The 57,671-nt window shown below is 66.7% G+C and carries 46 protein-coding genes, 1 tRNA gene, 1 pseudogene and 1 riboswitch (2 of these 49 cut by a window edge); of the genes and pseudogenes, 28 read left to right on the top strand and 20 right to left on the bottom strand.

Going from position 1 to position 57,671, the window contains the following annotated elements:
* The 6 genes from EAW56_RS07195 to EAW56_RS07220 form a co-directional block, all read left to right on the top strand.
* Positions 1 to 1,816 carry the 3' portion of an ABC transporter ATP-binding protein gene (locus EAW56_RS07195; RefSeq protein WP_122085880.1) on the top strand. 65 nt of this gene lie to the left of the window's left edge, so the window shows 1,816 of its 1,881 coding nt (coding positions 66-1,881); its start codon lies off the left edge, out of view; the stop codon is at positions 1,814 to 1,816.
* 111 nt (positions 1,817 to 1,927) lie between these two features.
* Complete coding sequence (locus tag EAW56_RS07200; protein ID WP_122085882.1) at positions 1,928 to 3,223, top strand: Na/Pi symporter; 1,296 nt, start codon at positions 1,928 to 1,930, stop codon at positions 3,221 to 3,223.
* A gap of 9 nt (positions 3,224 to 3,232) precedes the next feature.
* Entirely contained in the window at positions 3,233 to 3,529 is a 297-nt protein-coding gene (locus tag EAW56_RS07205; RefSeq protein WP_095536042.1) for a hypothetical protein, read from the top strand.
* Between the two features lie 16 nt (positions 3,530 to 3,545).
* Entirely contained in the window at positions 3,546 to 4,496 is a 951-nt protein-coding gene (locus tag EAW56_RS07210; RefSeq protein ID WP_095537484.1) for a substrate-binding domain-containing protein, read from the top strand.
* Between the two features lie 66 nt (positions 4,497 to 4,562).
* On the top strand, positions 4,563 to 5,195 hold the full coding sequence (locus EAW56_RS07215) for a DUF1707 SHOCT-like domain-containing protein (RefSeq protein ID WP_095537483.1): 633 nt from the start codon (positions 4,563 to 4,565) through the stop codon (positions 5,193 to 5,195).
* Between the two features lie 9 nt (positions 5,196 to 5,204).
* Positions 5,205 to 6,503 carry a pyridoxal phosphate-dependent aminotransferase gene (locus EAW56_RS07220; protein WP_122085884.1) on the top strand — a complete coding sequence of 433 codons (1,299 nt, stop codon included), beginning with the start codon at positions 5,205 to 5,207 and terminating at the stop codon, positions 6,501 to 6,503.
* 22 nt (positions 6,504 to 6,525) lie between these two features.
* Here EAW56_RS07220 and EAW56_RS07225 read toward each other — a convergent pair whose 3' ends face one another.
* Positions 6,526 to 7,845 carry a UDP-glucose dehydrogenase family protein gene (locus EAW56_RS07225; protein WP_122085885.1) on the bottom strand — a complete coding sequence of 440 codons (1,320 nt, stop codon included), beginning with the start codon at positions 7,843 to 7,845 and terminating at the stop codon, positions 6,526 to 6,528.
* Positions 7,846 to 8,046: 201 nt separating this feature from the next.
* Here EAW56_RS07225 and EAW56_RS07230 point away from each other — a divergent pair, with 201 nt between their 5' ends.
* Entirely contained in the window at positions 8,047 to 9,252 is a 1,206-nt protein-coding gene (locus EAW56_RS07230; RefSeq protein WP_095537480.1) for a Fic family protein, read from the top strand.
* Between the two features lie 34 nt (positions 9,253 to 9,286).
* Here the strand turns inward: EAW56_RS07230 and dcd are convergent, their stop codons facing one another.
* Positions 9,287 to 9,850 carry a dCTP deaminase gene (gene dcd, locus EAW56_RS07235; RefSeq protein ID WP_095536034.1) on the bottom strand — a complete coding sequence of 188 codons (564 nt, stop codon included), beginning with the start codon at positions 9,848 to 9,850 and terminating at the stop codon, positions 9,287 to 9,289.
* Positions 9,851 to 9,940: 90 nt separating this feature from the next.
* Here dcd and EAW56_RS07240 point away from each other — a divergent pair.
* The 4 genes and pseudogenes from EAW56_RS07240 to EAW56_RS13015 form a co-directional block, all read left to right on the top strand.
* Positions 9,941 to 10,014, top strand: a tRNA-Gly gene (locus tag EAW56_RS07240).
* Between the two features lie 82 nt (positions 10,015 to 10,096).
* A complete protein-coding gene (locus tag EAW56_RS13230) occupies positions 10,097 to 10,144 on the top strand; it encodes an erythromycin resistance leader peptide (protein WP_011116968.1) in 48 nt (15 codons plus the stop codon).
* Positions 10,145 to 10,243: 99 nt separating this feature from the next.
* Positions 10,244 to 11,098: a 23S rRNA (adenine(2058)-N(6))-methyltransferase Erm(X) gene (locus EAW56_RS07250; RefSeq protein WP_011117480.1), complete on the top strand. Its 855-nt coding sequence runs from the start codon at positions 10,244 to 10,246 to the stop codon at positions 11,096 to 11,098.
* Between the two features lie 164 nt (positions 11,099 to 11,262).
* Positions 11,263 to 11,680 (top strand): annotated as a pseudogene (locus EAW56_RS13015) (transposase family protein); the annotation flags it as partial.
* Positions 11,681 to 11,992: 312 nt separating this feature from the next.
* On the opposite strand, the gene EAW56_RS07255 reads toward EAW56_RS13015, so the two are convergent.
* Positions 11,993 to 12,538 (bottom strand): hypothetical protein, encoded by a 546-nt coding sequence (locus tag EAW56_RS07255; RefSeq protein ID WP_122085887.1) that lies wholly within the window; start codon positions 12,536 to 12,538, stop codon positions 11,993 to 11,995.
* 16 nt (positions 12,539 to 12,554) lie between these two features.
* Positions 12,555 to 12,666: riboswitch (SAM riboswitch) on the bottom strand.
* A gap of 115 nt (positions 12,667 to 12,781) precedes the next feature.
* Here EAW56_RS07255 and EAW56_RS07260 point away from each other — a divergent pair.
* Entirely contained in the window at positions 12,782 to 13,609 is an 828-nt protein-coding gene (locus EAW56_RS07260) for an esterase/lipase family protein (protein ID WP_122085889.1), read from the top strand.
* 7 nt (positions 13,610 to 13,616) lie between these two features.
* Here EAW56_RS07260 and EAW56_RS07265 read toward each other — a convergent pair whose 3' ends face one another.
* Positions 13,617 to 15,320, bottom strand: coding sequence for a VanW family protein (locus EAW56_RS07265; protein WP_415528534.1), 1,704 nt, complete (start codon positions 15,318 to 15,320; stop codon positions 13,617 to 13,619).
* Positions 15,321 to 15,387: 67 nt separating this feature from the next.
* Positions 15,388 to 16,617 (bottom strand): glycoside hydrolase family 3 N-terminal domain-containing protein, encoded by a 1,230-nt coding sequence (locus tag EAW56_RS07270; protein ID WP_122085925.1) that lies wholly within the window; start codon positions 16,615 to 16,617, stop codon positions 15,388 to 15,390.
* A 71-nt stretch (positions 16,618 to 16,688) separates the two neighbouring features.
* Here EAW56_RS07270 and EAW56_RS07275 point away from each other — a divergent pair, with 71 nt between their 5' ends.
* Together EAW56_RS07275 and EAW56_RS07280 are read left to right on the top strand one after the other, a co-directional pair.
* On the top strand, positions 16,689 to 16,898 hold the full coding sequence (locus EAW56_RS07275; RefSeq protein ID WP_095275761.1) for a DUF2613 family protein: 210 nt from the start codon (positions 16,689 to 16,691) through the stop codon (positions 16,896 to 16,898).
* A gap of 3 nt (positions 16,899 to 16,901) precedes the next feature.
* Complete coding sequence (locus tag EAW56_RS07280; protein ID WP_122085890.1) at positions 16,902 to 19,895, top strand: alpha-(1->3)-arabinofuranosyltransferase domain-containing protein; 2,994 nt, start codon at positions 16,902 to 16,904, stop codon at positions 19,893 to 19,895.
* Here EAW56_RS07280 and EAW56_RS07285 read toward each other — a convergent pair.
* Positions 19,828 to 20,928: an acyltransferase family protein gene (locus tag EAW56_RS07285; protein WP_208636497.1), complete on the bottom strand. Its 1,101-nt coding sequence runs from the start codon at positions 20,926 to 20,928 to the stop codon at positions 19,828 to 19,830. The two genes, EAW56_RS07280 and EAW56_RS07285, sit on opposite strands and share 68 nt — an antisense overlap.
* Here EAW56_RS07285 and EAW56_RS07290 point away from each other — a divergent pair.
* Together EAW56_RS07290 and EAW56_RS07295 are read left to right on the top strand one after the other, a co-directional pair.
* Positions 20,905 to 21,630 carry a porin PorA family protein gene (locus EAW56_RS07290; protein ID WP_244213380.1) on the top strand — a complete coding sequence of 242 codons (726 nt, stop codon included), beginning with the start codon at positions 20,905 to 20,907 and terminating at the stop codon, positions 21,628 to 21,630. The genes EAW56_RS07285 and EAW56_RS07290 overlap by 24 nt on opposite strands.
* Positions 21,614 to 23,053 (top strand): MmpA family trehalose lipid delivery protein, encoded by a 1,440-nt coding sequence (locus EAW56_RS07295; protein ID WP_208636495.1) that lies wholly within the window; start codon positions 21,614 to 21,616, stop codon positions 23,051 to 23,053. Before EAW56_RS07290 ends, EAW56_RS07295 begins: the two co-directional genes overlap by 17 nt.
* On the opposite strand, the gene EAW56_RS07300 is transcribed toward EAW56_RS07295, so the two are convergent.
* Entirely contained in the window at positions 22,978 to 23,457 is a 480-nt protein-coding gene (locus EAW56_RS07300; RefSeq protein ID WP_147453264.1) for a hypothetical protein, read from the bottom strand. The two genes, EAW56_RS07295 and EAW56_RS07300, sit on opposite strands and share 76 nt — an antisense overlap.
* Positions 23,458 to 23,707: 250 nt before the next feature.
* On the opposite strand from EAW56_RS07300, the gene EAW56_RS07305 reads away from it, so the two are divergent.
* Together EAW56_RS07305 and EAW56_RS07310 are read left to right on the top strand one after the other, a co-directional pair.
* Positions 23,708 to 23,953: a three-helix bundle dimerization domain-containing protein gene (locus EAW56_RS07305; RefSeq protein ID WP_122085895.1), complete on the top strand. Its 246-nt coding sequence runs from the start codon at positions 23,708 to 23,710 to the stop codon at positions 23,951 to 23,953.
* A 368-nt stretch (positions 23,954 to 24,321) separates the two neighbouring features.
* The gene (locus EAW56_RS07310) at positions 24,322 to 24,777 is read left to right on the top strand and encodes a DIP1984 family protein (RefSeq protein WP_122085896.1); all 456 of its coding nucleotides are present in this window, start codon (positions 24,322 to 24,324) and stop codon (positions 24,775 to 24,777) included.
* Here the strand turns inward: EAW56_RS07310 and EAW56_RS07315 are convergent, their stop codons facing one another.
* Positions 24,778 to 25,854, bottom strand: coding sequence for a glycosyltransferase family 4 protein (locus EAW56_RS07315; protein ID WP_122085898.1), 1,077 nt, complete (start codon positions 25,852 to 25,854; stop codon positions 24,778 to 24,780).
* A gap of 4 nt (positions 25,855 to 25,858) precedes the next feature.
* Between EAW56_RS07315 and EAW56_RS07320 the strand changes: the two genes are divergently transcribed.
* Together EAW56_RS07320 and EAW56_RS07325 are read left to right on the top strand one after the other, a co-directional pair.
* Positions 25,859 to 26,608 (top strand): class I SAM-dependent methyltransferase, encoded by a 750-nt coding sequence (locus EAW56_RS07320; protein WP_122085899.1) that lies wholly within the window; start codon positions 25,859 to 25,861, stop codon positions 26,606 to 26,608.
* A 107-nt stretch (positions 26,609 to 26,715) separates the two neighbouring features.
* Positions 26,716 to 27,135 carry a hypothetical protein gene (locus EAW56_RS07325; protein WP_133064877.1) on the top strand — a complete coding sequence of 140 codons (420 nt, stop codon included), beginning with the start codon at positions 26,716 to 26,718 and terminating at the stop codon, positions 27,133 to 27,135.
* Positions 27,136 to 27,611: 476 nt separating this feature from the next.
* On the opposite strand, the gene EAW56_RS07330 is transcribed toward EAW56_RS07325, so the two are convergent.
* Positions 27,612 to 29,438, bottom strand: coding sequence for a phosphoenolpyruvate carboxykinase (GTP) (locus EAW56_RS07330; protein ID WP_122085901.1), 1,827 nt, complete (start codon positions 29,436 to 29,438; stop codon positions 27,612 to 27,614).
* Positions 29,439 to 29,820: 382 nt separating this feature from the next.
* On the opposite strand from EAW56_RS07330, the gene trmB reads away from it, so the two are divergent.
* The 7 genes from trmB to EAW56_RS07365 are packed head-to-tail and all read left to right on the top strand — an operon-like array spanning position 29,821 to position 37,891.
* Complete coding sequence (gene trmB, locus EAW56_RS07335; protein ID WP_122085903.1) at positions 29,821 to 30,600, top strand: tRNA (guanosine(46)-N7)-methyltransferase TrmB; 780 nt, start codon at positions 29,821 to 29,823, stop codon at positions 30,598 to 30,600.
* A 3-nt stretch (positions 30,601 to 30,603) separates the two neighbouring features.
* Complete coding sequence (locus tag EAW56_RS07340) at positions 30,604 to 31,275, top strand: NYN domain-containing protein (RefSeq protein WP_095275712.1); 672 nt, start codon at positions 30,604 to 30,606, stop codon at positions 31,273 to 31,275.
* A 13-nt stretch (positions 31,276 to 31,288) separates the two neighbouring features.
* Positions 31,289 to 33,607: an MMPL family transporter gene (locus EAW56_RS07345; RefSeq protein ID WP_122085904.1), complete on the top strand. Its 2,319-nt coding sequence runs from the start codon at positions 31,289 to 31,291 to the stop codon at positions 33,605 to 33,607.
* A complete protein-coding gene (locus EAW56_RS07350) occupies positions 33,591 to 34,622 on the top strand; it encodes a lysylphosphatidylglycerol synthase transmembrane domain-containing protein (protein ID WP_244213381.1) in 1,032 nt (343 codons plus the stop codon). Before EAW56_RS07345 ends, EAW56_RS07350 begins: the two co-directional genes overlap by 17 nt.
* A 52-nt stretch (positions 34,623 to 34,674) precedes the next feature.
* Positions 34,675 to 36,159 carry an FAD-binding oxidoreductase gene (locus EAW56_RS07355; protein WP_122085906.1) on the top strand — a complete coding sequence of 495 codons (1,485 nt, stop codon included), beginning with the start codon at positions 34,675 to 34,677 and terminating at the stop codon, positions 36,157 to 36,159.
* A 32-nt stretch (positions 36,160 to 36,191) separates the two neighbouring features.
* The gene (locus EAW56_RS07360; RefSeq protein ID WP_122085907.1) at positions 36,192 to 37,496 is read left to right on the top strand and encodes an SAM-dependent methyltransferase; all 1,305 of its coding nucleotides are present in this window, start codon (positions 36,192 to 36,194) and stop codon (positions 37,494 to 37,496) included.
* 41 nt (positions 37,497 to 37,537) lie between these two features.
* Positions 37,538 to 37,891, top strand: a complete 354-nt coding sequence (locus EAW56_RS07365) for a DUF3054 domain-containing protein (RefSeq protein ID WP_240511736.1) — start codon at positions 37,538 to 37,540, stop codon at positions 37,889 to 37,891.
* 170 nt (positions 37,892 to 38,061) lie between these two features.
* On the opposite strand, the gene EAW56_RS07370 is transcribed toward EAW56_RS07365, so the two are convergent.
* The 11 genes from EAW56_RS07370 to EAW56_RS07420 all read right to left on the bottom strand — a co-directional run bounded on the left by EAW56_RS07370 (position 38,062) and on the right by EAW56_RS07420 (position 56,380).
* Positions 38,062 to 39,603: an acyl-CoA carboxylase subunit beta gene (locus EAW56_RS07370; RefSeq protein ID WP_122085909.1), complete on the bottom strand. Its 1,542-nt coding sequence runs from the start codon at positions 39,601 to 39,603 to the stop codon at positions 38,062 to 38,064.
* Positions 39,587 to 44,407: a polyketide synthase Pks13 gene (pks13, locus tag EAW56_RS07375; protein WP_122085911.1), complete on the bottom strand. Its 4,821-nt coding sequence runs from the start codon at positions 44,405 to 44,407 to the stop codon at positions 39,587 to 39,589. The genes EAW56_RS07370 and pks13 overlap by 17 nt, the downstream gene beginning before the upstream one ends.
* A gap of 34 nt (positions 44,408 to 44,441) precedes the next feature.
* On the bottom strand, positions 44,442 to 46,292 hold the full coding sequence (locus EAW56_RS07380; protein WP_122085912.1) for a FadD32-like long-chain-fatty-acid--AMP ligase: 1,851 nt from the start codon (positions 46,290 to 46,292) through the stop codon (positions 44,442 to 44,444).
* Between the two features lie 29 nt (positions 46,293 to 46,321).
* The gene (locus tag EAW56_RS07385) at positions 46,322 to 47,284 is read right to left on the bottom strand and encodes a cutinase family protein (protein ID WP_122085914.1); all 963 of its coding nucleotides are present in this window, start codon (positions 47,282 to 47,284) and stop codon (positions 46,322 to 46,324) included.
* Between the two features lie 12 nt (positions 47,285 to 47,296).
* On the bottom strand, positions 47,297 to 47,788 hold the full coding sequence (locus EAW56_RS07390) for a DUF732 domain-containing protein (protein ID WP_122085916.1): 492 nt from the start codon (positions 47,786 to 47,788) through the stop codon (positions 47,297 to 47,299).
* Entirely contained in the window at positions 47,785 to 49,746 is a 1,962-nt protein-coding gene (locus EAW56_RS07395; protein WP_095536089.1) for an alpha/beta hydrolase-fold protein, read from the bottom strand. The genes EAW56_RS07390 and EAW56_RS07395 overlap by 4 nt, the downstream gene beginning before the upstream one ends.
* A 263-nt stretch (positions 49,747 to 50,009) precedes the next feature.
* Positions 50,010 to 51,020 (bottom strand): alpha/beta hydrolase, encoded by a 1,011-nt coding sequence (locus tag EAW56_RS07400; RefSeq protein WP_095536009.1) that lies wholly within the window; start codon positions 51,018 to 51,020, stop codon positions 50,010 to 50,012.
* Between the two features lie 76 nt (positions 51,021 to 51,096).
* Complete coding sequence (locus EAW56_RS07405; RefSeq protein ID WP_122085917.1) at positions 51,097 to 52,920, bottom strand: arabinofuranosyltransferase AftB family protein; 1,824 nt, start codon at positions 52,918 to 52,920, stop codon at positions 51,097 to 51,099.
* A 13-nt stretch (positions 52,921 to 52,933) separates the two neighbouring features.
* Entirely contained in the window at positions 52,934 to 53,914 is a 981-nt protein-coding gene (locus EAW56_RS07410; protein ID WP_095536007.1) for a decaprenyl-phosphate phosphoribosyltransferase, read from the bottom strand.
* Complete coding sequence (locus tag EAW56_RS07415) at positions 53,911 to 54,444, bottom strand: phosphatase PAP2 family protein (protein ID WP_095537459.1); 534 nt, start codon at positions 54,442 to 54,444, stop codon at positions 53,911 to 53,913. The genes EAW56_RS07410 and EAW56_RS07415 overlap by 4 nt, the downstream gene beginning before the upstream one ends.
* Positions 54,434 to 56,380, bottom strand: coding sequence for a glycosyltransferase (locus tag EAW56_RS07420; protein WP_279629695.1), 1,947 nt, complete (start codon positions 56,378 to 56,380; stop codon positions 54,434 to 54,436). Before EAW56_RS07420 ends, EAW56_RS07415 begins: the two co-directional genes overlap by 11 nt.
* 207 nt (positions 56,381 to 56,587) lie before the next feature.
* Between EAW56_RS07420 and EAW56_RS07425 the strand changes: the two genes are divergently transcribed.
* On the top strand, positions 56,588 to 57,671 hold the 5' portion of the coding sequence (locus tag EAW56_RS07425) for an ATP-binding protein (protein ID WP_122085919.1). 77 nt of this gene lie beyond the right edge of the window; the window shows 1,084 of its 1,161 coding nt (coding positions 1-1,084); the start codon lies at positions 56,588 to 56,590; its stop codon lies beyond the right edge, outside the window.

Below are 57,671 nucleotides of genomic sequence, written 5' to 3' on the forward strand. Positions count from 1 at the left end.
GCTGGAGCCGTTCAAGATCGCGCTCATCGCGATCTTCATCATGAACACCGCGTCGGTCGTGCTGTCGGTCTACGCGCCCCGCGTGATGGGACGGGCGATGGACGTGATCTTCTCCGGCGCGATCTCCGCCCGCATGCCGGGCGGGGTGACCAAGGAGCAGGCGGTGGAGGGCATGCGCGCCGCCGGCCAGGACCGCTTCGCCGACATGGCCGAGGCGATGGACCTGCGGCCCGGCGAGGGCATCGACTTTGACCACCTGCGCGAGCTGATCATTGTCATCCTCGCCCTGTACCTGTGCTCCTCCGTCCTCATGTGGGCGCAGGGCGCGCTGCTGAACCGGCTGACCATGCGCACCGTCTACGACCTACGCGAGCGGGTCGAGACGAAGCTGAACCGGCTGCCGCTCAACTACTTCGACTCCCGCCAGCGCGGCGACGTGATGAGCCGCACCACCAACGACGTGGACAACGTCCAGCAGGCGCTGCAGCAGGCGCTGTCGCAGATGTTCAATGCGGTGATCACCCTGGTGGGCATCATCGTCATGATGTTCTGGCTGTCCTGGCAGCTCGCCCTGCTCGCGCTGCTGGCCATCCCGCTCACCGCGGTGGCGATGGGCGTGGTGGGGACCCGCTCGCAGAAGCAGTTCGCCGCACAGTGGAAGGCCACCGGCGCCGTGAACGGCCAGGTTGAGGAGGCTTTCTCCGGCCACGACGTCGCGCTCATCTTCGGCCGCACCGAGGAGCTGCGCCGCACCTTCGACGCGCGCAACGAGGAGCTCACCGGCGCCGCACAGAAGGCGCAGTTCCTGTCCAACTCGATGCAGCCGATCATGCAGTTCGTGTCCTACCTCTCCTACGTGGCCATCGCCGTCTTCGGCGGCCTGCGCGTGGCCAACGGGCACATGACGCTTGGCGACGCCACCGCGTTCATCCAGTACTCCCGCCAGTTCAACCAGCCGCTCGGCCAGATCGCCGGCATGATGCAGATGGTCCAATCCGGCGTCGCGTCGGCGGAGCGCATCTTCGAGCTGCTCGACGCTGAGGAAGAGGTGGCGGATGTCGAGGGGGCGTCGACAAGCGCGCGGCCCGAAGGCCTGGTGGAGTTCCGCGATGTGTCCTTCTCCTACACCGACGAGCCGCTGATCCAGGACCTCTCGCTGCGCGTCGCGCCGGGGCAGACCGCCGCGATCGTGGGGCCGACCGGCGCGGGCAAGACGACGCTGGTCAACCTCATCATGCGGTTCTATGACGTGGACGAGGGGGCAATCCTTATCGACGGCCACGACATCCGCGATTTCACGCGCCCCCACCTGCGCAGCCAGATCGGCATGGTGCTGCAGGACGCGGTCCTGTTCAAGGGCACGATCATGGAAAACATCCGCTACGGCCGCCTCGACGCGACGGACGAGGAGGTCATCGAGGCCGCAAAGGCGACCTACGTGGACCGCTTCGTGCACGCGCTGCCCGACGGATACGACACCATCGTGGACCAGGACGGCGGCTCCATCTCCGCGGGCGAGCGGCAGCTGATCACCATTGCGCGCGCGTTCCTCTCGCGGCCGGGCATCCTGATTCTGGACGAGGCGACCTCGTCGGTGGATACGCGCACCGAGGTGCTGGTGCAGCGGGCGATGAACGCGCTGCGGGCGCAGCGCACCTCCTTTGTCATCGCGCACCGCCTGTCCACCATCCGGGACGCGGACGTGATCCTGGTGATGGAGGCCGGGCGGATCGTGGAGCAGGGCACGCACGAGGAACTGCTCGAGCGCAAGGGCGCGTACCACGAGCTGTACCAGAGCCAGTTCTCACATAGCTAGGCTACCTTTATACAATTCCCCGGAAGTTAACCGGAAATACACAGCAATTCCGCTTCTTGCTCATAAGGTGCACTCTCGACCAAGTCCATACGACGTTGATTGAGAGCGCACATGAGCAGAGATGCCAAGCACGCCGAGACCGGCGCGCGCGACGTGGCACACGGCAGCACCGCCGTTGCCACCAAGACGAAACCCGCCCCGGACACGGACGCGCCAAAGAACGCGGACGACGAGCCGACCGCCGACCCGCTCGGCTGGCTGCCGCTGAGCGGCACCGCCAAGAAGGTCGCGGAGTGGATCTCCGTCGTCCTTGCGATCTGGCTGCTGCTCAACGCCGTCGGCATGATCGGCGCCGGCTTCAAGATGGCCGCTGGCGACCAGGCGAAGGAACTGTTCTCCTTCGCCGAGAACCCGTTCGTGGGCCTGGCGGTCGGTATTCTCGCCACCGCCATCATGCAGTCCTCCTCCACCACCACCTCCATTACCGTCGGCATGATCGCCGGTGGCCTGCCGCTGGAGGTGGCGGTGCCCATGCTCTTCGGTGCCAACATCGGCACCACCGTCACCTCCACGCTGGTGGCACTCGGCCTGTCCGGCAACAAGCAGCAGTTCCACCGCGCGTTCTCCATGGCCACGGTGCACGACTTCTACAACCTGCTCGCGCTGGCCATCTTCTTCCCGCTGGAGATCTTTACCGGCTTCCTGTCCAAGGTCTCCGGTGTGTTCGCCGGCTCTCTCGCGGGTGAGGGCGACGGCGTGCTCGCCGGGATCTTCGAGGCGATCGGCAACGGCGTCGACGCGATCACCAAGCCGCTGGTCAACCTGGCGAAGCTCATCGTCAGCCCACTCGGCGACGTGTGGGGTGGCATCGTGCTCTCCGTCGGTGGCGTGGCGCTGATCCTGGTGGTCATCGGCTACATCGGCAAGATGCTCTCTGCCCTGCTGGTGGGTCGCGCGCAAGAAATGCTGCACGCAGCCCTCGGCCGCGGACCGATCACCGGCATCTTCTCCGGTGCCCTCATCACCACCGCCGTCCAGTCCTCCTCCACCACCACCTCCCTGACCGTCCCGCTGGCAGCATCCGGCAAGTTCAAGGTCAAGGATCTGTTCCCGTTCGTGGTCGGCGCCAACATCGGTACCACCATCACCGGTCTGATCGCCGCGTTTTCCGCCTCCGGTGTCGAGGCCGAAGCAGCAATGCAGGGTGCACTCGTGCACACCATGTTCAACGTCTTCAGCGCCCTGGTCATCATGAGCCTGCCGTTCCTGCGCGCCATCCCGCCGAAGGGCGCAGACTGGCTGGCCACCATGGCGGACAAGAACAAGTGGTACGTCTTCCTCTGGGTCGGCGGTGTCTTCTTCGCCCTCCCGCTGCTCGCCGTCCTCATCACCAACGTCTTCTTCTAAGGAGCCCCCATGACCACCCCCGAGAACGCACAGTCAAAGTCCGGCCAGCGCGCCCAGAAGCTTATCGACGCCGACGCGCCGAACAACGAACTCCAGCAGCTCATCGACGAGCTCGAAGAAACCACGAGCGTCCTGCGCACCGAGCTCGAGATGCGCCGCAAGACGGACCACGAGCGCCTCACGCCGGAACAGCTGGAGGAGCTTAACCGGATCCCGGAGTACCTGGAGATGACCCGCCCGCGCTGGCGCGACGTGCTCACCTTCTTCCGTGAGTTCCGCAACGAAGCAACCAAGAAGCACCAGTAAGGCAGGCACAGCACGTATGAAGCAGCAATTCATCGCACTGACCGCCGCGCTCTCCCTCGCGGCGACCGGCCTGACCGCCTGCGCGGGCAGCGACGCCGAGAACGGCAATGACACGGTCTCCGGCGGCGCGATCCGCGTCACCGGTTCCGCCACCGTCGAGCCGATCACCTCCTTCATCGCGGACCGCACCGACCACGACGTGCGCATCTCCGCCGACGGCTCCACCGACGGGTTCGACGCCTTCTGCGACGGCAAATCCGACCTCAATGACTCTTCCGTGGCCATCCCGGCGGAGTTCCAGCAGCAGTGCAGCGACAATGGTGTCGAGTTCATCGAGCTGCCCATCGCGCTCGACGCAGTGACCATTGTGAAACACGCCGACAACACCTGGGCCGACGACCTCACCACCGAGCAGCTCCACGACATCTGGGCGGCGGACTCCCCGGTGACCAAGTGGTCCGACATCGACCCGTCCTGGCCGGACGAGGAGATTGGCCTGTACGGCCGCCCGGACGGCTCCGGCACCCTCGAGGTATTCAAGGACAAGGTCCTCGGCGGCGACACCATCCGCGACGACTACGAAGCGACCGACAACATCGACGAGCTGTCCGGCTGGATCGCCGACGACCCCAACGGCATCGGCTTCATGGGCGTTGGCAACTACTTGGCCACCGACGGCGAAACCCGCGACCTGATCGACAACGTCACCATCGACGGCGTCTCCCCCTCCCGCGAAGCCACGCAGGAGGGCGAGTACCCGCTGTCCAGGCCGCTGTTCGTCTACGTCAGCGCCGAGGCCCTCGACGGCAACGACGCGCTCGCGGACTTCATGGGCACCTACCTCGACCGCGTCGAAGGAGTACTGCCGCGCGTGTACTTCTACCAGCTGCCCGAGCAGGAGTACGACGACGCCCGTACGCGCTTTCACGACCGCGTCACCGGCGCCGACGAACGGTGGAGCGCCTAGGTCACCTCCCGCAGTGCTATGGTGGGGCCGTTACTCGTTCTGTGAACTGTAAGGAGCATTTCCCCGATGAGCAGCGCTTTCCAGCCCTCCGAGCCGGAGCACATCCGGCTTTCTGACGCGGACCGCACCGAGGCAATGTCCGCTCTCGGGGAGGCGCTGAGCGAGGGCCGCCTCACCCTCGGGGAGTACGACGAGCGCTGCCAGTACTGCACCCAGGCGCAGACCCGGGCGGACCTCGTGCCGCTGTTCGCCGACATCCCCCAGGCGCCCGTCATGGGCTCCAGCGCCGGTATGCCGGCGGCCCAGCACGACGTGCCCGTCTTCACCGCCCGCGAGCTTGTCGAGGCGCGCCGCTCCGGCCGCCGCACCCGCGCCGGCATCTTCTGGCTGGGCACCATCGGCAGCATCACCCTCGCCGGGGCGGCCTCGCTCCCCGCCGTGCTCGCGGTCATCCCGGTCCTGTTCATCCTGCTCTACGTGATGAAGGTGGGGCCGGACTCCTGGTACTCGCCGTCGCTGCGGGACATGGAGCGCTCCAAGCGCCGTCTCGTGCGCGCCAAGCAGCTGGAGCTGGAGGCGGACCGCGCCTACGACGCGGCGCGCAGGAAGGCGGAGCGCCGCGAGCAGATCGACCAACTCACCGGCGATACCCTCAACTTTGCGCAAGAATCCCTCAACAGGTTCCGCCGCCGCGACTAATATGGCCCTATGGCCAAGAAACATCCCAAAACCCCAGACCAGCCAGCCAATCCCGAGAAGGTGGCGTCGACACGCGCCAAGCGTACCCACCGCCACTTCGACCAGGCCGACAAGCTCAAGAACGTCTTCTACGACATCCGCGGACCCGTCTCCGCGACCGCGGAGGAGATGGAGCGCGACGGCCACACCATCCTCAAGCTGAACACCGGCAACCCCGCCGTGTTCGGTTTCGAGGCACCGGACGTGATCATGCGCGACATGATCGCCAACCTCCCCACCTCCCAGGGCTACACCACCTCCAAGGGCATCACGTCCGCCCGCCGCGCCGTGGTCACGCGCTATGAGCTTATCGACGGCTTCCCGCCCTGCGACATCGACGACGTGTATTTGGGCAACGGCGTTTCCGAGCTGATCAGCATGGTCACGCAGGCCGCGCTCAACGACGGCGACGAGATCCTCATCCCCGCCCCGGACTACCCGCTGTGGACGGCGGCCTCCACCCTCGCCGGCGGCAAGGTCGTGCACTACCTGTGCGACGAGGAGGACGACTGGAACCCGTCGCTGGAGGACATCCGCTCCAAGGTCACCGACAAGACGAAGGCCATCGTGGTGATCAACCCCAACAACCCGACGGGCGCCGTCTACTCCCGCGAGACCCTCGAGGGCATCGCCGACATTGCCCGCGAGCACGAGCTGATGATCTTCGCCGACGAGATCTACGACCGCATCCTTTACGACGGCACCCAGCACACCTGCATGGCCGAGGTCGCCCCCGACGTCATCACCATCACCTTCAACGGACTGTCCAAGGCGTACCGCGTCTGCGGCTACCGCGCCGGGTGGATGGTCATCACCGGACCGCGCCGCCGCGCGAAGGGCTTCATCGAGGGCATCGACCTGCTCTCCGGCACGCGTCTGTGCGCGAATGTTCCTGGCCAGCACGCCATCCAGGTGGCGCTCGGCGGCCGCCAGTCCATCTACTCGCTGACCGCCGAGGGCGGCCGCCTGCACAAGCAGCGCGACGTCGCCGTCCGCAAGCTCCGCGAGATCCCCGGCGTCTCCGTCGTCGAGCCAAAAGGCGCGCTGTACTGCTTCCCCAAGATCGACGCGGAGATGTACGGCATCCACGACGACGAGCGCTTCATGCTCGACCTGCTCAAGTCCGAGAAGATCCTCATGGTCCAGGGCCGCGGCTTCAACTACCCCACCCCGGACCACTTCCGCGTAGTCACGCTGCCGTGGGCGTCCCAGCTAGAAAACGCGCTGGAACGCCTCGGCAACTTCCTCGCTGACTACCACCAGCACTAACGGAGCACTGGCGGAGTGCTGGTTACAGCGAGCGGCCGAGAGCCCGCACCGTCCATCCGGCCTCCTGCCACGCGGGGACGGGGAGGACGTTGCGGCCGTCGATAAGCACTCGCTGCTCCACGCGCTTGGCCGAGGCGACCGGATCCATCTCCTTGAACTGCTTCCACTCGGTGGCGAGGATGACCAGCTCAGCGCCGGTCAGCGCGTCATCGAGGGTGTCGGCGTAATCGAGCGTGGGGAAGACGCGGCGGGCGTTGTCCATCGCCTCCGGGTCGAAGACGCGCACCGCGGCGCCCGCGAGCGAGAGCTGGCCGGCCACCGCGAGCGCGGGCGAATCGCGCACGTCGTCCGAGTTCGGCTTGAACGCCGCGCCGAGGACTGTGATGCGGCGGCCGATCAGGCTTCCGAGCTCCTCGCGGGCCATGTCCACCACGCGCTCGCGGCGACGCATGTTCACCGCGTCCACCTCGCGCAGGAACGTGAGCGCCTGGTCGGCGCCCAGCTCGCCGGCGCGCGCCATGAACGCGCGGATGTCCTTGGGCAGGCAGCCGCCGCCGAAGCCAAGGCCGGCGCCCAGGAACTTGCGGCCGATGCGGTCGTCGTAGCCGATGGCGTCGGCGAGCTTGGTGACGTCGGCGCCGACGATCTCGCAGACCTCGCTGACCGCGTTAATGAACGAGATCTTGGTGGCCAGGAACGCGTTGGCGCTCACCTTCACCAGCTCAGCGGTCTGCAGGTCGGTGACGATGAACGGCGTGTCCTTGGACAGCGGGGTGGCGTAGACCTCGCGCGCGATAGCCTCCGCCTGGGAGTGCTCCGGGCGAACGCCCAGCACGATGCGGTCCGGCTCGATCGTGTCCTTCACCGCGTAGCCCTCGCGGAGGAACTCCGGGTTCCACGCGATCTCCACCGACGTGCCCGGCGCGGCCAGCGCATCGGCGCGGGCCTGCAGCTCCGCGGCCGTGCCCACCGGCACCGTCGACTTCCCCAGGATGACGTGCTCGCCTTCCAGGTGCGGCACCAACGAATCGATCACGGCCTCGACGTAACGGGTATCCGCCGCGTAGGAACCACGCTGCTGCGGGGTGCCCACGCCGATGAAGTGTACGTTGCCAAACGCCGCTGCCTCCTCGTACGAGGTGGTGAAGTCCAGGCGATCGGCCGCCATGTTGCGCTCAAGTACCTCGGGCAGGCCCGGCTCGTAGAACGGGACCTCCCCAGCCTTGAGTCGATCGATCTTTGCTTCGTCTACGTCCACGCCCAACACTTCATGGCCAAGTTCAGCCATGCATGCCGCGTGGGTTGCACCGAGGTAACCGGTGCCAATTACTGTCATCCGCATAACTGACCATTATGCCCGTTCCTGTGAGGCGGGGCAGGGTGAGGGGGACGCGGGACGCGGCTGCTATTCTTTCAAATTTGCGAAGAAGCAGCGCAGGACGCGATCCTATTTTGCAAAAACCCCTGTTTTTGAAAAATAGACCACGCAGATCTTTGCTACGCTTGCAGAATTGCAAAAAACGAACCGCAAAGGACGGCCGAAGTGAGCGATTACAAATCACTGAAGACGCTGTTTCACATGTCTTCAGACGGCCGCCGTGCTGCTCAAGCGGAGTACACATCCAGGTTTAAATCCCCTGCAACCCTCCATTGGAACTTCCAGGTTGGTGAGCACGAACTGTTCGTGGTGCTTACCGGTGAGATCCAGTCGCTCCTCGAACAAGTTTGGCGCACTGAGCTCCAAATAGCTCACAAGTGGGTGACGCTTCCCGGCGTAGCACGTAGTCACTACCTTACCGGCCTTCTCATTGGAGAAATTAAAGCTACGAACCAAATCGAAGGTGTTTACTCGACGCGCAAGGAAATCGTCGATGCCCTTACCAGCCCTAAGAGCGGACCCCACAAGCGTTTCCGGGAAATGGTTGCCTTCTACAAATCACTGTTGGACCCCAACGAACGCCCGGCTTTTCCAGATTCGTCGGAGGCACTGCGCGCAGAGTACGACAAACTGCTCTCGAAGGAGATCAGCAGCGACGACCTACCCGATGGCGAGCTCTTCCGAGCCGACTCCGTAGAAATCCACGACGGCGTAAGAGAGGTGCACAGGGCCCCGCGCAGCGAACACGACATTGAAACGCGGATGCAAACCTTCCTCGACTCTCAGTTCCGTGAAACGCATGTCCTCGTGAATGCGCTCATCGGTCATTTCATATTCGAGTACACTCACCCGTTCTACGACGGAAACGGACGCATGGGGCGATTTTTGCTTGCGTTCAAGGCGCTCGAGATTCTCTCCCCACCCACTTCAATGTCCCTGTCTCATCAGTTCTCGCTGCAACGGAAGAAGTACTACGCGGCCTTCATAGATGCAGAAAATAGTATGAACTTTGGAGAAGCGACATTCTTTCTCAAGGCAATGCTCGAAATGCTGGTCGATGCCCAAGAAGACTTAGAATCATCTCTTGACCAAAAACACGCCCAACTGAGGAGTTTGCAAGACACTCTATCGGCGTTAAAGCGTGATCAGTATGAACGCGGTCTCCTATTCCTAGCGGCGCAAGCACTGCTTTTTGGACCAGACCTCCCCATTCCACTGAAGGAGGCAGCAGCCGCCATGGAAAGGTCTTGGAACACCCTCCGCCCCGTTGCAGACAAACTCGAATCTGAGGGACTGCTGCACTCAGTATCAAAGCGCCCACTCACCCTTGAGCTGACGGAACTAGGCAGAAGGCACCTGGATCTGATGTAACTCCTGCACGGTGGGCGTCGAAAAGCGAAAAGCCCTACTGGAAGTTCAGGTACGCGCGCGACGGAGTGGGGCCACGCTGCCCCTGGTACTTCGAACCGAGCGCGCCCGAGCCGTAGGGGACCTCGGCGGGCGACGACATGTTGAAGATCGCGAGCTGGCCCACCTTCATGCCCGGCCAGAGCGTGATGGGCAGGTTGGCAACGTTGGACAGCTCGAGGGTGATGTGGCCGGAAAAGCCCGGGTCGATGAAGCCCGCGGTGGAGTGCGTGAGCAGGCCGAGGCGTCCGAGCGAGCTCTTGCCTTCCAGGCGGCCGGCCAGGTCCGCAGGCAGCGTGAAACACTCGAGCGTGGACGCGAGGACGAACTCGCCGGGGTGGAGGACGAACGCCTCGCCCTCGGGGACCTCCACGGCCGTGGTGAGGTCGGGCATCTCCAGCTTCGGGTCGATGTGCGTGTACTTCGAGTTGTTGAAGACGCGGAAGAACTTGTCCATGCGCACGTCGATCGAGCTCGGCTGCACCAGGGCAGCATCGTAGGGGTCGATGCCGAGCTTGCCGGAGTCGATAGCGTCGCGAATGTCATGGTCTGAAAGAAGCACGCCACAAGCATACGGCAGGCTCGTTTTCCATTTCAGCGCGGGACGGTGCTAAAGTGTTGCCATTGTCGCGCTGATTCGGCGCGGCAGAATGCCGGCGTAGTTTAGTGGTAGAACATCAGCTTCCCAAGCTGAGAGTGCGAGTTCGATTCTCGTCGCCGGCTCCAATTTGATGAGGCCCGCTTCCCCGCTTCGTACCGGGAGGCGGGCTTTTTTGTGTGCGGTTTTTAAATGGATATAATTAGACCCATGTTGATTTCAGGTACCGCTTTCTTGCGGTTGCGCACCAACCGCTAAGGCGGTTTCCTACCCCGTAGGTTAAAAACCGCTCCGGTCCTTTAGCCGGGCGGCTATTTGTCATGCCCGGCTCCCTTTCAAATCCAAGGAGCACACCTGATGTCTGCATACGGACACGGCCGTCACGAGCATGGCCAAAATTTTCTCACCAACCACAAGATCATCAACTCCATCATCGACCTTGTGAAACAAACCTCCGGCCCCATCATTGAGATCGGACCAGGAAGCGGTGCCCTCACTCACCCGATGGCCCACTTGGGGAGGGCGATAACGGCAGTTGAAGTGGACGCAAAACTAGCTGCCAAAATCACACAAGAAACCTCCTCGGCGGCGGTCGAAGTGGTCCATGATGATTTCCTTAACTTCCGGTTACCCGCCACTCCCTGCGTCATTGTGGGAAACATTCCCTTTCACCTCACCACTGCCATTCTTCGAAAGTTGCTGCATGCGCCAGCATGGACTGACGCTGTACTCCTCATGCAGTGGGAAGTCGCTCGCCGCCGGGCCGGGGTAGGCGCAAGCACGATGATGACGGCTCAGTGGTCCCCATGGTTCACATTTCACCTGGGTTCTCGGGTACCAAGGTCTGCTTTCCGGCCACAGCCAAACGTTGACGGGGGGATCTTAGTGATCCGCCGGGTGGGTGACCCGAAGATTCCGATAGAGCAGCGCAAAGCCTTTCAGGCGATGGTGCACACCGTTTTCACTGCCCGGGGACGCGGGATAGGGGAAATTCTCCGAAGGGCAGGGTTGTTTTCATCACGTTCAGAAACACAATCATGGTTGCGCTCGCGAGGAATCGACCCCGCGACCCTACCTCCCAGATTGCACACCAACGACTGGATCGATCTCTTCCAGGTGACTGGTTCCTCTCTACCTCACCATCGACCCATTTCACCATCGGGAAGTAGTCAACGACCTCCTCAACGGAAAAACCGAAGCCGGCGGCGTTAATCCCCACCAAAACCGAAATCCACCAGTAGTACTAAAAGGGCTCTTCCGGTTTTAGAGTGCATTGATTAGTTCGCCGGGGGTTCGGGCGTGGCACAAGATATTGGGGTCCTTGGCTTTGTAGGAAAAAGGTATCTAATCCATCCGTACAAAACTAAGGACCTACTGTGCAGCCTAACGGAAATGTCATCGTCGATACCATCTGCCGCACCGCAAAACTAGGAACTACTATCACCGGTGCCACAGAAAACGGTGACGTCACTGTTATTGAAGCCGAACCCGTCGAGCCGATCAATGAATGCCCTACCTGCGGGCAGCCTGGAGTATTCCGCGACCACGTCATCCGCAGCCTGGTCGATCTGCCCATCGTCGGCCACCCAACAACTTCATGTGCGCCTTCCACGCTACCGGTGCACCAACAAGCGTTGCTTGCAGAAGATCTTCCGTGCTGGCCTTGCCTGCGCGCCCGACAATTCAAAGACCACGGACCAGGTGACCCACTGGATCCTGCAACGACTCTGCCTAAATCGGATGAGCGTTGCCGCTGCACCCAAGTCATTAGGCCTGGGGTGGGATATGAAGTGTCCCAGGTTTTGTTCCGTTTGATGAAACCCGTTTTTGAAACAACGTACGGAGCACAACGCACGCCGATGCCAAAGCTTCCGCAACATCGACTACCTCATCAAACCCACGACAGTGGGATTCACACCCTCAATCCCCACGCGTGCAATCTGGTTTTTGTGTGCGGTGTGTCTGGCTCGGGGCGGGGTTGGGGGTTTGGCCTGTTTGACGAGGGCAGGGTGACGAAGACGCGGAATTTTTGTCGCACCCTCGTCATCCTGTCCTCGTCATGAAGGTACTCAGAAGGGGGCGCCCAACCGCCGAAGCTCCGTCAACTTACGCCCAGCACGCCCCGATCGGCTGGGCGGCGAGCACGGCGACCTCGCCCGACGCGGCCTCCAGCACCCGCCACTTCGGGTGGTAGCGCCACCCGGTGGCCAGCACGTCGGGGTTGTGGAACCAGCCCTGGACCACGCCGTCGTCGGTAGCAAACGTCACACGCGTGCCCTCGACCTGCAGGATCTCCACCCGTGTCCACCCGCCGGCCTCGCCGTCGCGTGAGTTCGCGGCGCGGGTGACCGGGATCCAGTGCGGGCGGTGGCCATCCGCCACGAGCCTGCAGTGGGTGTGATCCACCGCTGCGTAATCGCGGGCGGGCGGCAGCGGGACCTCCTCGCCGGGGACGCCTCCCTCCGCAGCGGCCGCGCGCAGACGGTTGCGCTCCGGCGAGTACTCAAAGTTCGTACCCACCCGCTGAACCACGTCGAAGGCCGCGAGCTGGGTGCCAAACACGCGGACGTGCAGCTCACCACCAGCGGAAAAGGTCAGTACGGTCTGGTTGATGTTGTCCAAAGTGGCGGGAAGCCAGGACGTCAAAGCCATGAGGGCTCTCCTTGGAAGGTCGCACTTTCGGCGCGCGGTGTTGCAAACGCCGACAGATCTTCTCCCGGGGGCACCGTGCGCGATCTGCGCGGTTGCCAGCCGACGGGCCGGGAGGCCTTGCTCAAATCACACTGCAACAGCAGTCACTAGAAAGAGCGCGTCGGACTTCTTGATCCGTCGACCAGCGTATCGGAGCGAAAACTCCCGGTCAAGGAAGCGCGCAACCACATATGCTGGATACGCATGAAGCTCGCCACCATGATCGTCGTCGGCTCGGCCGCACTCGGCGCGGCCAACGCCGCGCGCAACCGACCACCGCTGCCCTTCAACGACCCGGACTTCTCGCCCTCGTACACCACCCCAGTCATGTACATCCACGGCGTAACCAGCCGCGCCCGGGCGTTCCGCCCCAACGCGGAGCGCCTGCGCGACGAGGGCTTCTGGGTGTGGGGCGCCGACTACGGCGACATGCTTGCCCCCGGCTTCTACGGCATGGGCAACCTGGACAGCATCATCGAGGACGTGCACGCGAACGTGGACCACGTCCTGGAGCAGACCGGGGCTGCGAAGTTAGACATCGTGGCACACTCGCAGGGTGGGCTCATGACCAAGCTGTTCATCGCCAACGGGGGCGCGCCGAAGGTGCGGCGCGTGGTCGCCATGGGAGCGAACTTCCACGGCACCGACGTGCGCGGCCGCGCTCCCCGCTTCACCCCGTTCATAACTCGGCACCCGCGGGCGGCGTCGGCGTTGGCGTCGCCAGGCGTGATCCAGCAGCTCGCGGACTCGCCGTGGGTGCGTACGCGTCTCAACGTGCCCGATACGGTGCCGGGCATCGTGTACACGTCGCTGTACTCGCCCGCGGACGTGCTGGTCACGCCCAATGCGACGTCCATGCTGGCCGCGGTCGACGGGGCGGACGTGGTGAACATCAACGTCGCCGACGCTTATGACGGCTACGCCCCGCGGCACGCGCTGATGGAACGCGACCCGGTCTTCACCGAGCTCACGCTGTGGGGCCTCACCCGCGAGCGCGGGGAGCACACCCCGCCGCCCATCCCGTGGGCATAAACGGGACCTAGCCGCACTTCACAATCGGCTCGGGGTCGTAGACCGTGGTCTGGGTCTCCTGGTCGATGAGGTTGCCGGAGAGGTCGTAAATGCTCCGGGTGTCCGAGGTGGTGAACCCGGGCGAGCCGCTGGAGGGGCTGCACGTCGCGCCCGAAAGGTTCATCGTGTTCGGCTGGGTCTGCGCCCAGCGCCCGCCGTTGGCGGACTCGACGCGCACCGTCTTCACTCCCATGAGGCTCACGGTGAGCTCGCCGCCGCTCACACCGGTCTGGATGCGCACGGGGTGGTTCGAGTCGTTGCGGAACTGCAGGTCGATCGCGCCCTCGTAGACGGTGGCCTCGCGGCCCGCCGGGTAGCGGGAGATGTAGTAGGAGTGCGGCGTGTGCGCGATGTCAGTCATGCCCGCGAAGTACGCGGCGTTGTAGAGCGTTGTCGCGAACTGGGAGATGCCTCCGCCCACGGCCATGTCGGAGTGGCCGTTGAGGATGATGCCGGACTCCACGTAGCCCTGGGCCGTGCCGCGCGGCCCGGTGTAGCCGTTGAGCGAGAAGGTCTCGCCCGGGTTCACAATCGCACCGTTGACGGTCTGCGCCACCAGCGCAATATTGGTGCCGGACGGCCCCGAGAAGCCGCCGGTGGTGAAGGACCCGACCTCCTCGTTGAACGTGGCGTTCTGCGCGTCTTCGGTGGTGAAGTCGGCCTCGACCGGGCGGTACGCGGCGTCCCAGGTACGCTCCCCATCGCCAAGGAGGCGGTCCTCGAATCCGTCGAAGGTCGCGTCCCAGTCCACCTCGGTGCCGTCTTGTGAGGGCTCGACCCCGCCGCCCTCGAGCACGCGCGCGTTGCGCATCTCGGTCTGCGTCCCGCCGAGCGCCTCACCAAGGATCGCGCCCGCCACGTCGCGGTGCACGTCGGGCTGGATGCGCCCCTCCACGTTGTTGAACTGCACGACCTCGCCCATCCGCTCCTGCGGAATGGTCGCCGTCACGCCGTCGCGGCCGTTGACGGTCAGCGGCCCGCCCAGCGCAGCCTTGATCGGGCCGTCCATCGCCTGCGTAATCACCGCGTCATTGATCGCGGGCTCCACGGGCTGCGGCTCCACGTCCACGCCCTCCGGGTCGAGCCAGCCGTCCGTCACCGCAGCCTCGAGGTCTGCCGGGTTCACCTCCTGCCCCAGCTTCGGGTCGGTCACATTCGCCTTGCCGCCGTCGACGTGGATCGCGCCGTCTACCGGCGCCACGTACAGCTCGTCCTTCACCCGTGCCAGTTCTGGGTCGAGCTTGTGCTTATCGACGCTCCCCTGCACGTCCACCTCGTGCTGCGTAAACAGGCCCGTCAGCCGCGGGATCGGGTTCGCGGACTGGATCCCCGCCGCGTCGACAGTCGCCTGCCAGTCGATCCCCAGCCCCGCCGCCGCCGGCACGAGTTGGGCGCGCTTGTCTGCCGCCGTGACCTCGACGGGTTGCTCGGTGACGTCGCCAAGCTCCCCCTGCAGGCGCTCGCGCGCCTCGTCCGGCGACATGCCGCCGATGGCCACGCCGCCGACCGTGGTGCCGCGGGGGACGTTGCCGCGGTTGAGCGCCAGATCCGCCAGGTATACGGCCAGGACGACGGCGAGCAGGCCAAGGACGGCGCCGAGCGCGATCTTGCCCGCCTTACCGGACGACCCGGCGCGGCGGTGCGACGAAGTTTGCCTGTAGGAAGTAGTCACCTGCCACAGGGTAGTAGATGGGGTAGTAGATGTAGCAACGAATTCGCATGCGTGGCTGGCCGCGGACTTACAGGCCGGTGTTGATCAGCTGCTGCTGGGCGCGCGCCGCAGCCTCGTTCACGCGCGCCTCGGGCAGCTCGCCCGACTGCACGGCGGCGACGACCCCGTCGATCACCTGCGGCACGTCCGCGCCCGAGGACCACAGCGCTTGGTCCGCGCCCGCCGCGATCGCGCGCTTGACCGCCTCCGGCGTCGGCGCGTAGTCCAGGATGCCGCGCATACCGGAGAGGTCGTCGGTGACCACCACGCCCTCGAACGGGACGCCGCCCGGGTAGTCGCCGTCGCGCAGGATGCGGTACGCCTCCGGGTTCAGGGAGCTGGGCACGCCCTCCGGGCCCATGCCGGGGACGATCATGTGGCCCATCATCACGCTCGAGCGCGGGAAGCGCTGCAGGAGCGGGCCGAACGGGCGCATGTCCAGCTCGCGTACCTGGTCCAGCGGCGGCGTCACGGCGAGCTGGTGGTGCGTGTCGCCGGAGGCGCGGCCGTGGCCGGGGAAGTGTTTGAAGGTGGGGGTGACGTTGGCGTCGATAAGCCCCTGCGCAAACAGCGTGCCCACGCGCACGACCTCGTCCGGGTGGCCGCTGAACGCGCGGTCGCCGACGATGTCCAGGCCAGAGACATCAAGGTCCAGGAGCGGGGCGTAATCCACGTTGACGCCGCGCCCGCGCAGGGAACGGCCGATGTCGTAGCCGGTGCCCCGAATGACCTCGGGCGGGCGGGCGGCCAGCTCGCGCGGGGCCATGAAGCTGCCCATCACGTCGGTGTGGCGCTGGACGCGGCCGCCCTCGAAGTCGATGGCCACGGAGAACGGGTGGTGGTACTGCGCGCGCAGCGCCTCGATGTTGTGGCCCTGCGCGGTAAGCAGCGCGGGGTCGGCCCAGCTCGGGATGATCAGGCCACCGACGCCCTGGTCGAGCGCGGCGCGGGCCTGCGCCTCGTTGGTCACGCCGACCACCATCAGCGACGCCACCCGCGCGCGCAAGTCCGCGGGGACGCGCTGCTGCGCCGGGCTTTGCGGCGCGCTCGGGGCCGGCTGCGGGGCGGGCGGGACGACCGCGGCGGGCTCCCCTGACTGTTCTGGCTGTTCTGACTGGACGGTCTGCGTGGGTTCCTGCTGGGCCGTGTCGGAGGGCTCGCCGCCCAGCTCGGGGCGCGCGGTGAGGGCGGCGACGAGCAGCGCCACGGCGAGCACGCCGCCGACGCACACGGCGACCGCCCGGTTCCGCTGCAGCATCTTGGACACGCGCGCCCCCTTCGAGTTGGAAGAAACGGTACCAGTGTAGTCGTGCTGGTAGGCTCATGCGCATGTCCCACCAAGTTCTGCGCCTGCCTGCATCGTTGCCGCGCCGTGCCGCCAACCCGGTGATCGCCTCCGCGGTCGTCGGCGCCGTGCTCGGGGTGGTCGGCGTGCTGGGCGTCGCCTCCGTCTCCGGGCAGAGCACCGTGCCCCAGGGCGGGGCCGTGGCTGCGGACGATGCCGTGCTGGGCGGGCCGGAGTACGGCTCCCGGGAGTAGCCGTTGCGCGCACACATTGGCGGCTGGGTGCTGCTGGCGCTCACCGTCCTGCTGCAGCCGCCCGGCCGGGTCGCCGCCGACACCAAGCTGGACCTCTCCGTCGACCCGGCGCGCTTCCTCGCCCGCGCCACGCACGCCTACACCGACGAGTTCCCCCTAGGCCAGGTGCAGAACCAGGCCTACGGTTACCTTTTCCCGCAGGGCCCGTTCTTCCTGCTCACGCACTTCGCCGGGGTGCCGGAGTGGGTGGCGCAACGTGCCTGGTGGACCCTGCTTGTGTGCCTGGCGTACTCGGGCGCGCTGCTCCTGGCGCGCCGCACCGGGGTGCGCGGCCGCGTCCCGCAGGTCACGGCGGCACTGCTCTACGCGCTGTCGCCGCGCATCCTCACCACGCTCACCGCGATCTCCTCGGAGGCGTGGCCGGTGGCGCTCGTGCCGTGGACGCTGATCCCGCTCGCCCGGGCCCGCCCGCGCGTCGCCGGCGCGGTGCTCGCGGTCGCGGCGATGGGCGCGGTCAACGCCACCGCCACGATCGCTGCCTGCGTGCCCGCGTTCATCTGGCTGTTGTGCCGTCGCGAGTACGCGCGCGCCGCCTGGTTCACGCTGGGCGCGGCGGCGGTCTCGGCGTGGTGGATCGGCCCGCTCATGGTGCTCGGCCGCTACTCGCCGCCGTTTACGGAGTTCATCGAGTCCGCCGCCGTCACCACCGCCTGGCTCAACCCCGTGGAGGTCCTGCGCGGCGCCACCAGCTGGGCGCCGTTCGTGGACGCCGAGCGCACCGCCGGCTTCCTCGTCGTCGGCGAGCCCGTCTTCGTCCTGGCCACCGCGCTCGTGGCCGGCTTCGGCCTCGCCGGCCTCGCGCGCCGCGACGTCCCGTGGCGCAGCGCGTGGGTGGTCATGCTCGCCGTCGGGTTCGCCCTCTTCTGCTCCGCGCATTTCTGGGTCCCGCTTCTCGACGGCCCCCTCGCCCCCTTCCGCAACCTGCACAAATTCGACCCACTCGTCCGCCTCCCCCTGACTATCGGGGTGGGCCACCTGCTCGCCCGCGTGGACCGCCCCCGGGCGGCGGGTGTGGTTCTCACCGCCGCGGTCGCGGTGGCGCCGGCGTGGTCGCTGCGCCTGCTCCCCGACGGCACGTGGACGGAGATTTCGCCCGAGTGGGTCGCCGCCGGCGAGTGGCTGGAGGAGCACGCCGCGGGCACCCGTACGCTGGTCGTGCCGTCGGCCTCGTTCGCCCGCCAGACCTGGGGCTGGACTCGCGACGAGCCGATCCAGGCGCTCACCAGCACCCGCTTCGCGTTCCGCGACGCCGTCCCCCTCGCCGACCCGGAGGCCATCCGCGGCCTCGACGGCCAGGTGCGTGCAGTGGACCCGGAGGCGCTGCGCGCCATCGGCGTCGGTGCGGTGGTGGTGCGCCACGACCTGGCGACCGGCCCGCCCGCCACCACCGCCCCGCCGGTAGACCCCGCCTACGTGGCGCGCAACCTCGGCGAGCCCACCGTGAGCTTCCGGGGCGAGGGGGACGACACGGGCGTCGACATCTACCTCCTCGAGCCCCAGCGCGACGCCATGATCACGGACGCGGAACCGGTCGCCGTCGACGGCGGCGGCGAGGTCCTCCCGCTGCTGTGGGCGCGGTGGGGGTACTTCCCGGCGCGGCTCGTCGATAGGCATGCGAACGTGGTCACGGACACCCCGGCGCTGGCCGAGCGCAACTACGGTACGCTCCGCGGCGCGCAGTCCGCGCCACTGGCGCAGGGCGAGGGCGGCAACGTGGGCAACCGGCTGCCCGACTACCCGTCGGCCGGCACGCGCGTCGGCGTCGCCGAGGACGGCGGGCAGGTGCGCGCCTCCTCCTCCGCCGCGGACGCGAACGCGTTCGGCGGCGCGGTCGCCGGGGCGTCGCTGACCAGCGCCTTCGACGGCGCCCCGGAGACCGCGTGGTGGCCCGCGCCGGGCGACCGCCACCCGTGGATCGAGGTGCCGCCGGTGGCGGAGTCGCTCACGCTCACCGCAACGCGCACCACCACCGTGGAGCTCACGGGCGGAGCGCAGCGCCGCGTCACCCTCGTCGCGGGCGAACCGCGCACGATCCGCGCGCCTGGCACCACGCGCATCGGGCTGACAGAGCGCGTCGGTATCGCCGAGCTCGACGCGGGCGTGTCCCGCACCGTGGAGGTCCCCGGCACTGCCGACACCTACTTCTTCCAGCGCCACTTCCCCGAGACGCAGGTGATCCAGCGCCGCTTCACCACCGCCGTCGACGCCACGTGGCACCTCGACGCGCCCGCCACCATCGACGGCACCCGCTACCCCTCCGGCCCCGTCCACCTGCCCGCGGGCCCCCACGACCTGTTCACCCGCCGCGACGCCGTCGCGCTCACCCGCGGCGAGGCGCCGACCCCCATTTGGTCCCCGCTGCCCGCCACGCTCGCCCCCGCCGACCACGCGCGCACCATCATCACCACCCGCGCGTTCAATGCTGGCCTGCGCGCCACCGTCGGCGGTCACGCGCTCGAGCCCACGCTTATCGACGCCGCGACCCAGGCCTTCACCGTCCCCGCCGGAGCCTCCGGCGAGTTCCGCATGTACTTCGCCGGCGAGGCGACCTACCGGTACTCCCTCCTGCTCGGCGGCGCGTTCAGCGCCCTCGTCGCGCTGGCGTGCCTGGTGGCAGTGGTGCGCAGGCGGGGCGACGGCGGCATGGCCGATCCGCCGGAGCTGCCCCGCGTCGACCGCGCCGCGCCGCTGCTCGCCACCGTCGCCGTCGTCGCCGCCGGCCCGGTCGCGGGGCTCGTCGCCGCGGTCTCCGCGTGGGCCATCCGGCGCTTCACCGTACTGCCGTCCGCGTGGCTGTCCGGTGGCGCGCTGGTGGTCGCCGGGCTGGTGCTGGCGAGGGCCCCGTGGCCGTCGGCAAGCTATGCGGGCGCTACGCTCCTGCCGGTTGTGGGGTGCTTCGCGGTGGCGTGCCTGGCGTGGCCGGACCGCGACGAGTAGCCAGCGCCGCGCGCATCACCCGCGCGCCGGGCACCTCCACGAGCTCGTAGGAAACGTAGCCCACGGCCAGGCTCGCGGCCGCCGTCACGGCCAGGACCAGCCAGAAGTGTCCGCCGAAGACGGGCACCCCGAGCACCGGAAACACCAGGTCCAGCACCGCCATGTGCCACAGGAACACGGAGTATGACCAGCGCCCGGCCAACATCGCGGGCCGCGTAGACAGCAGCGTCCCGCCCTCCCTCGGCCCGAGCGCGTAGGGCGCAACGAACAGGGCGGCGAAGAGTGCGCCGAGCAGGACGCGCACGTTGAACTCGGCCGGCGTGGGGTGGGTCAGCCCCTCCGGCCCGACGACCCCGGCGAACCACGCCACCGGCATAGCCAGCAGCGGGAACGGCCAGCGCGGGCCGCGATAGCGCACGCCGACGCGCTCCAGTTCCGCGCAGACGAGCCCCACCGCGAACCAGGGCGCGTACGACGGCGGCCAGATCTGCAGGTTGACCACCTCCGGGTTGGAGAGCGGCTGGATGAGCCACGGCCAGGCCAGCCCCGCCACCACCGCCGCGGCGAGCACCCGCCTGCGCGCCCGCCCGCCGCGCGCCAGGTACAGCGGCAGGACCAGGTAAAACGCCACTTCGACGCACAGCGACCACATCTGGGTGAGTCCGGGGATCAGCCCACCTGGCACATAGATCTGCAGCATGAGCAGGTTCGCCACCGCCTGGCCCACGCCCACCCCGCTTAAGGCGGGCAACGCGAGCAGGGCCACCACCACGCACACCACGTACGCGGGCGCGATGCGCGCCGCTCGGCGCGCGAGGTACCCGGGCCGCGGCCCGCGCCGGGCGAGGACGAACGCGGACAGGGCGTAAAACACGGCGACGAAGTAGTCGAAGCGCGCGAGCAGTGGCGAGTGGTTCGCGGTTTGGAAGGCAACGTGCGTGGTCAGGATCCCGAGGGCGGCGACGGCGCGCAGGCCCTCGAGTTCCGGCAGTAGGTTAGAGTTTCGAGTGTGGTTTTCGGTGAGCTTTTCGATGTGGACATTGTAAAGAAGCGCAAACTTGCGTGGGCGGCGGGCATCGCCGTCGGCGCGCTGGCGTTCAACATTGCATCGCCGATCGTCATCGCACACCAGCGCACCATGCCCACCGGCACCTACGCGATGACCTTCGACGGCCCCGACGGTGAGCACTTCACCCGCACGACGACGCTGGAGAAGTCCACGGCCGCGGACCCCACGACGGGCAAGGACAAGGACATCTACACGCTCTCCACCGAGCAGACAGGCCCGAACGCGTTTACTGATTCCTTCCAGATCAACCCCACCACCGCCTTCCCGGAGAAGGACCACCAGGGCCTCGGCGCCTACCTGCCGTACCGCCCGGAGCGCCGCTCGTACCCCTACTTCGAACCCGGCGCGCAGGCCACGGTCCCGCTGGACTATCTCGGCCCGGGTTCCGTCGGCGGCCTGGATACCTACCAGTACCGCGCCACGCTGCCCGACGGCACCCAGCGGACGGTCAATGCGGAGCGACGCACAGGCACGCTTATCGACGAAACCTGGTCCCTCCCCTCCGGCGTCTGGGCACTCGATGACGCCTCCAAGTCCGCGGCGGTGGACCGCGCCCGCAGCGAAACGACGTGGCTGCGCGCGCTGCAGATCATGGCGCTGCTGACCCGGTTCGTCGCCGCAATTGCAATCGTGTGGGCGTTGGTGCTCCTTGCGCGCCGCCGCTAAGTACCTGCTGCCCGCCTACGGCACCCTGCTGGTGCTGGGCCTGACCTGGCCGTTTTTCCTGCCGGGCGACGCGTTCGCGCTGCGCGACATGATGGTGCTGCCCGACATGGCGCTCACCCGCGCCTCGCTCGGCTTCGGCGACCTGCCCGCCCGCAACGTGCCACAGGACGCGCTGCTGGGCCTCGTCCCGTTCCCGGTCCTGCTCGTGCGTGTGCTCGTCGTCGGCGCGGCCGCCGCTGCAGCGTTCGCCGGCCACCGCCTTGGTACCCACGCGCTGGGCAAGGCGGCGGCGATGACGGTGGCGGTGTGGAACCCGCTGGTCATCGAGCGTCTGCTGCAGGGCCAGTGGTCGCTCGCCGTCGCCGCGTGGCTCATTCCCCTGGTCGCGCTGAGTGGAAGGGCAAGCCCGCTGGCGCAGTGGGTTGCCTCGCTTACCCCCACCGGCGCGATTTCCGGCGCCTGCTTTGTGCGCGACCGCGTGGGCGTGGTTGTTGCGGTGCTGGCGTGTGCGCCGTGGGTGGTGGCGGGTGCGCTCGCTACCGGCGGCGGGACGGCGACGCCCGAGAGCGCTGCCGCGTTCGCGCCGCGCGCGGAGCAGTACGTGGGCACCCTCGGCGCGCTCATGGGACTGGGCGGCATCTGGAACGGGGCGGCGGTCCCGGCTTCGCGCGAGGTCGGCTTTGCCCTGTTCGGCATCCCGCTGTTCGTGCTGCTCGGGCTGGGGTGGCGTGCGGTTCCGCGCCGCTGGCTGGCGTTGGCGGCCGCGGGTTTCGCGGTCGCGCTCGCGTCCTGGGCGGGCCTGACCAACCCCGTGGTCACGCACGTACCCGGTGGCGGTTTGCTCCGCGACGCGCAGAAGTGGCTCATCCTGGCTATTCCGGCGTTCGTCGCGGCGGCGGGGGCGCTGACCCCGCGTCGCGCCGCGGCCGCGTTGGCGTGTGCGCTGTTGCAGGTGCCGGACGGTGCGGTGAGCGTCGCAAAGCTGCGCCCCGCCGCTGTCGAGTGCCCGGCGGTGGAGGCCGCGGGCCGCGATGTGTATTTCGCTGAGCGTGCGCCGCTGACGCTCGTGCGCGGCGAGCCGACGGTCGATGCGGCGCCGAAGTGTACGAATGTCGTGGAGTCCGGGGCTTTGCTTGTCGACGCCACCCTGGTCGATCCCCCATCGCCACGGTGGGTCGCCGCGCGCGAGGCTGTGTCGGAGGAGCCGGTCGATGTGGCGCGGCTGCGTGAGCTCGGGGTGGGGCTGGTGGTGTACCCGGACGGGCGGGTGCTGGAGACCGGCGCACCCGCGCGCGGGCTGCCGCCGGTGGGGATTGCGCTTTTCGCGGGTTACGTCGCGTCGTTAGGCTACGCGGTATCTGCGGGGAGGCGCTCGCGCAGCTCGGCGGCGAAGGTCTCGGGGTCGGGCACGGAAACGGCGTAGTCGCCGGATGTGGTGTTGATGCGTACTGTCGGGCCACCGACGGAGTAACACTCAGCGCCGTCGACCTTCCGTGGGCCGCTTAAGTGCGGTGGGGAGAACATCCAAGACCACACGCTCGGTTGCGGGCCTGCCTCTTCGACGCCGGTGATCCGATCCAGCGGGATTGCGGTTTCTCGGCCTGCAAGGCGCAGCTGCAGGGCGGAGTTACCTCCACGGTCGTCAACGCAGACGTGCAGCGTGATGCGCGAGTAAAGGAAGGCGTAGGCGGCGAAGCATCCCAGAAGGATCCAGCTGAACGGATCGGAGCGGAATCCACCGACCATCGGCACCACCAGTACCGTGGCGACAAGAATGACGGCCAAGGGCACGCCGTTCACCCTGCGGTCTCGTTCCAGGTTGGTCATGTCACAAGCGTAACAGTGTTCACACGTATTTTTATTCACACATATATGGATCACGGAAAATTCGTAGAAAAACCCGTTTACCAGCGTATATTCTGTTTTTAGTTGGCTCACGCCAATAAATGCGCAGGCCCAATCATTGAAATCCTTGCATGATTCAACCCGTGCCACTAAAGTTAACCGCAGATGAACACAGGGTTACGTACCCGGTAGTCCGGGGGAACTACCCCAAGACACAGCAAAGGAGACCCTCATGAAGGACATCAACAACATCGACTTTTCTATTATCCGCGAGCGCGCACTGCGCAACATCCGCGAAGACCTCATCGCCGAGTGGTCCGACCGCTTCGACGCCGAGGCGATCGGGCTCGCCTTCGATTCCATCCTCAAGGCGCACCGCGATGGCGCCACCCTGGACCACTTCATCCCGGTCCTGGTCGAAGCAGAGATGAGCGCACGCCTGCGATCCGGCAACCTGTGGCCGGCAACCGCCGCGTAACCCGCGCCCGGCTGAGCTGAGCTCAACCGCAGCCCCCTCCCCGCACAACGCGGGCCGGGGGCTGCGGTTTTTGCTATACTGTCCTGCTACATGCTGTCGGTAGCGGGAACCCCGGGCCGCGGCGTGCGTCTTAGCGAACACTCACCCGCGCCAGCCCGGGTAAGGCTGGAGACTCTGATCAGGCCCTTTGCCGCACGGCCACCCCTTGCATTGTGACGCGGCCTGCATCGAGCACACGAGCACTCCCCACCAGGGAACGCACAGATAACTGAGTATTACCGCAGTGTTGGAAGACGCACTCCCGCCACACCCGGGACCCGTGAGGGTTGGGATACGGGGACGCATACGTAAAAAGGAAAGGGGCCACCATGTTGCTTGCAGAGGCACTCGCACAACGCGCCGAGGCGCAGCACCGTCTAGACGAGCTGCGTTCTCGCCTGGTCGACCAGGCGCTGGTGCAGGAAGGCGACGAGCCCGCCGAAAACCCGGCCGAGCTGCTGGAAGAGGCGGCGCACGTCCTCGAGCAGATTGAGACGCTGGTGCGCCGCATCAACCACACCAATTCGGTGACCACCTTCGAGGGCGACGCCACGCTTACCGACGCGATTGCCAGGCGCGACGCCCTCCTGCGCGCGGGCCGGCTGTACTCCGCTGTCGCGGACGCGGCAACCGAGCGCATGAACCGCTACTCGCGCTCCGAGGTCCGCTACGTTCCCACCGTTGACGCGGCCGCGCTGCGGAAGATGTCCGACGGCGCTGCCAAGGAGTACCGCCAGCTGGATACGAAGATCCAGCAGCTGAACTGGGCTACTGAGCTGCGTTAACTAACGCTTGGCGCCAACCACACCGCGCAGCACCGCGGCGAACTTCTCTCCCGTTGCCGCCCACGAGTACTTTTCCGCCCGCGCCTGGGCGGCGGCGCCGAGGCGGCGGCGCAGTGGGGCGTCGGCAAGCAACTGCTCCACGGCCTGCACGAACTCAGCCTTGGAATCCACCAGCAAGCCCGTCTCGCCGTCGATGATGGAGTCATTGACGCCGCCGGCGGCGCAGTAGCCGACAGTCGGCACGCCGTGCTGCGCGGCCTCAATGACTGCGATACCCCACCCCTCCTTCGCGCTCGGCATGAGGTGCAGCGCCGCGCGCGAGAGGACCGCATGCTTGTACGCGTCGTTGACATGCCCGTGGAAGCGGATCTCCGCCCGCCCCGCCGCGTACTCGCGCAGTTTATCCTCCCACCAGCCGGAACCAAGGATGTCCAGCACCACGTCGTCGCGCCCAGCGATCGCGTCAATGGCGTGCTCGATGCGCTTATGCGGCACCAGCCGCGACAAGGTGACCACGTGCACCTTGCCGTCGTCGGGCACCACAGGCAGCTCGCCCGGGATCGGATCCACGCCGTTTTCCACAATCGCGATGTCGCGCTCGCGCACGCCGAGCGCCACCAGATCGCTTTTCGACGCCTCACTCACCGTCACATACCGCGCACCCCGATACACCCGCGGCGCCACCTTGGACTCCAAAAACCAGCCCAGCCTCCCGATGACCGGGCCCGCCACCGGCCACTGATCCTTATGGCAGTGGTGCGTGAGCAGCACGACCGGGCGGCGCGTGAACATGCGCGCGAAAAACGGGATCCCGTTTTGCGTATCCACAATCACGTCCGGCCGGTTGCGCCAGATGGATAGCGGCGCCAGCACGTACACGCCGTACTTACCGCCGGCGCGCTCGAAGCGGATGCCGCCGCGCGTGCTGCGCCTCGGCGCGTCGGTGTGGCTGGAGGTGCGAAAAATGACCTCGTGGCCCTGCGCCGCGAGGTACTCGCCAACGCGTTCCAGGTAGCGTTCGCTGCCGCCACCCTGCGGGTGGGTGGAGTCGCGCCAGCACATCAGCAGTATCTTCATTGCTATGTACCGTACCCGCCGCCTGGCCACCCTGGCACGTTCGCTGCGCCTTCTGCGCTCGTTTGCCTACGAGCAGTTCCGCCCCGCCGTGTTCTACTCCGGCCTGGCGCGCGACACCCGCTCGCTTCTCGACGCCCTGTGGCAGGACACCACCGCCCCCAGCCCAGCCGGCCTCACCGGACGTGCCGTGTTGGACGTCGGCGGCGGCCCCGGCTACTTCGCCGACGCCTTTGCGGACACCTTCTACGTCGGGATGGAGCCGGACGTCTCCGAGCTTTCCGCCGCGGGGCTCACCGGCTTCGGCGCGGTGCGCGGCGACGGGGCGCACTTGCCCTTCGCCGACGGCTCCTTCGACCTCGTGTACTCCTCCAACGTGGCCGAACACATCCCCAACTGGCGAGCTATGGGCGAGGAAATGCTGCGCGTGGTCAAACCCGGCGGCCTGGTCGTACTGTCTTACACCGTGTGGCTAGGCCCCTTCGGCGGCCACGAGACCGGTCTGTGGGAGCACTACGTGGGCGGGGAGTTCGCGCGCCGGCGCTACGAGCGCAGACACGGCAGGCCGCCCAAGAACGTGTGGGGGACCTCCCTGTTTTCCGTCTCGGCCCGCGAAGGGCTCAAGTGGGCGGAATCAACCGGCCGCTTGCTCACCGCCTTCCCGCGCTACCACCCGCATTGGGCGTGGTGGCTTTCGCGCGTGCCCGTCCTCCGAGAGTTCGCGGTTTCGAACCTGGTGCTTGTGCTGCGCGGATAGGCTCGCCAGATTCCATTGCTTTTACGGGGTGCGTGATAGATACTTACCCCGAGGCGGCCGACAGTAGCAGCCCGTATCGATGAGCTCCCTGAAAGAGAAGGACCGCAATGCAACTCCCATCCCAACTTCAAGCTGCAATGAAGCAGATTCCTTTCACCCCACACACGGTGGGAGCGCTTCTAGCCAGCGTGATTGCCCTGATTTCCCTCGTGACAGCTATCGCAGTTGGGGAATCTTCCTCGAAAGCACCAACCGTCGAGCCCCGCGGCGAGAAGTCTGTGATCCAGGTCGTCACGGTGGATGGAAAGACAGCAGGTGTATGCGCACTCGGAGGCCTGCGCCAGGAGAAAGTGCACTACACCGACAAGAATTCCGTCTACTACTGGGAGCTCAAGCCCGGCGAAGAACGCATTGACGCATCATGCCCCAGTGTTAGTGCCCTTTCCTCCGGTAAAAAGCGTTTGGAAGGCCACGCGATAGTAAAGAGCTTCGACGCACCGCAAGTTGTCAAAATTACTGTGCAATAGCGTCAGGACAGTTTACAAGCAGCATCGTGAAACCCCGACTGTCCCACTTCACTTTCGGATTTGCGGGATCTGCTAACACGACGCGGCGACACGTCACGATTGCATACGCTTTCCTTTCAGTCGCCCTTTTAGACCGCAAACACCGTCTACCAGAGCGATGCTTGGACCTCGAGTAACTTGCGTTGAACCTTTCCATGGGTAAATTGGAGGTCAAGAAAGTGAGGACAAGGTCCCTCGCTATGAGTGAGGATAGGTCTACAGGACAATTTGCGCCTGTAGGCCTTTCCTCTTTTTCTACTGGGGCCGGGCCGAGTAAATTTTCGGGTTAAGCGACAAAATGTGTGCTTTTCTCGGCGTGTCGACTTAAGCGCACGGGATACAGCACAGAACGGGGCTCACAGCACTCGCCGCAAAATCCGCATAACAAAAGGCCCGCCAGTTCACATTCAAACAGGCGGGCCTTTTGCGTCAGCAGGCTAGCTGCGCGCTGCCTTCACGCGCTCGGAAAGCTGATCGAGCTGGTCGAACAGTTCCTGCGGTACGCGGGAGCCGAGGCCCTCGAGGTACTCGCGGCCGTCCGCCACGTCGTGAGCCCACAGCTCCGGATCCGGGTAGAGCGCCTCCTTGACGTCCTCGGCCGGGGTGTCCAGGCCGGTCAGGTCCAGGTCCTCCACCCGTGCGGTGTGGCCAACCGGGGTCTCCTCGGCCCCGACCTTGCCCTCGATGCGCTCCACGACCCACTTGAGCACGCGGGAGTTTTCGCCGAAGCCCGGCCACAGGAAGCGACCGTCCTCGCCGCGGCGGAACCAGTTGACCAGGAAGATGGACGGCAGACGGTCGCCACCGCGCTCGCCCATGTCCAGCCAGTTCTGGAAGTAGTCACCCACGTTGTAGCCGATAAACGGCAGCATCGCCATCGGGTCGTGGCGCAGGGAACCCACCTTTGCTTCCGCAGAGGCAGCGGTCTGGCCGGAGGAGAGCATCGCGCCGATGAGGGTACCGTGCTCCCAGCTCAGTGCCTGGGTGACCAGCGGGACGGTGTCCGGGCGACGGCCACCGAACAGGATTGCGTCCAGCTTCACACCACGCCAGTCGTCGAACTCCGGCGCAGCGGTCGGGCACTGCTTGATCGGTACGCAGTAGCGGGAGTTCGGGTGCGCCGCCTTCTCGGCGGAGTCCGGGGTCCAGTCGTTGCCACGCCAGTCGATGAGGTGGGCCGGCGGTTCGCCGTCCATGTCCTCCCACCACACGTCGCCATCATCAGTGAGCGCAACGTTGGTGAACAGGGTGTTGCCCGGCTCCATGGAGCGCATCGCGTTCGGGTTGGACGTGTAGTTCGTGCCCGGCGCAACGCCGAAGAAACCGTTCTCCGGGTTCACGGCGTACAGGCCGTCCTCCTTGAGGTGCAGCCACGCAATGTCGTCGCCCACGACCTCGGAGGTCCAGCCCTCCAGCGTCGGGGTGAGCATGGCCAGGTTGGTCTTACCGCACGCCGACGGGAACGCCGCAGCGACGTGGTAGTTCTTGCCCTCCGGGCTGGTGAGCTTGAGAATGAGCATGTGCTCGGCCATCCAGCCCTCCTCCTTGGCCATCACGGAAGCGATGCGCAGCGCGTAGCACTTCTTGGCCAGGATGGCGTTGCCGCCGTAGCCGGAACCGTAGGACCAGATCTCCTTGGTCTCAGGGAACTGGGAGATGTACTTGGTGTCGTTGCACGGCCACGCAACGTCCTCTTGGCCCGGCTCGAGCGGAGCGCCGACGGAGTGGAGGCAGTGGACGAACTTGTCGCCCTCAATCTTGTCCAGGGCCTCCTGACCCATGCGGGTCATGATGCGCATGGACATGACCACGTAGGCGGAGTCGGTGAGCTGGACGCCGAGCTTCGGGTCCGGATCACTAATCGGGCCCATGCAGAAGGGCACCACGTACATGGTGCGGCCCTTCATGGAACCAGAGAAGTGCTCGAGCATCTCTTCTTTGAGCGCGGACGGCTTCATCCAGTTGTTGGTCGGGCCGGCGCCCTCCTCTTCCTCAGTAGAGATAAAGGTGCGGGACTCCACGCGGGCAACGTCGGAGGGGTTGGAGCGAGCCAGGAAGGAGTTCGGGCGCTTCTCCTCGTTCAGCTTGAGCAGGGTGCCCTTCTCAACCAGCTCTGCGGCCAGGCGGTCCCACTCCTCCTGGGATCCGTCGGCGAAGACCACTTTGTCGGGCTGGAACAGCTCGACCGACTCGTTTACCCAGGCAATAAGTGCTTCATTGTCCGTCGGAGCCGTACCCTCCAAACGGTTCACTGCAGTGGTCATGTGCTCTCCTTCATAGTTCACGTCCGCTTTGCGTCCCCGCACAAATCCTCGGGATTTCCAGCGTATCTGAATCGCGGGCGCGCCGAATAAAATCCACGTTTTCCCAGGTAGAACGCTACACCCTGAAGTGACGTACACCATACATTCGCGCGCGGATTTGGGGCCACCACCTCCCCGTTTGGGGGTATACGTCCGCCGTAAAACAAGCCCGAAACAGCGCGGCACACTGGGCAAACGGGGGACCGCGCGGGGGTCAAACGGACACCGTTGCCCGACCTGCGCGGCGCCTCCCCCTGGAATGGGGTGGCAAGGGGGCGTCGATAAGCGCACGAAAGCCCCTCACAAACTTGCGTCACCGCACGTCATGTGGACAATAAACACAATGAATAACGCTGATTTTTCCCAAACTCCCCGCGAGGGGACTGGCGAGCTGCCCGCCGGGCGCCCGCTGCAAACTGACTTTGGCACCGGGCTGGACTACCCGCGGCTCGGCTCGGTGACCTTCCGCCGCGGCACGCTCACGGAGAACCAGGAGGCCCTGTTCAACGAGCACTGGCCGCACCTGGGCACGGTGCTGACGAACGAGACGGACGGGCACATCGACGTGGACGAGTGGTTCGGGCGCGCGGGCCACCCCACGATTGTGGAGATTGGCTCCGGCACCGGCACCTCCACCGCCGCGATGGCGCCGCTGGAGGCGGACACCAACGTGATCGCGGTGGAGCTATACAAGCCCGGCCTGGCCAAGCTGCTCGGCGCGGTCGTGCGCGGCGGGATTGAGAACGTACGCATGGTGCGCGGCGACGGCGTGGAGGTGCTGGCGCGCATGTTCCCGGAAGCCTCGCTCGACGGCGTACGCGTCTTCTTTCCAGACCCGTGGCCCAAGGCGCGCCACCACAAGCGGCGCATCATCCAATCGGGCACGCTCAACCTCATCGCCACCCGCCTTAAGCCCGGCGGAGTGCTGCACGTGGCCACCGACCACGCGGACTACGCCGAGTGGATCGACGAGCTGGTGGATGTGGAGCCGCTGCTGGAGTACAAGGGTTGGCCGTGGCCGGACGCCCCGCTGCTGACGGACCGCCAGGTGATTACTAAGTTTGAGGGCAAGGGCCTGAACAAGGACCACGTGATCCGCGAGTACCTCTGGGAGAGGAAGTAACCAATGGTTCTGCAGGACAAGACGCACCCGTACACCGAGGGCGCACCGGCCGGGCCGGAGTCCTACCTGCTGGTGTGGGACGCGCCGAACCTGGACATGGGGCTCGGCGCCATCCTGGGTAGCCGCCCCACCGCCGCCTACCGTCCCCGCTTCGACGCGATCGGCCGCTGGCTGGTCGGTGAGGCGGACGAGCGCTCCGCGGAGACGGGCACGCAGGTCGAGCCCGAGGCCACCGTGTTTACCAACGTCTCCCCCGGCAACACCGAGGCGGTGCGCCCTTGGGTGGAGGCGCTGCGCAACGTCGGCTTCGCTGTCTTTGCCAAGCCGAAGGTGGACGAGGATTCGGACGTGGACCAGGACATGCTGGACCACATCGAGCGCCGCTACGAAGAGGGCGTCCTGCGCGGCCTCGTGGTGGCCTCCGCGGACGGGCAGAACTTCCAGGAGCGCATCGAGGAGCTCGCCGCAGAGGGTATCCCAGTGCAGGTGCTCGGCTTCCACGAGCACGCCTCGTGGGCCGTGAACTCTGACGCGGTGGACTTTGTGGACCTGGAAGACATCCCGGGCGTGTTCCGCGAGCCGCTGCCGCGCGTCAACCTGGACCACCTGCCGGACGGCGGCGCCTGGATGCAGCCGTTCCGCCCGCTGTCGGCGCTGCTGCACAACCGCGACTAAGGAGGCCTCCCTCGTGTTTTACAGGTGGGGCCGCGTCGCCTTCCGCCACCGCCGGGTCATCCCGCTGGTGGTCATTGCCATCATCCTGGTGATGCAGGTCCTCTTCGGCGCCAAGCTGGGCGACCGCCTCTCGCAGGAGGGCTGGGAAGACCCCGGCGCCGAATCCACGGCCGCCGCGCAGATCGAGCAGGACACGTTCGGCCGCGACAACGCCGGCGATGTCATCGTGCTCGTCTCGGCCCCCGGTGGCGTGCAGGACAAGGCGCTCATCGACGCCGCGAATTCCCAAATCTCTGCCCTCCAGGACAAGCACCCGGAGCAGATCGACCACGTCACCAGCTACTTTGCCAAGCAAAACCAGCAGCAGGTGACCGCGGACGGCACCCAAGCGTTCGCCGCAATCGGGCTGAAAGGTGATGGGGAGCAAACGCTCAAGGACTTCCGCGCGATCGAGCCGGACCTGCGCGCCATCGAGCTGCCCGGCGACGCGACCGTGCAGATCGCCGGCGCAACCGCCGTGGCCGACGCACTGGACGACGGCATGGCCAACGACATCGCCCGTGCTGAGAAGGTCGGCCTCATCTTCGTGGCCATCATCCTGCTCTTCGTCTTCGGCGGCGTGGTCGCCGCGGCGATGCCGCTGATCGTGGGCATCCTGTCCATCCTTGGTTCCCTCTCGCTGCTGTCCGTCCTGGCGCAGTTCCAGCAGGTCAACATCTTCTCCCAGTCCGTGATCACGCTGCTGGGCCTGGGCCTGGCCATTGACTACGGCCTGTTCATGGTCTCCCGCTTCCGCGAGGAGCTCGACCGCGGCCTGGACGTGGAAGAAGCGGTGGCGGTGACCACCACGACGGCGGGCAAGACCGTCTTCTTCTCCGCGCTCATGGTGGGCGTGGCGCTGTCCGGCCTGCTCATGTTCCCGCAGGCGTTTTTGAAGTCCGTGGCATACGGCGCGATCAGCGCGGTCGTCCTCGCCGCGGTGATCTCCGTGGCGGTGCTGCCGGCCTTGTTCGGCATGCTGGGCACACGCATCGACATGTGGTCGGTGCGCCGCACAAGCCGCAAGGCCCGTCGTTTGGAGGATACGGTTTGGTACCGCATCCCGGCGTGGGCCATGCGCAACTCCAAGAAGGTGGTCGTGGGCATCACCGCCCTGCTGTTCCTCATCACCGCCCCGATGGTGGGCATCACCTTCGGCGGCATCAACGAGTCCTACCTGCCACCGTCGCAGGAGACCCGCCAGTCGCAGGACGCCTTCAACGAGGCGTTTCCCGCCTTCCGCACGGATCCGGTGAAGCTGGTGGTGACCGGGGCGTCGAACGAGCAGCTGGGCAACATTGTCATGCAGACGCGCCAGGTCTCCGGCCTGGCCTCACCGCTGAAGCCCTCGCACCCCACCCAGGACGGCACCACGATCCTCTCCGCCCCGCTGGCGGACCGCAACGGCGGCCAAGAGGTCGTGGACCAGCTGCGTGGCCTGGACGTCCCGGAGGGCGTGCAGACGTACGTCTCCGGCACACCGGCGATGGAGGTCGAGTCCATCGAGGCGCTCCTCCACCGCCTGCCGTGGATGGCGCTGTACATGGTCGCCGCGACCTTCCTGCTCATGGCGCTGCTCTTCGGCTCGCTCATCCTGCCGGCCAAGGCCGTGATCATGAACGTGCTGGGCATCGGTGCCACGCTGGGATTCCTCACCGCCGTCTTCGTCGGCGGCCACGGCGCGAGCCTGCTCAACTTCACCGCGGGCCCGCTGATGAGCCCGGTGCTCGTGCTCATCGTGGCCATCCTCTACGGACTCTCCACGGACTACGAGGTCTTCCTGGTCTCGCGCATGGTGGAGTCCCGCCACAACGGCGCGTCCACCGACCAAGCGATCAAGGAGGGCACGGCACACACCGGCGGCATCATCACCGCTGCCGCCGCCATCATGATCGTGGTCGCGGCCGCCTTCGCCATGAGCGACATCGTGATGATGAAGTACATCGCCTTCGGCATGATCTTCTCGTTGGCGCTCGACGCCACGATCATCCGCCTCCTGCTCGTCCCCGCGGTGATGCACCTGCTGCGCGAGGACAACTGGTGGGCGCCCCGCTGGGTCAAGCGCGCCTACGCCTCCCTCGGTGAAGGCGGCGAGAGCAGCGCGGGCACCGCGGGCAGCCAGCCCGCGCCTGCCGCACCCGCGCAGCCCGCCGACGACCCGGAAACCCACCCAGGCCGCGCCGGCGTCTCGGTGGAAGAGAACCACGAACTCGTCCCGTTCCGCGAGCTCATGCGCCAGCTGGAGGAGCGCAAGGCCCTCGAGTACATCCAAAAGCGTGAGCTCGAACGGTAGCCGCGCGCAGGTGATGCGGTGGGTGCGCTGGCTTGCGCCGCTCGTCCTGCTCGCACTCCTCGTCGCCGCGTTCTGGGAAGAGCTCGACTTCCTCGCGGACTCGTGGCGAGCCCTGCGCCGCGCCGTCGCTCACGCGCCCGGCCCGATCGCCGGTGCCGTCGTCGCCGCGTTTGGCGCGATTGTCGCCATGGCCGCGGTGATGAAGATCTTGCTCAACGTCGACGCCAAGCGCACGGACATGGCGCGCACCACGGCGCTCACGCTCGGCTCCAACGCCTGGTCCACCACCCTGCCCGGCGGCCCCGCGCTCTCCGCGTGGTTGACCTACCGCGTCCAACGCTCCTGGGGCGCGTCCCCCGGCCTGTGCGGCTGGTTCTTCGTCATCTCGGGCGCGCTTTCCACGGTGTGGATGGCGCTGATCGGGCTCGCCGCCGTCCTCTTCCTCGGCGCCGACCTGTCCGCGGCTACCTTGTGCACGTCGATCGTGCTCACCGTCCTCGTCATCGTCGCCATGTTCTGGGCCACCCGCCACCCGGCACTGCTGACCCGCTGGACCCGCTTCCTCCCCGGCTCCGTGCGCGGCAAGGTCGCCGACGTGATCACGCAGGTCTCCCAGATCCGCATGACCGCCGGCCAGTTCTTCTCCTCCGCGTTTTGCTCCCTGTGCAACCGGCTCTTAGACGTCGTGGTCTTCTACTTCTGCGTCTGGTCCGTCGTCGGCGACGCGCCCGGACTCCACGCGGAGCTCAACCGGGCGAGCCTCATGGGGGTCACGCTCGCGTTCATCATGACTAAGCTCGCCGGCGCCGCCCAAGTCACCCCGGGAGGGGTCGGCACCGTCGAGGCCGCCGCTGCCGCCTCGCTCGTCGCAGCGGGCATGACGCTTGTCGACGCCACCGCCGCCACCCTCATCTACCGCATCATCTCCTTCGCACTCATCACCGCAATCGGCTGGGTTGTCCACATTGTCTGCTACGCCGGGCGCGGCTACATGCTCGGAGCGCCGCGCGACTAGGCGCGCTCCCCCCGCCGCGCGAAGTCCAGACGATGGGTCTATCGTGCAACACATGAGCGTATCTGATGGTCTCGCAAGGTCCCTCGCTGGCGTGCGCAGCGTCGACGGAGAACGAGTCACTCCAGTGGGCTGGCATGCGCACAGCCAGGGCGTGGAGACCCTGCTGGCGAGCTTCCGGCAGGTCCCCGCGGGCGAGCGCGTCCGCCTGGCTAAGCGCACGTCGAATTTGTTTCGCAAGCGCGTCGAGCCCGGCGCTGGCCTCGATGTCAGCGGCCTCGGCGGGGTCATTGCCATCGACCCGGTTGCTAAAACCGCGGATGTCCAGGGGATGTGCACGTACGAGCAGCTTGTCGACGCCACCCTGCCCTTCCACCTCGCACCCCTGGTCATCCCCCAGCTGAAGACCATCACACTCGGCGGCGCCGTCTCCGGCATGGGTGTGGAGTCCACCAGCTTCCGCAACGGCCTGCCACACGAGTCTGTCATCGAGATGGACGTGCTCACCGGCACCGGCGACATTGTGCGCTGCTCACGCGAGGAGAACGTGGACCTCTTCCGCGCCTTCCCCAACTCGTACGGCTCCCTCGGCTACGCGGTGCGCCTGAAGATCGAGCTGGAGTACGTCGCGCCATACGTGGAGCTGCAGCACGCACGCTTCCACTCCCTGCGTGACTTCCAGGAAGCGCTCAGCGCCGTCTCCGCCTCCGGATCGTGGGACGGCCGCACGGTGCACGGGCTTGACGGCGTAGCCTTCTCCCCGGAAGAGCAGTACCTGGTGCTCGCCTTCCAGGCCGACGACGCCCCGGGCACCTCCGACTACACGCGCGACGCGATCTTTTACCGCTCCCTGCAGCACCCCGAGGGCATCACGCACGACTTCCTCACGATCCGCGACTACATCTGGCGCTGGGACACCGACTGGTTCTGGTGCTCGCGCGCCTTTGGCACGCAGCGCCCGAAGGTGCGCCGGTTCTGGCCCCGCGAGCTGCGACGCAGCGCCTTCTACTGGAAGTTGGTCGGGCTGGACAAGAAGTACGATCTGGAATACCGCTTCCTCAAAAAGCCCAAGAACCTGCCGCGCACCGAGCGCGTCGTGCAAGACATCGAGGTCACCGACGCACATGTCGCCGAGTTCGTCGACTGGTTCTTCCAAGCCAGCGAGATCGAGCCCGTCTGGCTCTGCCCCATCAGGTTGCGCAGCGACTCGGCTGCGCTCTCACAGCTTGGTCTGCCTGAGCACGCCCCGTGGCCGCTCTACCCGCTCGAACCGGGCACAACCTGGGTCAACGTCGGGTTCTGGTCGGGTGTGCCCGCCGACCACGTCTCGCCCGCCCAGGAGCCGGGCGCCTTTAACAAGGTGATCGAGCGCAAAGTAAGCGAGCTGGGCGGCCACAAGTCGCTCTACTCCGAGGCCTTCTACGACCGACCCGAGTTCGAACGCCTCTACGGCGGCGACCTGCCAGAGCGGATGAAGGCCACGTACGACCCGGACCGACGCTTCCCGGGCCTGTTTGAAAAAACTGTCAACAACGCATAGCGCACACCGCAGCGCACAGGAGAAGAAAGCACATGAGCAAGTTCGTACCAATGACCGTGGCCGACATCGTGGATACCCTGTTCCCCACGTACAACCCGTTCCGCTGGGAAGCGTTCGACGGATCCTCCACAGGGCCGGTGGGCGCGGAGCACACGGTGCGCGTGAACAGCCCGGAGGGGCTGTCCTACATCGCCACCGCACCTGGCGACGTCGGCCTGGCGCGCGCCTGGGTCACCGGCGGACTCGGGGTCGAGGGCGAGCACCTAGCACACCCGTACGCGGTGTTTGATAAGCTGCGCAACCTCTACGCCCACTACAAGCGCCCGAACCCAAAGGAACTCTGGAGCATCGTGCGCTCCTTGCGCGGCATGGGTGCGTTCCAGATCCAGCCCGTGCCGGAGGCGGAGCAGGCCTCCTGGTTTGAGCGCACCGTTCGCGAGGGCCTCACGCCCCACTCCAAGGAGCGCGACGCGGAGGTCATCTCCTCCCACTACGACGTGGGCAACGACTTCTACGAGCTGTTCCTCGGCGAGTCCATGGCCTACACCTGCGCCTACTACCCCACCGAGGACGCCAGTCTGGACGAGGCCCAGGAAAACAAGTTCCGCCTCGTCTTTGAAAAGCTCCACCTCAAGCCGGGCGACCGCCACCTGGACATCGGCTGCGGTTGGGGCACGATGGTGCGCTACGCCGCCAAGCGCGGCGTGAAGTCACTCGGCGTCACCCTGTCCAAGGAACAGGCCGAATGGGCGCAGGCGAAGATCAAGGAGGAGGGACTCGAGCATCTCGCGGAGGTACGTCACCTGGACTACCGCGACGTCACCGAGTCCGGCTTTGACGCGGTCTCCTCCATCGGGCTCATGGAGCACATCGGGGTAAAGAACTACGCCTCCTACTTCGACTTCCTCTCCAGCAAGCTGCGCCCGGGCGGCGTGATGGTCAACCACTGCATCACGTTCCCGGACAACCACAAGACGAACAAGGGCGATTTCATCGGCCGCTACATCTTCCCGGACGGCGAGCTCACCGGCTCCGGCACTATCGTGCGCAAGATGCAGGACCACGGGTTCGAGGTTGTCCACGAGGAGAACCTCCGCTTCGACTACATGCGCACGCTGCGCGATTGGTGCGAGAACCTTAAGGAACACTGGGACGAGGCGGTCGAGCTCGTCGGGCTGAACACGGCCAAGCTCTGGGGCATGTACATGGCGGGCTCCGAGTGGGGCTTCGAGCACGACATCGTGGAGCTGCACCAGGTGATGGGCATCAAGCTGGATAGCGAAGGCTCCCGCGCCGGCACGCCCGAGCGCCGCTGGTGGAACGACTCGGTATTCTAGGCGCGGTGTTTTCAGTACCGCGAGGCGCTAGCATGGCGGGTATGAAGAAAACGATTTCGAAGCCGTACGCCATCGCCGCTGACTACGTCGCTATCGCGGTATTTGCGCTGCTCGCGCGCGCCGCGCACCAGACCGAGGAGATGCCCCTCAACTTCACGGGCTGGCTGTCCACGCTGTGGCCATTCGCACTGGGCGTGACCCTCGGCTGGCTCATCGCCCGAGACAACAAGGGCGGCATCATTTGGCCGGTCACCGTCATCACCGGCCTGGTGATCTGGGGTATTCGGAACCAGTCCATCCCCCACTGGTCCTTCATCATCGTGGCGACCACGATGTCGGCGCTGCTCATGCTTGGCTGGCGCGGCATTGCCAAGCTGGTGGCAAAGAAGGGCTAGAAGCTCGAGCCGAAGTTGTACATCGGGTCGCCGGTCTGGATGCCGTTGACAAACCAGACGAGCATGCTGATCAGGTCGCCGACGAGATCGAGGGTGGAAGAGAGCATCGAAGCTATACCTTTCTGGTGAGGAGATCGTACGGTTAGCCTATCGGCACCGTAACCATTTCGTTACAGCGGGCTGATCGTGTGCTTCTTCGGCAGATCGGACTCCCGCTTGGTGGAGAGCTGGCGCAGGGCTCGTCGTAAAGCAATGCGCGTCTCGCTCGGCTCGATCATCTGGTCAATATAGCCGCGCTCCGCAGCGACGTATGGCGAGGTCATGTTCTCGTCGTAGAAGTCCACGAACATCTTCTTCATCGCCTCGCGCTGCGCGGGGTCCTCGATGGCGGCGAGCTGCTTGCCCTGGATCATCACCACGGCAGCAGAGGAACCCATCACCGCGATCTGGGCGGTGGGCCACGCCAGGTTGATGTCGCCGCACAGGTTCTTCGAGCCCATCACCGCGTAGGCACCGCCGTAGGCCTTACGCACAATCAGCGCGACCTTGGGCACGGTCGCCTCCACGCCCGCGAAGGCGAACTTCGCGCCGCGGTGGATCAGGCCCTCGCGCTCCTGCTGCACGCCCGGCAGGTAGCCCGGGGTATCCACCACGTAGACAATGGGGATGTTGTAGGCGTCGCAAGTGCGGATGAAGCGCGCGCCCTTGTCCGCGGCGTCGGCGTCGATGCAGCCGGCCTGGTACATCGGGTTGTTGGCCACGAAGCCGACCGCGCGGCCGTCGACGCGCCCGAAGGCGCAGATGAGGTTCTCCGCATAGTTGGCCTGGATCTCCACCAGGTCCTCGTCGTCGCCGAGCTGGACCAGCAGGTCCATCATGTCGTAGCCGGCGTTGGTGTCGTCGGGCATGAAAGAGTCCAGTCCGCTGTCGTCGAGCTCCTCGTCCGCGGGCGCGTCGACCTGCGGGGCCGGGTCGAACGTCGAGGTAGGCAGGTGCGCGAGGAGGTCGCGCACGTAGTCGAAGGCCTCCTCCTCGGTGGACACCACCGCCTGGATGTTGCCCGACTGCTCCTGCACGCGCGCGCCACCCAGCTCTGCGGAGGTGATGTCCTCGCCGGTCACCTCGCGGATCACGTTCGGGCCGGTCACATACATCTCGGATTCGCCATCGACGGCGACCACGAAGTCGGTAGTCACCGGGGCGTAGACCGCGCCACCGGCGGACTTGCCCAGCATGATGGAGATCTGCGGGCTGCGGCCCGACAGCGGGAGCTGGCGCTTCGCAATCTCGGAGTACATGGCCAGCGACGTCACCGCGTCCTGAATGCGGGCGCCACCCGAGTCCTGGATGCCGATGACGGGGCAGCCGATCTTGATGGCAAACTCCATCACCTCGACCACCTTGCGGCCAAAGGTCACGCCGACAGAACCGCCGTAGACGGTCTTGTCGTGCGCGTAGATCGCCACCGGGCGGCCGTCGATACGCCCGTAGCCGGTCACCACGCCGTCGGAGTAGACGGCTTTGTCGTCACCCGGGGTGCGCGCGAGCGCCCCGATCTCCACAAAGGAGTCCTCGTCAAGCAGGGCGGCGATGCGCTGGCGCGGAGTCGTGCGGCCGGCGTCGTCGCGGCGTTTCCGCGAACGCTCCGAGCCCGGGTCCTGGGCCTTTTCCAGCCGTGCGCGCAGGTCAGCAAGCTTATCGGCGGTTGTCATGCTCAATCCAATCGTTCATGTGCTTGCCCACGATCCCCACCGCGGGCTCGTCCACCACGGCGAGGTGGTCGCCGGGAAGGTGCACGATGGTCAGGTCGTCCACGATAGCGCCCCAGCCGCCGTCCTCGTCAATGTGCGCGTAGTTCGGCTCCAACTGGATCGCGCCGTCGTGCATGCGCTCCGCGCGGAACAGCAGCACGGGCACGGTCACGTCGGCCCAGCGGGTGAAGTCCAGGTGGTTGAGGATCTGGTTGTCTACAAAGGAGGCGCGCTGGTGCTCGAGCACCCCGGCGGCCAGGCCGTGCTCGGAGGCGTCGGTCGTAGCGAGGAACTGCGTGAGCATCTCCAGCAGCGCGTCCTCGCCCGCGGTCTCGAGCAGGTCGTAGGGCACCTCGAAGTCCAGGCCGTACGTCTCCTTGGCAAAGGCGGCGTAGCGGCCCCAGCGCGCCTTCGTCTCCTCCGGCGTGTCCGGGATCGGCTCGCTGGGCTGAGTGGTGTCCAAAAGCGCAATGAAGTCGATCTTCTCATTGCCTAGCTGGTGCGCGACCTCGTAGGCCAGCGCGCCGCCGAAGGACCAGCCGGCGAGCACGACCTTGCGGCCCTTCGCCAGCTCGGTGATGTCCTTCACGTACGCCGCAGCACGCTCCTCAAGCGAGCCCTCGAGGCGCTCCACGCCGTAGACCGGCACGTTGTCGCCCAGGCGGCGGGCCAGCGGCGCGTACACGCTCGACGAGCCACCGGCGGGGTGGAACACGAAGACGGGGTTGACCTCGTCGGAGCCGTCGCGGAAGACGCGGATGTTGCCCTCAACCTCGGTCTCGAGCCCCTCGCGCACGATGTTCGCCAGCGGCTCCAGCGTCTCCGCCTCGAGTACCTGCTTCGCGGTGACCTCGATGCCGGAGCGCTCGGTGAGGTGGTTGGCAATGTCGTGCGCTTGGGCCTCGCTTATCGACGCCAACGGGGACGTCACACCAGCTGCGGCCTTCCCCGCGTACTTCGCCCAGGCGCCGAACACCATGCGCTCGGAGGCGTCGCGCGGGGCCACGCCGACGCCCTGCGCCGGTTCGGCGGATTCCGCCTGTGCGGAAGGCGTGCTGGGCTCCGCCGGTGCCGCGGCCGGAGTTTCCGCCTGTGCGGAATTTTCGCGGCCGGCCACGGCCTCTTCGACGATGCGGATGACGTCGGAGACGGAGGCGTCGCGAAGCGTCTGCACCTGCAGCGGCGGGATCTGGAAGTCGTTTTCCACCTGGTTCTTGATGCGCATGCCCATCAGCGAGTCCAGGCCGAGGTCGATCAGCGGCAGCTCGTCGGGCAGGTCCTCCGGGTCGTAGCCCATGGATTCGGAGACGATGCCGCGCAGGCGGTCCGCCACCGTCTCGCCGGAGGCGGGGTCCCAGCGCACGGCCTCGACACCCTCGGCGCCTGCGGCACCCTCGCTCGCGCTCGGTGCGGTGGCGGCGTCACCCGTCGGGGCGATCTCCGCCACGCCCGCGAGCTGCTCATCGCCGCCGAGCGACAGCGTGGTGACAAACCCCTCCGCGAGCAGCGTGTCCTCGTTGAATACCTTCACGCTCGCGCCGCCCAGGCTCGGCTGGACCACCGTGGTGACCTCGCCGTCGGCGGGCAGGTAGCTGTGCTCCTCGCTCGCCACGACGCGGGCGCCCGGGAGCACCTCGGCCGCCGCGGCCTCGATGAGCTGGTAGGGACTAAAGACCTGGTCGGCCTGGGTAGCAAAGGCGACCTTCCCGCCGGGCAAACGGACCTTGGCGCCCAGCAGGGACCCGCCCGCCGCCGAGGGTCGGGCGGCTGTCCAGTAGGAGTTGGTGTGGAAGGCGGTGCGGGGGGCGTCGATAAGCGAGCCCTCCCCGTAGAAGCCCGCGAACTTCACGGGCATGCCGCCGACGTAGAGCTTGGCGGCGAGATCCAGCAGCGAGCCAACCTCATCCACCTTGCGCTTGGCGGTAAACAGCAGCTGCGCGTCCGGCTTGCCCGCGGCGAACGCGGTGTTCATCATGCCCATGAGCGCGACCGGGTTCGGGGTGACCTCCACCAGGGTGGTGTGGCCCGCGGCGAAGGCGGCCTCGGTGGCGTCCTGGAAGTAGACCGGTTGGCGCGTCATGCGCAGGAAGTAGTCCATGTCGTGCACGACCGCGCCCGCCGGGTAGACCTCGCCGCGGTCCACGGAGGTGAACAGCGGCACGGTCAGCGGATGCGGCTCGATGCCGGCGATGCTGCCGGCCAGGTCACCCAGGATCGGGTCGAGCGCGCTCGTGTGGCCCGCGCCGCGCACCTTCAGCTTGCGGGCGAACTTCTCTTCCTTGGTCAGCGCGTCCACGATGTAGTCCACGGCCTTGCCCGGGCCGCCGACGGTGGTCATGCCCGGACCCGCGTAGACGGCGGGCTCCACGCCCGCGGCCTCCGGGTGGGCCTGGATAAACTCGGCGAGCTGGTCGCGGGACAGCTCCACCACCGCCATCGCGCCCTCCTGGTCGGTGCCGGCGATCATGGCTTCGCCCTCGCCCATGAGGCGGGCGCGCTGGGTGGCAATGAGGATGGCGTCCTTGTCCGAGATGCCGCCCGCGGCGTAGGCGGCGGCGATCTCGCCCATGGACATGCCCATGGTTGCCGCCGGGGTAATGCCCATGGCGGCGAGCAGGTCGGTCTGCGCGATCTGGATCGCGGTGATGGTGACCTGGCCGGTCTCGGTGTCGTAGGTCTGGCCGTCGTCCGTGATGATGTCCAGCATGGACCAGCCGCCCTCGAACTGCACGTACTCGTCGAGCTCACGCATGCGCTGCGCAAAGAGCGGGGAGGCGTCGAGCAGTTGCTTGGCCATCTTGCGGTGCTGCGAACCGAAGCCCGAGTAGACGAAGACGGGGCCGACCGCGCCCGGCGCGTCGGCGGCGACGATGCCGGGGCCGATCTTGCCGTCGGCCACCTGGCGCAGGCGCTTCACGGCCTCCTCGGTGGTCGCGGCCTGCACGACGGCGGCGGAGCGGCCGTGGTTGCGCTTGGCCAGCGAGCGGGCGATGGGCGCGAGGTCCGCGTCGGCGCGCCCCTCCAGGAAGTCCGCGAGCTGGGCCGCGGCCTCTTTACGGCGCGAAGGCAGCAGCCCGGAGACTGGCAGCGCGACCTGCTCGGCGGCGCCGGCGACGAAAGCGGCGGCGTCGGTGTTTTCGGTGTCCGCTGGCTCATAATCAGCGGAGTCGAAGTCGGTGACCACCACGTGCGCGTTGGTACCGCCGAAACCGAAGCCGGACAGGCCCGCGACGCGGCGGCCGGAGTACCGGGGCCACTCGCGCGGGTCCTGCACGACCTCGATGCGCTCCGCGTCAAAGTCCACAAAGTGGTTCGGCGCGGTGAAGTTCGCGCTCGCCGGGATGGTGTCGTGCTTGAGCGCCTCGATCACCTTGATCAGAGCCACCACGCCCGCGGCGGACTCGGAGTGGCCCACGCTCGACTTCGCCGAGCCGAGCAGCAGCGGCTCCGTGGCCGCGCGGCCCCGGCCGAGCACCTCGCCCAGCGCGGTGGCTTCGATCGGGTCGCCCAGGATGGTGCCGGTGCCGTGGGCCTCGACGAGGTCCACCTCGTGCGGGTCCACGCCCGCGTCCGCGTAGGCGCGGCGCAGCACGTCTACCTGCGCGTCCGGGTTCGGGGCGGTCAGGCCGTTGGAGTGGCCGTCGGAGTTCGTGGCGGAGCCCTTGATCACGCCGAGGATCTCGTCGCCGTCCGCCATCGCGTCCTCCACCCGCTTGAGCACGACGAAACCGGCGGCCTCGGAGCGGACGATGCCGTCCGCGTCGTCGGAGAAGGCGTGGATGCGCCCGGTGGGGCTGATCACGCCCAGCTCGGAGAACATCAGGGACGCGAACGGGTTGGCCAGGATGTTCACGCCGCCGGCCAGGGCCACGTCCGCCTCGCCGTCGCGAAGCGCGCGCACCGCGTGGTGCACGGAGACCAGCGAGGACGAGCAGGCGGTGTCCACGTTCATGGACGGGCCGCGGAAGTCGAAAGCGTAGGAGATGCGGTTCGGGATAATCGAGCTCGCCGAGCCGGTCAGCGCGTACGGGTGCGCCTGCGCCGGGTCGGCGCCCATGAGCATGCCGTAATCATTTGCCGAAGAGCCCACGAACACGCCGACCTGCGCGCCGCGCAGCGAGTCGGCCGGGATGTGCGCGTCCTCCAGCGCCTCCCACGCGACCTCGAGCATGATGCGCTGCTGCGGGTCCATATTGGTGGCCTCGAGCGGCGACAGGCCGAAGAACTCGTTGTCAAAGGACGCAATGTCGTCGAGGTAGCCGCCGTCCGTGGACTCCTCCGCCATCTTGGTGCGCAGGTAAGGGTCGCCCGTGTACTCGCTCCACCTGCCTTCGGGCAGCGGGCCGGTGGCCACGGTGCCGTCGACAAGCAATTGCCAAAACGCCGCCTGATCCTTCGCGCCCGGGAAGCGGCCGGCCGAACCCACAATCGCGATGTCGCGCTGCGCCGGGGCAAGTGCTTCACGACGCCCACTCGCCCCCTCACTCACGCCCCCCTTCGGCTCGGGCTGCTCGGGCTGCTCGGGCACAGTCAGCGCCTTGGCCAGGGAGAGGATGGTCGGGTGCTGGTAGGCGATAGTGGGGTCGACGCGGCGGCCGAGCGTGCGCTCGAGCTCGCCGGAGAGCACCACGGCATCACGAGACGACAACCCGTAGGCCTCGAGCGACTTGGCCGGATCGACCGAATCGGCACCAGTAACGTCGGCGGCCTCGGCGGTCTGGGCCACCCATTCCTGCAGCCAGCGGATCAGTTCAGTCTCAGTCATTGCGCGTGAGTTCATAACACCTAAGGTTATCGTCCTACTGCGGGTTCGCGTTAGCACGCTCCTGGAATTGCTTTGCGTTCACCCGGCGCGCGATCTTGCCCGACGATGACCGCGCGATCTCGTTCGGCGCGCGGAACTCCACCACGTCCGGGGACACGCCGTGGTGCGAAGATACAGCCGCGCGGATCGCTTCCTCCGCGGCGGCGTCGCCGGACGCGTCGGCGGTGTCGCCGCGCTCGACCAGGATGACCAGGCGCTCCACGTCATCGCCCGGGACGGAGAAGGCGGCGACGGAGTCCTTGCGCACATGCTCGGACGCCTCCATCACGGTGGCCTCGATGTCCTGCGGGTAGTGGTTGCGCCCCGCCACGACGACCAGGTCCTTCACGCGGCCGGTGATGTAGAGCTCACCGTCCACGAGTACGCCGAGGTCGCCGGTGTTGAGCCAGCCGTCCTTCGGCAGGCTCTCCTGGAGCGTCGTGCCGATGGTGTTGGCAAATGTGTCGGCGGTCTCCTCCTTGCGCTCCAGGTAGCCGCCGGCCACGTTCGGGCCGTGGACCCAGATCTCACCCACCGAATTTTCCGGGACCTCGTCCTTGGTTGCTGGGTCAACGATGGCAAAGCGCATCCAGCTCACCGGCTGGCCGTTGGACGCGAACTGGACGCCCTCGCCTTCCGCCACCTCGGCGGCGGTGCCGGCCGCGAGCTGCTCGCGGTCGAAGGAGGTAAAGCGCGGCAGCTCCGTCGTCTTGCCAGCCTGCGGGGTGGATACCAGGAGGGTCGCCTCGGCCAGGCCGTAGGAGGGGCGCAGGACCTCGCGGCGCAGGCCCGACTTGCCAAACGCGGTGAAGAACGCGTCGACGCCCGGCTTGGTCACCGGCTCGGAGCCGATGATGATGCACTCGAGCTGGGAGAAGTCGTAGTCCTCGAGCCCGTCGGGCGCGGCATAGCGGGCGGCCATGTCCAGCGCGAAGTTCGGCGCGACGGTGTAGATGCGCATATCCTCCGGGTCCGACTCGCGGCGGGAGAGGCGATCCATCCAACGCTTCGGCTGCTGGACGAAATCCTGCGGCGTGAAGATCTCCATCTCGTTGCCCAGGATGATCAGCAGCGTGGTGACCACGATGCCCATGTCGTGGTGCAGCGGCAGCCAGGACACCAGGCGCATCGGCTGCTGCACGCCCACGCCGGAATAGATCTGGATGACGTTGGACACGATGGACTCGTTGGTCAGTTTCACGCCCGCCGGGGTGCGGGTGGAGCCGGAGGTGTACTGCAGGAACGCGGTCTGGTGCGCGGTGTCCGCGCCGGCGGCACCCGCCGCTTCCGCCGCTGCGCGCAGCTCGCCCCAGCTCTGGGCCAAGGTGTCCGGCAGCGCGTCGACGGCGATGACGCGCGGGCGCTGCCCCGACGGCAGGTCGGCGAAGTAGGCGCGCACCGCGGCGGCGCCCTTCTTGTTGGTCAGGACCGTCTTCGCGCCGGAGTCATACAGCACGGCGCGCAGGTGGCCCTCGTGGCCGGGCTCGTTCGGGTCATAGAGCGGGACGGGCACCTGGCCCGCGTACATCGCGCCCATGAAGCCGAGGATGTACTCGGGCGAGTTGGCCGCCAGGATGGCTACGCGGTCACCGGGCTTGCCCACCTGGGCCAGGCGCACGGCGATCGCTTTGATGCGGGTGTTGACCTCTCGGCGCGTGTACACAACGGAGTTGCCCTCGGCGCTATCGGAGTAGTCCCAGAACCTGATGCTCACGGCATCTGCCTGCCCGGCTTGCTCGGCTGCGGCGTAGAGCATCTCCGTCATGGCGGGGATGGTAAATCCCGGCGGGATCGTGATGTTTCCGGCCTCGTCGAGGAAGCGTGCGATGATTGCGTCGAGATCCATGTCTGGGCCCTCCAAAAATTAGTTAGTACCTACAAAGCATCTATAGTAGTGCGCGCCCAATCCAGCGTCCACTGTGGTGTGGTCGTTCCCGGAATCACATCCGGGTTTGTCGCATACATCGCGTGGTTTCCGCTTGCCATTACTAACTCCTGCGCACGCTCCAGCGCGTTGCCCACACGCGCAGGCGCATCGCACACGGTGTCCGCGGGTGCGCAGATCTCAAAGGCGCGGTCCGCAACCTCGCCAAACCCGCCGGGGCGCGCGCCCGTCATGGTCGCGCCCGGCGTCACGCCGTCGGCCACCAGCTGCAGCGGCTGCAGCGCGATCTCCGCGCCCACGCCGGTCACCGGCGCGCCCGGGTTCACACCCACGCCGTTCTCGCGGCGCCCGTCCGCAATCATCACCGCGCCAAGCAGGCGCTCCGGCGGCACAGCGTTCATCCCGGTACCAATCTCGTTGGCAATGTCGCCCACGATCACCGCGCCCTGGCTGAACCCGGCGATGATGAACTTGGTGCTCGGGCATGTCGTCGCCACGTGCTTCAGCTCGCCGTTGAGCTTCGCCTTGCCCTCGGCGCGGGAGTCGTCATACGTCATCTCGCGCCGGCCATGCTCAGTCTGGATGTTCCGGAACTGCGCGGTGTACGGCACGGTAAACACGCGGACGTGGTTGATGTCGTACTCCTGCTGGAGCGGCTGCGTGATGGAGAGCATGAAGCTCTGCGGGTTAGCCTGCGGATTGAACGGGTCATCATCCGCCGAAGACTCCCAGGTGCCGGGCACGGAGACGAACTCCACGGCCGGGCACCAGTCCGGCTCCACCGGTTGCTCCGGGTCCTGCGACCCGCCCCCGGTCTCGCCCTGGCCGGGCACCGGGGACAGCGCCGAATCACCGGATTGGTCCGACGCCTGCCACTGGTAGACCCCCAGCCCGATGACTGCGAGGACCACCAGGACGGCTGCAACCACAAAAACGTTGCGCCCTTTGCGCATGAAGTGCCTTTCTTAGCAGAGGTTCGCGCGCGCGGTGTCCGCAATCAGCGTGCCCAGGGCAGCGGGGTCCATGTCGGTGCGCCGCTGCGCCACGAGCTGGCCGGCGACCGCATCGCGCGTGACGGTATCGTCCGAGCACACCGTACGCCCCGTGGCTGTGAGTTGGTCCTCAACTCCCTCCACGTTCAGTCCGTTCTGGCGGAGCTGCTCCAGGTAGGTCTCCTCCTGCGCGGTAAAGCCCGAGGCCTGCTGCGGCACCGAGGTCACCTCCTGCGCCGGCTGGTCCTCCGGCCGCGAGCCGGACTGGGCCGCCGGGGCCTTGGAGCTCGTCGCCTCAGAGCGGGTGGTGCCGGGGGCGTCGGTCGAGGACTCCGCCGGGGCGGAGGAGGACTGCTCAGCGCTTGCCGACGCCTTCGCGTCCTCGCCGTCAACGGTGGTGGAACCGGAGCAGGCGGCGAGGGAGAGAGTGAGCGTCGCTAAGCACAGGGCTCCGAGACGCCTCATCGCTTCACCACCGTGCCATTGACCTGCTCCAGGGTGCCGTGCTGGAAGCTGATGGTGAGACCGCCGGCGCTGATGTCCTGCATGTCCGAGGTGGGCCAGCCCAGCTCGCCCTGTTCGTAGCCGCGCTTGCCCCACTCGTCGAAGATGTCGCCGTAGTAGATGACGTGCGCGCCGGACTCAGCGGACCAGTAGATGTTGCCCTTCTCAAACGGCTGGAAGAACCCGCCCTTGATGGCAATCTCGTTGCCTGTGGGGAAGCCCAGGTCCGAGGTGGCGGTGCCCATCTCGCCGTACTTCGCGCCGATCGCGCCGTGGACGATGTGGTGGGTGCCGTCCGGGTTGCGGGTGAGGAAGCCGCCCTGGAACTGCTGGACATAGCCCTCGCCAACCTTGTTGGCCTCCTTGACCGGGTACTTCAGGTCGCCTGTCTCATAGCCGTTCTCGCCCCACGCCTGGAACATGTCGCCCGGGATGGCGTAGGCGCCTGTCTCCGGGGTCCAGTAGATGGAGCCGTTTTCAAAGTGCACGAAGCGGCCGACGCCGTCCGGGGTCGCCTGCTCGCCCGTGGTGGGGAAGCCGAGCCAGCCTTGCGCGCCGCCCAGGCCGCTGTACTTGGCCAGGATGGCGCCGTACAGGGCGTGCGCGCCGGTGTTGGGCGCCCAGAAGGCGGTGCCGCCGCGGAAGTCCTGGGCCTTGCCCTGCTTGTCCTTGCCCGCGTCGTACTCGTTGTTCACGCAGGAGCCGATCGAGCCGTCCGCGGTGACCTCGGCGATCGCGCCAACCGGGGTGCAGTCCGCGCTGCGGTCCGCCTCGGCCACGCCGAGCGAGTTGGCGATGTAGGGCCACGCCTGCGTCATCTCGAACTGCCAGTACTCCCAGGAGTGCACGCCGGACGGGCGGAACTTCACAATCGGCTTGACATTGGTGCGGCTGGCGTAGTCCACGAAGGTCTGGGTGGACAGACGCGAGAGCACCTCGAGGCCCACGCCCGCCGGGTTGGCCGCGCCCTTGGCCACGGAGTCCGGGCTGCCAAAGTCGTCGCGGCCCGAGCCGGAGGAGACGTAGACCGTCTTGCCCTCCAGGTTCTCAATGCCCAGCTTGGGGTCGTGGTCGACCCAGTCCTGCGAGCCGAGCGGGCCCCACATGGCCTCCGCGTCGTAGCCGCCCGCGTCCAGCTGCGCCGCCTTGATCGCCGACGGCATGCCGGTGGTCGTGGTGTCCAGGTAGCCAGAGAAGGAGCCGACGAAGTCAAACAGGTGCGGGTTGCGCTCCGCCAGGTTGATTGCCGAGGTGCCGCCCATGGAGATGCCGGTCAGCGCGCGCTTGTCGTTGGAGCGGAAGCGGTTGTGCAGGACCGGGATGAGCTCCTTGATAAAGAAGGTCTCCCACTTGTAGTTCTTGCCGTTGTTCGGGCGCTGCCAGTCGGAGTAGAAGGAGGACTCGCCGCCCACCGGCAGGATCACGTTGACGTTCTTGTCGGCGTAGAACTGCTCGATGTTGGTCTCAATGGTCCAGCCGTTCTCGTCATCACGCGCGCGCAGGCCGTCGAGCGCCCAGACCTCCGGGAACTTCGCGTCCGGGTTCTGGTGCCAGTCGCGCGCCAGGAGGATCTGCACCTGCATGAGTTGGTCAGGCATCGCCGCGGACTTGATAAACACGGCGACGCGGCGGTTGGTCAGCCACTCGATGCGGTCCACGCTCACGCCGTCCGGCAGGCCCGGGATTTGCGGGTGCTCGTCAACCTCGATCGGGGTCCGCGCCGGCGGATCCTTCGGACGGATCGCGTCCGAGAGACCGCGGGAATCGCCGAACGTGCTGCTGCCACTGCTCAGCTGTGCCTGCGCCTGCGGGGCGACGCCGGGAAGCGCCGATGCGACCATGAGCGCCGCAGTGGGCACTGCTGCTACCCGAGCGATACGGGCACGCAGCCTCGTGTTGGGGGAACGGTGTTCGCGCATGAAGGTGTCCTGCCTCATCAATTCATCTGGTCATGGGGGCGTCGCGCCCCTGCAGGCTGGTCCGGGGGTTCCCCTCCCCCGGCGTAGCCAGTGCACGAGCGCTTGTGTAACCCAAAGGTTAAGTTTGACTTGAGACTTTACACGGTGACACGCCGGGAACTTTTGGGGCAAATGTTTTCCGTGTGACTGCGCCGCGCAGTGCCAGAACGCACGAAGGCCCCGCTCCCGCGAATGCGGGGAACGGGGCCAGCGGCAGCCGGGGTTTACCAGGCGTTCATCACGTTGAGAATGCGCGGCTGAGTGGCCACGAGCTGGGAGCCGAACTGATCCCAGTTGTGCAAGCCAGTCGGCGTGAACACGGCGGTGTGCTGTACGCCCGTCACGGTCGCCTTCGCGCTCCACAGGTGGGTGGTGAAGTTGGCAATGGACTCCAGCGCGATGCCCGACGCGCGGTGCTCCGGCAGATACTTGTCATCGGCCGGACCTGGGACCGCGCTACCGGAGGACACGTAGACGTCCTTGCCGCGCAGGTTCCCCATGTTCAGGAACGGGTCGTTCTCGTAGCGGCGGGGATTGAAGATGGAGCCCCACATGGCGTTGAGGTTGTACAGGCCGCCGTCGAGAAGCGCGACGCGTAGCGCCGTCTGGCCACCAGGGATGGTGGTGGTGAGGTAGCCGGAGTACGAGAGGACCTGGCGGAACTGGTTCGGGTGCAGCGCGGCGAGGTTGATCGCGGCGGTGCCGCCCATGGATAGGCCGAGGATGGAGTTGTTCGTGGGCGAAACGCCGAAGTTGTCCCGCAGGTAGCTCGGCAGCTCCTGGGACAGGAAGGTGTCCCACTTGTAGGTCACCGGGTGGTTGAAATCGTACGTCGCGGGCGCGTTCCAGTCCGTATAGAAGGAGGACTGGCCACCGACCGGCATGACGAGCGTGATGTTGTTGTCCTTAAACATCTGCGCCGCGTTGACGTCGTTGACCCAGGCGTTGGTGATCTCCGTGGCGCGCAGGCCGTCGAGCATGTACAGGCCCGCGTTGCCGCCGCGCTGCGCCGGCTGGATCTGCACGGTGATGTGGCGGCCCATCGCGGGCGACCAGACGGTGCAGCGCTGTACCCAGAAGCCGACGCGGTCCCACTCGCACGTACCCGTGGAGTCGGGGCGCAGCCAGTCGCGGTTTGCTGCCGAGGCTTGCGGGGCGCTCACCACTGCGCCCAGGGCGGTCAGCAGCGCCATGAGCAGCGCAAGCAGACCACGCTTCGATTTCGTCGCGGACATTACTCTCCCAACTTCGGTGAATGTTTTTCAGCTTTTGGTTACAGCAACGTTACCAAGTTGAGACCGTAAGAGCCATTCAATTCACCGGCCAGGCGATCCGCGTCCCCGAAACCCCAGGGTCCTCACCCTTTTTAATCTCCCGGATCGTCTCGTCCGAGAGGTAGACCGTTGGATCCTGCTCAAGCTGGAGCGAGCGACCGTCACCCAGGGAATACTGCACATTCTCCCAGAAACGGTGCCAGCTCATCGGCTCGCGCGAGCTGGCCAGCAGGTCCGCGATCGGCTCCTCGCGCAGCGCCGCGCGCACCGCACGCGCCTGCTCGCGGTCCACGTCCTTGGGCATCGAGTCGATCTTCGTCGCGGAGTCCGCCACCTGCCACTCCATGGGCAGATACTTGTCGTGCCCGACGCGCCCCTCCGGGTCGCGGGGCATGCGCGCGGCCAGGGGCGTGGCCAGGCCCACCGAGTCCAGCACGCGCATCTCCAGCGGCGCGTTCATACTCGTCATGCCCAGGTTGGTGAGGTATGCCGTGGTCGGCAGGTCCAGCAAGTCGCTCCCCTTGGCCTCGTCCTCGTCCATGCGGGGGCGCCAGTACCAGGAGTACTCGTCCGGGTGCGTGCTCAGCCGCGCGATGTTGAGCTGCCCGGCGTCGTGCTCCTGCCCGTTCTCCACCGCCTCGGTCCACGATTCCATCAGTTTGGAGCCGAGGAAGTCCTCCGCGTGCCGTGGCGGGTCGGCCGGGCTCTGGCCGATTGCGTAGGACCAGAACTCGCGCTCGTCGACAATGTTCAGCTCCTTCTCGCCGCGCTCGTACGCGAACCAGTCGATGGGGTGCGCGCGCACGATCGTCACGCCGGCGAACACCGTCGCGGCAAGCGTCAGCGCGATGGTCACGCGCGTCAGCGGCACCGTCATCATCGGCAAAAGCAGGGCAAACAGCGGCAGCAGCAGCATGCGCCCGTGCATGAAGTCGCCGCCCACGCGCAGCACGTACAGCACGTGCACGAGGGCGCAGCCCGCGGTGAGCAGGACAATTGCTAATCGACGCCCCCTCGCACCCCGCAGCAACCACACCGCACACCCCGCGACGACCAGCAGCGGCAGCCAGAGCCAGTAGTAGCCAACAAAGTCCCAGAAGTAGGTCCCGCCCCGGGCCCACTCCGCGTCCGAGGCGGACTTGGCCACCGCCGTGTGCGGGGTGAGCAGGCCGTAGAAGCCCATGCGGAATAGCTGGTACGCGGCGGGCACCGGCAGCGCGGCTGCGAGGATGCCCGCCCACTTGCGGGGACTGTACGCCAGCAGCACGATGCCGGTCACCCCGCCGTAGAGCGCAAGCTCCGGGCGGACCAGCCACGACAGGCCGCACCAGAACGCCAGCCAATACCCGGACACCGGGAGGGCGCGGCGCCCGATCGGGGCGGCCCACTGGACCAGCAGCGCCCACCACACGGCGAGCCACATGATGCACAGGCCCCACTCCAAACCGGAGGTGGCAAAGTCGCGCGCAGGCGGGAGCGCCAGGTAGATGAGGATGCCAAACGGCAGGACAACGCCGCGGGTGGCGGCAGCCTGGTCCCAGAACCGGCCCGAGCCCACGGTGGCCACGACGGCGCCGATGACGGTGCAGGCGAGCGCGAGCCACATCGCCACGTCCTCGAGCCGGGCGCCCGTGAGCCAGCCGAACGCCGTGATGAGGTACTGCCACAGCACTGAGGTGTTGGCCTCCACGCGCTCGCCGATGTTGAACACGGGGCCGTTGCCCGCGAGCAGGTTGCGCACGGTGCGCAGCACGATGAGTCCATCGTCGGACATCCAGCGGCGGGTAAATCCTCCCCAGAACGCAAAGATGCCCGCGATTGCCGCTGCAGCGAGCAGCGAAATGCGGGCCTGTTTGTTCATTCCAGCGATACTACTAAGCCACCGCCGGAATGACGTAAACCGCCATGACGATGCAGAGGATCCACGCCAGGGCGAGCAGCTGCAGGACGCGGTCCTCCAGCGCGATCTCGTCCGGCGCGCCGCCCTTGCCACCGTCCACCTCTGCCGCGTAGCGGAGGATAGCGATGACGAACGGGACCATGGAGATCTGGTACCAGATCGCGGCCGGGCCATCGGTGTCGTTGGACAGCTGGAAGCCCCACAGCGCGTAGCTCATCACGACCGCCGTTGCGGACAGCGTCCACACGAAGCGCAGGTACGTGGCCGTGTAGCCCTCCAGCGCCTTGCGGATCTTCGCGCCCGTCTTCTGCGCCAGCAGCATCTCCGCGTAGCGCTTGCCCGACGCCATGAACAGGGAGCCGAACGCGGCCACCAGCAGGAACCACTGCGACAGGGCGATGCTTGCGGCCACGCCGCCGGCCATCGTGCGCAGCATGAAGCCGGACGAGACCAGCGCGATGTCAATCACCGGGATGTGCTTCCAGCCGAAGCAGTAGCCCAGCTGCAGGGCAATGTAGATGCCGATGACCAGCGCGAGCGCAGGGCCGTCCGTGGCCAGGAAGGACAGGCCCAGGGCCAGGGCGATGAGGATGGCAGCCATGCCGAAGGCCAGCTTGATCGGCAGCATGCCGGAGGCGATCGGGCGGAACCGCTTGGTCGGGTGCTCGCGGTCCGACTCGACGTCCAGGGCATCGTTGACCAGGTAGATAGAGGACGCGCCGAGGCAGAAGACGATGAATGCGAGTGCGACGTCGATAAGCGTGCGGCCCGTAAACTCACCGGCGGCGAGCGGGGCGGAAAGCACGAGCACGTTCTTGACCCACTGCTTGGGGCGCAGGCCCTTGATCATCGCGTCGGGCAGGTTCTTCGGCGGCTTGCGCTTGGTGCTGATGTCCACGCCCGTGGTGTGCGGCTCCGGCTTGAGCAGGGGCTCGTCGTATTCCTTTTCCGTCATCGGGTTGTCCTTTCCACCTCAACTGCAACCTTGGCCACCGCCGCGCCCAGCGCAGCGCCCGCCAGGGTGTCCGTAGGGTAATGCACCCCGAGCACGTTACGCGAACACATCATTACCGGCACGAGAAGCCACGGCAGTTTCGAGCCCGTAATGTCCGCGAGGTGCACCGCGGCCGCCGCCGTGTTCGTCGCGTGCGAGGAAGGAAACGACAGCTGCGACGGCGTCTTCACGCCGATCTGCACGCGCGGGTCGTGGGGGCGCGGCCGCCGCACGATGCGCTTGAGCACCACACTCGCCGCGTGCGCAACGAAGGTGCCCGCGCCCAAGGCCAGCCACTTCCGGCGGTTCGCGCTTGTCGACGCCGCGCCCACCGCAGCCACGCCCATCCAGCCCAAGTCGTGCTCGCCGAAGTGGCTCAGCGTGCGCGCCACCTTCGTGGTGGCCGGGGTAAACGCGCGGTCTTGCAGGGCGATGAGCAGCTCGGCCTCACGGGCGTCGAGCGAGTGCTTGTTACTGGGCTTACTGGGCATCGAAAATCTTCCCCCACTCCTCGTGGCTGGTCAGGCGCGGCATCGCGGCGCGGTACTCGGACTGCAGGTCCGCCCACCGCTCCTTGATCTGCGCCTGGAGTTCCTTGGTCTGCTTGAGCAGAGCGTCGCTCGTGGCCTTGTCGCGCTTGCGGAAGGCCACGCCCGTACCGCCGGCGGTGGATACCGTAGCGGAATCGACGCGGGCCAGCGTGTACCAACGGGCCTCCTCGGCCGTGAGGTTGAGCTGCGGCGCGTCCCAGTGCGCGCGGTCCTCGGTGGTGAACTGGTGGCGCAACGCCTTCAACGCCCACGGAATCTTCTTCACCTTGGCCAGGCGACCGCCGATGTTGCGGGTGGGCACGCCCGGCGCGCCGGTGGGCGCAGGTAGGTCCGCGGCGGAGCCGATGACCTGAGCGTCCGGGTACTGCTTGCGGATTTCCTGGATCCTTGGCAGCGAGGACTCGAGGATGCTGAACAGCTGGTCCGGCCCCTTGAGGAAGTCCTGCATGGCCTCCACCTGGATCGCCATGGTGGAGTACTCCATGCACATGATGTGCTTGTAGGTGGATTTGAGCATGTTGCGCAGGATGCCGTCGGCCTTCTCCGGGCCGTACATCGCGGCGACGATGAGGCGGTTGCGCAGGTGGAAGTAAGCCTGCCAGTCGATCGCGTCGTCCTTGTCCGCCCACGCCATGTGCCAAATGGCCACGCCCGGCCAGGTCACCGTGGGGTAGCCGGCCTCCTTGGCGCGCAGGGCGTACTCGGTGTCGTCCCACTTAATAAACAGCGGCAGCGGCAGGCCGAGCTGCTCGGCGACGGCGCGCGGGAACAGGTTCATCCACCAGCCGTTGTAGTCCACGTCGATGCGACGGTGCAGCGCGCGCGAGGTGGTCTTGCGCGGGTCCAGCTCCTCTTCCTGGGTGCCCACGTAGCCCAGCGGGTACTTGGAAAAGTCGTGGTCGTAGACGGCGTGCTCGGCAGCGCCCCACATGAAGGTGGAGCGGTCCACGGCCTCGCCGGTGGTGCGCAGCTGCGCGCGGTCCTGCAGGTTGAGCATCTGCCCGCCGACCAGGATCGGGGTGCGCGCGTAGCGGGCTGCCTGCACCGCGCGCACGATGGAGTCGGGCTCGATCGCGATGTCGTCGTCCATGTAGAGGATGAACGGCGCGTCCGTATTGTTCAGGCCCTCGTACATGATGCGGCTGTAGCCGCCGGAGCCGCCCAGGTTGCCCTGCGGGAAGATGCGCAGCTTGTCGCCGAGCGCGGCCTGCGCCTCCGCGAAGTCCGGCTCGTCCGCCGGGTGCTGGTTGCCCTGGTCCGGCATGAGCACGTGGCTGATGCACGCCTCCACTACCGGGTCCTCGGCCAGCGCGTGCAGCGCGTTGACCGCGTCGCGGGGGCGGTTGAACGTGGGGATGCCCACGGCGACCTGCTTGGGCTGGGGAGGGATCGTGGTGGCGTCGTGAAGCACCTGCTCCTGCGGCGCCTGGTCGGCGCACCACGCGGCGTTGGTGACGGTGGCGTCGGACTCCGCGGTGATGTCGAACCAGAGCCAGCCGCCGTCCTCGAAGTTTTTCAGCGGGAGCGGGATCTCCACGTGCTGGTCGGCGACCTCAACGTTGGTCACGCTGATGCGCACGCCGTCGTGCTTCGAGCGGTAGACGGAGATGGTGGCCGCGCCCTGAATATCCAGGCTCAGGACCACGCGGTCCAACTGCGACCAGCGACGCCAGTAGGAAGCCGGGAACGCGTTGAAGTAGGTCTCGAAGCTGACCTCCTGCCCTTCCGGGACAGTCAGGGTCGTGCGGTCCGACCAGCGCACGCGCTGCTTATTCTGCTCCGCCTCAACGAGGTACAGCGAGCGCACGTCGTGCGGTTCGCCCCTGCGCGGCATGAGCACGCGCGCCAGCGTCTCTACGGCAATCTGCGTATCCAAGAGGTCTCACTTCCACTGTATTTGTGTACTGGGTTTGTGTACTGGACGTATTTCAGACAGTTCCTCCCCAGCGTAATGGCTCGCGGCCCGTTTGCTTCGTGCGGCTCGCGCGGCAGCGGGGTTTTCGGGTTGGGATGACAGAGCGGTTGCGCAGCGCCGGAATAGTAACAGTAGTAAGAATAGTAACGAGTAAAAACGAGGTGCCTCATGCCACAGCTGCCGCGACGCCCCCGCAACCCCTACACCGCCACCATGGGCAAGACCCCTCCCGTCGTGGCGGGTCGCGACTCCTACGTCCAGGACTTCGCCGAGGCGCTTTACGACGGCCCCGGTACTCACGAGCGGATTTCCATCGTCACCGGCCCGCGTGGCATCGGAAAAACCGTGCTGCTCAACGAGTTCGAGGGTGCCGCACGGCAACAATCCTGGCTCGTCATCTCAGAAACCACGACCGAGCATTTCAATGAACGCATCCGCGATACGCTGATCCGGAAAATTCGGGAGGCAACCCCTGACAGCACACGCCTGAGCTTCGACTCAACTTCCGACCAAGCTCCGCCTCAGTCGCTTCGCTCAGTGCTTGAGGAGTGCTTCTCCCTACTTGAGACGATTGACCAGAAAATGGGTAAACCACCAACTGGCATCCTCATTACTCTGGATGAGCTGCACTATGCGCACGTGCGCGACATCATCGAGTTCGGCACGACCATGCAGCACATGATCCGCGAAGACCGCGAAATTGCCGTCGCGATGGCGGGCATCCCCGGCGCGGTGAAACCGCTACTCGCCGCCAACGAAGGGCGAAACCCTGTCACTTTTCTCCGACGCGCGAATCGTATCGAGATGGGGCTCGTGCCGCTGGACAGCGTCGCCAATGCGCTCGAGGCCCCTGCTCTCGAGGTGGGAATCGAATGGACCCCGGAGGCGCTCGAACTCGGCACCGAGGCGACCGGGGGTTATCCGTTTATGATCCAACTCGTCGGGCAGCATGCCTTCCGCAACACGAGTGACGGAATTATCGACGAATCCGCGGTACGTGCTGGTATTGAGACAGCGCGACGCAAACTCGGCGAGCTGGTTCATGAACCGTCGCTTGCTGATCTTTCAGATGTGGACCGCACATTCCTCACCGCCATGTCGAAAGACGATGGGCCGTCGCGGATGGCCGACATCGCCGAGCGGATGGGGGTTGATCCGCAATACGCGGGCACGTATAGGAGGCGTCTCATTGAGGCCGAGATGATCCGCCCAGCCGGCCGCGGTTTCGTGGATTACGAGCTGCCCTACATCC

It is taken from the genome of Corynebacterium gottingense, assembly GCF_003693265.1.
Lineage (GTDB): Bacteria > Actinomycetota > Actinomycetes > Mycobacteriales > Mycobacteriaceae > Corynebacterium > Corynebacterium gottingense.

Excerpts from the sequence above, each read along its gene's own strand:
- EAW56_RS07400 (WP_095536009.1), bottom strand. The coding sequence starts at position 51,020 with ATGTCCGCGACGAAATCGAAGCGTGGTCTGCTTGCGCTGCTCATGGCG.
- EAW56_RS07365 (WP_240511736.1), top strand. The coding sequence starts at position 37,538 with ATGAAGAAAACGATTTCGAAGCCGTACGCCATCGCCGCTGACTACGTC.
- EAW56_RS07225 (WP_122085885.1), bottom strand. The coding sequence starts at position 7,845 with ATGCGGATGACAGTAATTGGCACCGGTTACCTCGGTGCAACCCACGCG.
- EAW56_RS07315 (WP_122085898.1), bottom strand. The coding sequence starts at position 25,854 with ATGAAGATACTGCTGATGTGCTGGCGCGACTCCACCCACCCGCAGGGT.
- EAW56_RS07325 (WP_133064877.1), top strand. The coding sequence starts at position 26,716 with ATGCAACTCCCATCCCAACTTCAAGCTGCAATGAAGCAGATTCCTTTC.
- pks13 (WP_122085911.1), bottom strand. The coding sequence starts at position 44,407 with ATGACTGAGACTGAACTGATCCGCTGGCTGCAGGAATGGGTGGCCCAG.
- EAW56_RS07320 (WP_122085899.1), top strand. The coding sequence starts at position 25,859 with ATGTACCGTACCCGCCGCCTGGCCACCCTGGCACGTTCGCTGCGCCTT.
- EAW56_RS07305 (WP_122085895.1), top strand. The coding sequence starts at position 23,708 with ATGAAGGACATCAACAACATCGACTTTTCTATTATCCGCGAGCGCGCA.
- EAW56_RS07255 (WP_122085887.1), bottom strand. The coding sequence starts at position 12,538 with ATGGCTTTGACGTCCTGGCTTCCCGCCACTTTGGACAACATCAACCAG.
- EAW56_RS07340 (WP_095275712.1), top strand. The coding sequence starts at position 30,604 with ATGGTTCTGCAGGACAAGACGCACCCGTACACCGAGGGCGCACCGGCC.
- EAW56_RS07205 (WP_095536042.1), top strand. The coding sequence starts at position 3,233 with ATGACCACCCCCGAGAACGCACAGTCAAAGTCCGGCCAGCGCGCCCAG.
- EAW56_RS07410 (WP_095536007.1), bottom strand. The coding sequence starts at position 53,914 with ATGACGGAAAAGGAATACGACGAGCCCCTGCTCAAGCCGGAGCCGCAC.
- EAW56_RS07200 (WP_122085882.1), top strand. The coding sequence starts at position 1,928 with ATGAGCAGAGATGCCAAGCACGCCGAGACCGGCGCGCGCGACGTGGCA.
- EAW56_RS07390 (WP_122085916.1), bottom strand. The coding sequence starts at position 47,788 with ATGAGGCGTCTCGGAGCCCTGTGCTTAGCGACGCTCACTCTCTCCCTC.
- EAW56_RS07380 (WP_122085912.1), bottom strand. The coding sequence starts at position 46,292 with ATGGATCTCGACGCAATCATCGCACGCTTCCTCGACGAGGCCGGAAAC.
- EAW56_RS07385 (WP_122085914.1), bottom strand. The coding sequence starts at position 47,284 with ATGCGCAAAGGGCGCAACGTTTTTGTGGTTGCAGCCGTCCTGGTGGTC.
- EAW56_RS07405 (WP_122085917.1), bottom strand. The coding sequence starts at position 52,920 with ATGAACAAACAGGCCCGCATTTCGCTGCTCGCTGCAGCGGCAATCGCG.
- EAW56_RS07310 (WP_122085896.1), top strand. The coding sequence starts at position 24,322 with ATGTTGCTTGCAGAGGCACTCGCACAACGCGCCGAGGCGCAGCACCGT.
- EAW56_RS07360 (WP_122085907.1), top strand. The coding sequence starts at position 36,192 with ATGAGCAAGTTCGTACCAATGACCGTGGCCGACATCGTGGATACCCTG.
- EAW56_RS07415 (WP_095537459.1), bottom strand. The coding sequence starts at position 54,444 with ATGCCCAGTAAGCCCAGTAACAAGCACTCGCTCGACGCCCGTGAGGCC.
- EAW56_RS07330 (WP_122085901.1), bottom strand. The coding sequence starts at position 29,438 with ATGACCACTGCAGTGAACCGTTTGGAGGGTACGGCTCCGACGGACAAT.
- EAW56_RS07355 (WP_122085906.1), top strand. The coding sequence starts at position 34,675 with ATGAGCGTATCTGATGGTCTCGCAAGGTCCCTCGCTGGCGTGCGCAGC.
- EAW56_RS07300 (WP_147453264.1), bottom strand. The coding sequence starts at position 23,457 with ATGACCAACCTGGAACGAGACCGCAGGGTGAACGGCGTGCCCTTGGCC.
- EAW56_RS07210 (WP_095537484.1), top strand. The coding sequence starts at position 3,546 with ATGAAGCAGCAATTCATCGCACTGACCGCCGCGCTCTCCCTCGCGGCG.
- trmB (WP_122085903.1), top strand. The coding sequence starts at position 29,821 with ATGAATAACGCTGATTTTTCCCAAACTCCCCGCGAGGGGACTGGCGAG.
- EAW56_RS07260 (WP_122085889.1), top strand. The coding sequence starts at position 12,782 with ATGAAGCTCGCCACCATGATCGTCGTCGGCTCGGCCGCACTCGGCGCG.
- EAW56_RS07215 (WP_095537483.1), top strand. The coding sequence starts at position 4,563 with ATGAGCAGCGCTTTCCAGCCCTCCGAGCCGGAGCACATCCGGCTTTCT.
- EAW56_RS07370 (WP_122085909.1), bottom strand. The coding sequence starts at position 39,603 with ATGACAACCGCCGATAAGCTTGCTGACCTGCGCGCACGGCTGGAAAAG.
- EAW56_RS07270 (WP_122085925.1), bottom strand. The coding sequence starts at position 16,617 with ATGCTGCAGCGGAACCGGGCGGTCGCCGTGTGCGTCGGCGGCGTGCTC.
- EAW56_RS07250 (WP_011117480.1), top strand. The coding sequence starts at position 10,244 with ATGTCTGCATACGGACACGGCCGTCACGAGCATGGCCAAAATTTTCTC.
- EAW56_RS07275 (WP_095275761.1), top strand. The coding sequence starts at position 16,689 with ATGTCCCACCAAGTTCTGCGCCTGCCTGCATCGTTGCCGCGCCGTGCC.
- EAW56_RS07395 (WP_095536089.1), bottom strand. The coding sequence starts at position 49,746 with ATGCGCGAACACCGTTCCCCCAACACGAGGCTGCGTGCCCGTATCGCT.
- EAW56_RS07220 (WP_122085884.1), top strand. The coding sequence starts at position 5,205 with ATGGCCAAGAAACATCCCAAAACCCCAGACCAGCCAGCCAATCCCGAG.